Origin of the sequence: Arthrobacter sp. ES3-54 (genome assembly GCF_029504395.1) — a bacterium.
Classification (GTDB): Bacteria; Actinomycetota; Actinomycetes; order Actinomycetales; family Micrococcaceae; genus Arthrobacter.
The window spans coordinates 341,082-398,752 of record NZ_JAQFIF010000001.1 but is presented as its reverse complement, the minus strand read 5'-3'; the positions used below and the strand labels follow the sequence as shown (position 1 = coordinate 398,752).

Below are 57,671 nucleotides of genomic sequence, written 5' to 3'. Positions count from 1 at the left end.
GATGTCTTCTTCAAGGTCGGCCTGCCGGACATGCGCCTGTTCATCCGCGGCGACGAGGTGGACTTCACCCTGAGGCTCCGGAAGGCCGGGATCCGGTTCGGCACGGTCACCACCGCTGCCATCACGCACCCGCACGCCTTCGCCGAAACCAAGCACGTCTTCGGGGCGCGGTGGCACGTGATCGTTCCGGATTCCGCCTTCAAGCGCTACTTCTACTACCGGAACCGCGGCTACATGATCCGCCGGCATTTCCGGGTGAAGTCGTTCATCGCGGATGTGGGCGGCTACCTCGGCTACTTCCTGCGCAGCGGCGACTTCCGCGGGCTCGCTGACTGGTTCCGCGCCTTTTCCGCCGGACTCCGCGGCAAGGGCTTCGGTCCGCTGGAGGACCAGAAGTTCTAACCGTCCGCGCCCCCGGTGCTGGGGTTGCCCTAGGGCTGGCGGCGCAGCCGGCGGCGGAGCAGCAGCCCCAGCAGCACCCAGGGCTCGCCGAACACCCGGTAGGCCACCCGCTGCGGGTGGAGCATGAGCCGCCAGGCCCACTCGAGCCCGAGCCGCCCGATCCAGCGCGGCGCCAGCTTCTGCACACCGGCAATCTGTTCGATGGCGCCGCCGACGGCGCAGTAGATGGCCGGCGGGAGCACGGCAAGCCGGCGCGCCAGGACCTGTTCCTGCAGCGGCATTCCGAGGCCCAGGAGCACAAGCTGCGGGCGTAGCCGGTTAAGCCATTCGACCGCGGTTTCCTCAACGTCCTCGTTCCAGCCTTCGCCCGGCATGCCGTCAATCCGTGCCCCGGGGACGATTTCCAGCAGCCTGGCCACGGCGCCGGCGTTGGCCACGGCACCTGCGCCGATGACTGCAATACGCTCCAGGCCCGCTACATTGCCCAGCGCGGGAATCCAGTCGGTCGACCCAAGCCGGTAGTCCATCACCGGTGCCCGGCCGTCATCCTCTTCGCCGGTCTTGGCCCAGAGCCAGAGCACCGGCGCGCCGTCGATCAGCACCACGTCGCTGCGCTCGTAGAAGGACCGAAAGGCCGGATCGGAGTGCAGCAGCGTCACGCTGTGCAGGTTGTGCCCCACCATGATCCGGGTCCGGCCCTCGGCCACGTACCTGCTGAGGACGGCGGTCAGCTCGGACACCGTCACGGGGGTCGCATCGACGTCGAGGAACGGGACGGGCTGGCGCTCCAGCGTCATGCGGTGCCGGGCTCAGGCGCAGCGGGTTCAGGCGCAGCGTCTTCGTCCGGGGCAGCATCGCCGTCCGAGGCAGCATCCACGGCGTCGGGGGCATTGCCGTCGACGTCCAGCAGGCCGGGAACCACGCCGCGCAGGCGCTCGAGGCTGATGGCCCCCTGTCGGACGACGCGCAACGGCAGGGCCGTCGCGTCGACGATGGTCGAGGCGAGGGCCTCGGCACCCTCGGCGGGCCGGGGTCCGCCCTCAAGGTAGACCTCCACGGATTCCGCCAGCTGGGCCTCGGCGTCCGCGGCGGTCTGAGCCGCTGCGTGCCCGGTGCGGTTCGCGGAGGACACGGCAAGGGGCCCAGTGAGCGTCAGCAAGTCCTGGGCGATCTCGTCGGCCGGGATCCGCAGGGCCACAGTCCCCTTGGTCTCGCCGAGGTCCCAGTCCAGTGACGGCTGGGCATGCAGGATCAGGGTCAGGCCGCCGGGCCAGAACGCCTCGGCCAGCCGCCGAGCCTCGGCCGGAACATCCGTGGCGAGACCGTCGAGGGCGTTCAGCCTGGGAATCAGCACGGGCGGAGGCATCTTCCGGCTCCGGCCCTTGGACGCGAGCAGCAGGGTCACGGCGAGCGGTGAAAAGGCGTCGGCGGCAATGCCGTAGACCGTGTCCGTGGGGAAGACCACGCACTTGCTCTCCCGGATGGCCCGTTGGGCATGTTCAAGTCCTGCGGCGCGCTGCTCTGCTGCCGTGCAATCGTAGCTAGTCGTCACTGGCCTATTCTTTCATCACTTGTGACACGATTTTTTCGACGGCGTCAGGGCCGGCAGTGTTTGTCCTGGCGATGTCAGCTCTGACTGTGTCAGTTCTGACTGTGTCAGCACGGCGCTGGTGGCACGGTCCTTGCCGTTGAGGTCGCGGTGCGTGGTCACCTCGGAGAACACCCCGGCGCGGTTGAGCATCGCGGCGATCCATTCCGACTGGACTTCGGCGTGCTCCATCACGAAGTAGCCGCCGGGGGCCAGCAGCCGGGCAGCCGAGGCAGCCGCCGCCGTCGGAAGTTCCATCCCGTCCGCTCCCCCGCCGTAGAGCGCCTCGGGCGGGTCGTGCAGCGCCACTTCGGGTTCGTTCGGGATCGCTTCGGCGGGAATGTAAGGCGGGTTGGAGACGACGACGTCGAAGGTGCCGTTGTGTTCGCCCAGCGCGTCGCGCAGATCGCCGCGGATGAGGTGGACGCCCAGGGGAGCCAGGTTTTTCGCCGCCCAGGCGTGCGCGAATTCGCTGTACTCCACCGCATGGACTTCCGCGCCGGGAACCTCGTGCGCGATCGATCCTGCGATCGCGCCGGATCCGGTGCCCAGGTCCACCACCTTGGGGTGCGCCAACCCGCCCCTGCCCTTGAGCCAGTCCAGCACCAGCTGCACCACGGATTCGGTTTCCGGCCGCGGGATAAACACGCCGGGACCGACGGCAAGTTCGAGGTAGCGGAAGTGCGCCACGCCTGTGATGTGCTGCAGCGGGATCCGTTGTGCCCGCTCGGCAACGAGGTCGGCATAGCCCTCCGGCGCCGGCGAGTCGCCGAGCATCAGGGCGCGCAGCCGGCCGAGCCCGACGCCAAGCAGGTGCTCGGCCAGGAGCTCGGCATCCACGCGCGGGCTGGGCACGCCGGCCGCCGCGAGAACCGCCGTCGCCTCGCTGACGGCCTCCGCGAGGCTCGGACCATCGCCTGCTGTCATCACCAGTGACCCGTGCCTATTCGCCGATGGCGTCGAGCCGGGACTGCTCGTCCAGTTCGATGGCCGACTGGATCACCGGTTCCAGGTCGCCGTTCATGACCTGGTCCAGGTTGTAGGCCTTGTAACCGGTGCGGTGGTCCGCGATCCGGTTTTCCGGATAGTTGTAGGTGCGGATGCGCTCGGAGCGGTCCATGGTGCGGATCTGCGACTTGCGCTGCGCCGAGTTCTCGGCATCGATCAGCTCCTGCTGGTGTGCCAGGATGCGGGCACGCAGCACGCGCATGCCGGCCTCACGGTTCTGCAGCTGCGACTTCTCGTTCTGCATCGCGACGACGATTCCCGTGGGAAGGTGGGTGATGCGCACAGCGGAGTCGGTGGTGTTGACCGACTGCCCGCCGGGGCCTGAGGAGCGGTAAACGTCGATCTTGAGATCGTTCTGGTTGATCTCGAGTTCCTCGGGCTCGTCCACCTCGGGCAGCACCAGGACGCCGGCGGCCGAAGTGTGGATGCGGCCCTGGGATTCGGTGACAGGGACACGCTGCACCCGGTGCACGCCGCCCTCGAACTTGAGGCGGGCGTACACGCCCTCGGCCGGGTCGTTCGAGTTGCCCTTGACGGCCATCTGGACGTCCTTGTAACCGCCAAGGTCCGATTCGGTGGCGGAGATGATCTCGGTCTTCCAGCCGCGGGATTCCGCGTAACGGCTGTACATCCGCAGGAGGTCCGCGGCGAACAGGGCAGCCTCGTCGCCGCCCTCGCCGCCCTTGACCTCAAGGATCACGTTGCGGGCATCGTCCGGGTCGCGCGGGATCAGCAGCCGGCGCAGCTTGGCGGCCGCCGTCTCCAGCGCAGCCTCCAGCTCGGGTACCTCCGCCGCGAACTCGGGGTCCTCGTCCGCCATTTCCTTGGCAGCCGCCAGGTCATCGCTGATGGCTTCCCAGCGGTGGTAAGCCTCCACGATGCCGTTCAGCTGAGCAGAACGCCGCCCCAACTTACGGGCCAGCCGCTGGTCAGCATAAACAGCAGGATCGCCCAGCTGCGCCTGGATAGAGTCGTGCTCATCCAACAGGCCCTGTACGGACTCAAACATTTTCAAACCTCTTTCGACTCTCTCAAGTCTAGTAACGCGACAGCGAAGGTGGGCAAACAGCGAAGCCGTTCGGTTTTCTGCCGCCCAGAGGGCGGCATCGGACCCGCCGGCGTAGCAGCGCATGCGCCGCGCGGGTTTTCCGCCCCGGGAGTGCGATCGATGACTCCCAACCTTCGCAAGCTCAGGTAGGGGCCCTCGTCATCGTTCTTGCGGGCCTGCCAGAGCGTGGAGGCGCCGATCCGTCAGGATCGAGCCTCCACGCGAAGGGGCGGGGGCGGACAACCCGCGCGGCGAACCACGCGAGGAATCCGCTCCCCGCCCCTACTTAGCTACTTGTCGTTATCGGACTTCGCACCAAGCGTCGTCTTCTGCACCTGCATGAGGAACTCGACGTTGCTTTGGGTCTCCCGGATCTTGTTGGTCAGCAGCTCAAGGCTCTGCTGCGTTTCGAGTCCGGACAGGACGCGGCGCAGCTTCCACATGATCTTGACTTCCTCGGGGGAAAGCAGGTTTTCCTCACGGCGGGTACCGGACGCGTTGACGTCCACTGCCGGGAAGATGCGCTTGTCCGCGAGCTGGCGGGACAGGCGAAGTTCCATGTTGCCGGTGCCCTTGAACTCTTCGAAAATGACCTCGTCCATCTTGGAACCGGTCTCGACGAGCGCGGTGGCCAGGATGGTCAGCGAGCCGCCGTTTTCGATGTTGCGGGCTGCACCGAAGAAGCGTTTCGGCGGGTACAGCGCGGCGGAGTCCACACCACCGGACAGGATGCGGCCGGAAGCCGGTGCTGCCAGGTTGTAGGCACGGCCCAGGCGGGTCATGGAGTCCAGGAGCACCACAACGTCCATGCCCATTTCCACGAGGCGCTTGGCGCGTTCGATGGAGAGCTCGGCCACGGTGGTGTGGTCGTCGGCGGGACGGTCGAAGGTGGAGGCAATGACCTCGCCCTTGACGGTGCGCTGCATGTCCGTGACTTCTTCGGGGCGTTCGTCAACAAGCACCATCATGAGGTGGACCTCAGGATTGTTGGTGGTGATGGCGTTGGCGATGGACTGCAAGATGAGCGTCTTGCCGGCCTTCGGCGGCGAAACGATCAGGCCGCGCTGGCCCTTGCCGATCGGGGCCACGAGGTCGATGACGCGGGGGCCGATCTTCTTCGGGTCCGTCTCGAGGCGCAGGCGCTCGGAGGGGTACAGCGGGACGAGCTTCGCGAATTCGACGCGGTCCTTGAGTTCTTCCGGCGTCTTGCCGTTCACCGAGGTGACGCGGACCAGGGCGTTGAACTTCTGGCGGGCGGACTGCTGGCTGCGGTCCTCGCCTTCGCGGGGTGCACGGATGGCACCGACGCAGGCGTCGCCCTTGCGCAGGTTGTACTTCTTGACCTGGGCGAGCGAGACGTAGACGTCGTTCGGGCCCGGCAGGTAACCGGAGGTGCGGATGAACGCGTAGTTCTCGAGCACGTCGAGGATACCGGCGACCGGCAGGAGGACATCGTCCTCGGTGACCTCGACGTCGTCGACGTCCGGTCCCTGCTGACGCCCGCGGCGGCGGTCGTTGCGGTCGCGGAAGCGGTCGTTGCGCGAGGAGTTGTCGCGGCTGTCCTGCTGGCCCTGGCGGTCACCGCGGTCGTTGCGGTCACGACGGTTGCGGCGGTTCCGGCGGCTTCCGCCGTCAGAATCATCAGTGTCGCGGGTGTTCTCGCGGCTGCCGGCGGTTTCGTCGCGGCCGCCACGGGTGCGGGTGTCGCGGCGCTGGCCGTCTTCGCTAGGCTCGGCCTGGCGCTGCTCACGCTGTTCGCGCTGCTCAGTGCGCTGCTCACGCTGCTCAGTGCGCTGTTCGCGCTGCTCTGTGCGCTGTTCACGCTGTTCAGTGGCGGGCTGTTCAGCCTGGACCTCGACGGCGTTCTGGCCAGCGGCTTCGGTGCCCTGGGCTGCAGCTTCCCCGCGGCGGCGGTTGCGGGTGCGCGGCTGCCGCGTGCGGTCACCGGATTCCGTACCGGATTCCGCAGTGGCGGATTCCCGGGCACCGGCGTCGGTGGAAACCGCGGGGGCTTCAACCGCGGCGGCGGGTGCCTCAGCGGCGGGCGCCGTGACGACGCCGTCGCTGCCTGCACGGCGGCTGCGGCCGCGGCGGGCGCGGGGGCTTTCCTGGGCGGTGGTTTCCCTTGCCGGGGACTCGTCGTCGGCGGCGGGCGCCGCTGCCGGGGCGGCTGCGCGGGAAACAGTGCCGTTATCGCTCGCCTTTTCGGCAGCGCGGGCCGGAGCCTTGCTTACCGGGGTGCCTGCGCGGTGGGCGGAAATGGCCGTGACCAGATCACCCTTGCGCATGCGGGAACCGCCGGAGATGCCCAGCTGGCTGGCGAGGGCCTGGAGTTGGGCGAGCTTGAGGCCTGCAAGGCCGCTGCTCTTGGCGGGTGCTGCCGTTGATTCGGCAGCAGAAGATGTATCCACAGCCGGAGACAGCTCAGTGGTTTCGGTCACGAAGGATCCTTCCCCCTCGACGGCGTCCAGGCTAAGAGCTGGACGCGGTGATTTGATCTGGGCTGCAGTTCAGATCTGCAGCCGGGATTTTCGGCCTTGCCGGATGGATTTCGGCCAGCAGGGCCGGATACTGCTTCACCATGCACGATCCGAGAAATGAGGAACGGCGGGCTGAGTTTCAGGGGGCAGAACAAATCTGCTGATTCCTGCGTCAGACCGAAAGCAGGTGGCACCGGAAAATATTGCGCAGTGAAAGATGAGAGAGGCTACGTGGCCAACATCGCGGTCTTACAACGGTTACTAAATTTACCGCCTGCGTATTTACCGCCGGTGCACTTCCACTTTAGCACCTTCAACGTCCACGGCCAGCTTCATCACGCGCCAGCCTACTTCCGGCGTGTTGCCCGCGGTGTGGGCGCCGATGAAGTCCACCACCTCACGGGCTTCCGCTTCTCCGTTGGCCAGCACCAGCACGGTGGGTCCGGCGCCGGATACGACGGCGGCGTGCCCAGCCCGGCGCAGCGCACCGATCAGCTCGGCACTGGGCCGCATGGCCTGGGCGCGGTAGCTCTGGTGCAGGTAATCCTCGGTGCCGGGCAGCAGGAACTCCGGGTTGGCGGTCAGGGCATGGATCAGCAGGGCCGCGCGCCCCGAGTTCATGGCCGCGGCATGGTGGCCCACCGATGCCGGCAAGAGCGCCCGGGCGGCCTCAGTGGAGAGTTCGTAGTCCGGCACGGCAACAACTGGGATGACCGAGGCGGCCACGGACGCGCACGTGCTGCTGTACTGGTCACTGTCCTGCCATGACAGCGCCAGTCCGCCGAAAATGGCGGGTGCCACGTTGTCCGGGTGGCCTTCCATTTCGCTCGTGAGCTGCAGGATCCAGTCCCTGCCCCGCCGCGAGGTCTCCGGGACCAAGGCATTCGCGGCGCTGACGGCCGCCACCACGGCCGACGCCGAGGAACCCAGGCCCCGCCCGTGCGGGTTGACGTTGTCCGCCGTGATCCGCAGGCCTTCGTGCCGGAATCCGAGGCGGTGCAGTGCCTCGGTGAGGGCCTTGACCACCAGGTGCGTCGCATCGCGGGGCAGGGACTCGGCACCCTCGCCACTGAGCTCGAATTCAAGTTCACCGCTGGCCAAGGTTTCGACGGTGAGCGTGTCATGCAGCGTGAGCGCCAGGCCAAGGCTGTCGTACCCAGGGCCCAGGTTGGCGCTAGTTGCCGGCACGCGCACGGTGACCAGCTGACCCGCCGGAACGGCCGGCGAGCCGGCAGCTGATTCGGCCGGGACGGTGAGGGTTGTTTCCAACGTTATTTTTCTTCCAGTCCCAGTGCTGCGGCGACGGTGACGACGTCGTTGGAGACCTTGACCGGCTGCACGTCACTGCCGTCCTCGGTGCGCAGGGCCCACTGCGGGTCCTTGAGGCCGTGACCGGTCACGGTGATCACGATCGTCTTGCCGGCCGGTACTTCCCCGGCCGCGTGCTTTTTGATCAGTCCGGCGACGCCGGCAGCGGAGCCGGGCTCCACGAAGACGCCTTCCCGGGCGGAGAGCCAACGGTGTGCGGACAGGATTTCCTCGTCCGTGACGGCCTCGATAACGCCGCCGGATTCATCCCGGGCCGCCACGGCGGTGTCCCAGGAGGCCGGGTTGCCGATCCGGATGGCGGTGGCAATCGTGTCCGGCTCGGTGATCGGGTGGCCGGCCACGAAGGGCGCCGCCCCTGCGGCCTGGAAGCCCCACATAACAGGGGTCTTGGTGGACACGGCAGGCAGCGACCCGGCGGTGGGCGACTCAAATACCGCGGCGTACTCCTTGTAGCCCTTCCAGTACGCGCTGATGTTGCCGGCGTTGCCCACCGGAAGCACGTGGAAGTCCGGGGCGTCGCCGAGCGAATCCACCACTTCGAAGGCACCCGTCTTCTGGCCTTCGATCCGGGCCGGGTTGACGGAGTTGACCAGGAACACCGGGTAGGACTCGCCGAGCTTGCGGGCGATGTCGAGGCAGTCGTCGAAGTTGCCGTCCACCTGGAGCAGGGTGGCTCCGTGCGCGACTGCCTGGCTCAGCTTTCCCATGGAGATCTTGCCCTCGGGAACCAGCACCGCACACTGCAGCCCGGCCGCCGTCGCGTAGGCGGCGGCGGACGCTGAGGTGTTGCCGGTGGAGGCGCAGACCACGGCCTTGGCGCCGGCGGCCACCGCTGCCGTCATGGCCATGGTCATGCCGCGGTCCTTGAAGGAACCGGTCGGGTTCATGCCTTCGACCTTGAGGTACACGGTGCTGCCGGTCAGCTCGGAGAGCTGGCGGGCGTGCACGAGCGGGGTGCCGCCCTCGCCCAGGCTAATGACCTTGGTGGCTTCCGTGACAGGAAGACGATCAGCGTATTCGCGGATGACACCGCGCCATTGGTGAGCCACTTAGACTCCTTCTACCCGGAGTACGGATGTGACGGAATTGATGACGTCCAGGCGCCTGACGGCCTCGACGGTTGCTGCAAGTGCGGCTTCGCGTGCACGGTGAGTCACGATCCGCAGCTCGGCCGACTCCACGTTGGAGTCGGCGTCGCGGTGGATGGTCTGCCGCATGATTTCAATGGACACGCCGTGCTCCGCAAAGAGCTGCGCGATCCGGGCCAGGACGCCGGGCTGGTCCGCGACGTCGAGTCCGATGTAGTAGCTCGTGACGGCCGCGGCGATGGGCAGCGGGGGCACGTGCCCCGTGGTGGTTTCGGTCCGGCCGGGGCCGCCGAGGACAATGCGCCGGGCCGCCGACACGAGGTCGCCCAGCACGGCGGACGCCGTCGGGGTGCCGCCGGCGCCCTGGCCGTAGAACATGAGCTCGCCGGCGTTCTCGGCTTCGATGAAGACGGCGTTGAACGCACCGCGGACGGCGGCGAGGGGGTGTTCGCGGGGCAGCAGCGTGGGGTGGACGCGGACCGAGACGCCGGTTTTGCCGTCCTCGTCATCCAGTTTCTCGGCAATCGCGAGCAGCTTGATGACAAAGCCGGCTTCCTTGGCGGCGGCGATGTCCGCCGCGGTGACCGACGTGATGCCCTCGCACGAGACGTCTTCCAGGGCGAACCGCGTGTGAAAGGACAGCGAAGCAAGGATCGCGGCCTTGGCTGCGGCGTCGTAGCCTTCGATGTCGGCAGTGGGGTCGGCTTCCGCGTAGCCCAGGCGCTGGGCCTCGGCCAGCGCATCGGCGAACTGCGCGCCGGTGGAGTCCATCTGGTCGAGGATGAAGTTGGTGGTGCCGTTGACAATCCCGAGCACCCGGGTGATCCGGTCGCCGGACAGGCTGTCGCGGATGGGCCGCAGGATGGGGATGGCGCCGGCCACCGCTGCCTCGTAGGAGAGCTGCACGCCGGCCTTGTCCGCCTCCTCGTACAGCGTGGGACCGTCCTGGGCCAGGAGCGCCTTGTTGCCGCTGACAACACAGGCACCGTGCCGCATGGCAGTCAGGATCAGGGTCCGGGCCGGCTCAATCCCGCCCATGAGCTCGATGACGACGTCGGCGTCCTTGACAAGGACTTCGGCGTCAGTGGTGAACAGCTCCTGCGGCAGTTCGACGTCGCGCTCGGCATCGAGGTTGCGCACCGCGATGCCCTGCAGCTCCAGCCGGGCGCCCGTGCGCGCGGCGAGGGCCTCGGCGTCGTCAATGAGAATCCGCGCAACCTGGGCCCCAACGTTGCCACAGCCCAGCAGGGCCACTTTCAGGGTTCGCAATTCGGTCATTCAGACTCCCATGTCGCGGTTGAGCAGATCTTCTTCGGTTTCCCCGCGGACAATGAGCCGGGCAGATCCGTCGCTGATAGCGATTACGCCCGGCCGGGCCAGATAGTTGTAGTTGCTTGACAGGGCCCAGCAGTAGGCGCCGGTCCCCGGTACAGCAAGCAGATCACCGGCTGCCACGTCCTCGGGCAGATATACATCTCTAACAACTATGTCGCCGCTCTCGCAATGTTTGCCCACCACTCGGGACAGCTGCGGCGCCGCATCGGAGCTCCGCGAGGCGAGAATCGCCGAATAATCCGCGTCGTACAGCACCGGCCGGGGGTTGTCGCTCATCCCGCCGTCCACCGACACATACCGGCGGGGATACGTAACGTCCTCGCCGGCATTCTCGCCGGTAGAGGCCCCAGCTGTGGTCCCGGAACCGGGGGAATCCACGCGGACGGTCTTGAGCGTGCCGACCTCGTACAGCGTGAACGTGGTGCTTCCGACGATCGCGCGGCCGGGTTCGATCGAAATCCGGGGGGCGGTGATGTCCAGTGCAGCGCACTTGGACCGGACGACGGCGGCCATCGCCTGCGCGATCTCGGCAGCCGGGCGCGGGGTGTCAACGGGGGTGTAGGCGATCCCGTAGCCGCCGCCGAGGTCAAGTTCGGGCAGCACGATGGAGTACTTCGACTGCATCGCTGCAAGGAAGTCCAGCAGCCTCTCCGCGGCGAGGGCGAAGCCGTCCGGTTCGAAGATCTGGGAGCCGATGTGGCAGTGCAGGCCCAGCAGCTCGATGCTCGCGTGCCCGGTCGCCGCGGCCACCGCTTCCTCTGCGGCGGACAGCCCGGCCTGGTCCGTGGAGTCCCCGGCCATGGAGAGCCCAAATTTCTGGTCCTCATGGGCAGTGGCGATGAATTCGTGGGTGTGGGCGTGCACCCCGGGGGTCAGCCGCAGCATCACTCTGGCGGTGTCACCCCGGTTGGCGGCGATCGCGGCGACGCGTTCGAGTTCGTCGAGGCTGTCCACCACGATCCGGCCCAGCTGCATGTCCAGGGCCCGGTGGATTTCGCCGTCGGACTTGTTGTTCCCGTGCAGGGCGACGTCGGCGCCGGGGATGCCGGCCCGGAAAGCGACGGCGAGTTCGCCGCCGGATGCGGTGTCCAGGCGGAGCCCCTCCTCCTCGACCCAGCGGACCACCGAGGTGCACAGGAAGGACTTGCCGGCATAGTAGACGTCCACTCCCCCGCAAATATCGGCGAAGGCATCATTGAACGCGTCGCTGAATGCCCGGGCCCGGGCCCGGAAGTCGGTCTCGCTCAGCACGAACAGTGGCGTGCCGTACTGGCGCTGCAGCTCGCTGACCGTCAGCCCCTCGATGGTGAGCTCGCCGGCGTCGTTCCGCGTGACCCCGCCCGCCCACAGCGGTTCGTGGAGGGCGTTGAGGTCAGCAGGCACCTCGAGCCAGTCCGGCGCGAGCGGTGAGCCCGGATTGCCGGTGTTGCGGGCGTCGGCCGACTGTCCTGTGTTTGCCGGCTGTCCTGTGTTGGCGGGCTGTCCTGATTTTGACGTCATGGCGGTTACATCCGTTCCGGCGCCGAGACGCCCAGCAGTTCCAGACCGTTGGCCAGCACCTGGCTGGTGGCATCGTTCAGCCACAGCCTGGTGCGGTTGGTGTCCGTGATGGGTTCCTCGCCCAAGGGTGCCACGCGGCAGGCGTCGTACCAGCGGTGGTAGGCGCCGGCGATGACTTCGAGGTGGCGGGCCACGCGGTGCGGCTCGCGCAACTCGGCGGCCTTGGCCACGATCGAGGGATAGCTGCCCAGGTGCGAGAGCAGCTCGTTTTCGGTGGGATGCTCCAGCAGGGCGGCATTGAAGCTGTCTTTGCCGTCCACACGGCGCTCGACGCCTGCGGCCACTGCATTGCGGGCGGCACCGCGGGAGCGGGCGTGGGCGTACTGGACGTAGAACACCGGGTTTTCGTTGCTGTGCTTCTTCAGCAGGTCCGGGTCCAGCGTCAGCGGCGAATCGGCCGGGAACCGGGCGAGCGAGTACCGGACGGCGTCCTTGCCGAGCCAGGAGATGAGGTCCTTGAGCTCGATGATGTTGCCGGCGCGCTTGGACAGCTTGGCGCCGTTGACGGAGACCAGCTGGCCGATCAGGACCTCGATGTTGACCTCGGGGTCATCGCCCGCGGCGGCCGCGATGGCCTTGAGCCGGTTGATGTAGCCGTGGTGGTCGGCGCCGAGGAGGTAGATCTTCTCGGTGTAGCCGCGGTCCTTCTTGGACAGGTAGTAGGCGGCGTCGGCAGCGAAGTACGTCGGCTCACCGTTTGCGCGGACCATCACACGGTCCTTGTCATCGCCGAAGTCGGTGGTGCGCAGCCAGACCGCGCCGCCGTCGTCGAAGACATGGCCCTGTGCGCGCAGGCGGGCGACGGCGTCTTCGATTGCGCCGGCGTCGTGGAGCTCCTGTTCGGAGAAGTAGACATCAAAGTCGACACCGAACTCGGCCAGCGTCTGTTTGATGTCGCGCATCTGTGCCTTGTATGCGGCGCCCCGGATCACGGGCAGGGCCGCCACTTCGGTGAGTTCGCGGATGTCCGGGTGCTCGGTGAGCACCTCGTGGCCAAGGTCCGCGATGTACTGGCCCGGGTAGCCGCCCTGGGGCACGTCCCGGCCATGCAGCCGGGCGAACACGGAGTTCGCGAAGACGTTCATCTGGGAGCCGGCGTCGTTGATGTAGTACTCGGCGGTGACGTCGGCGCCGGAGGCCCGGAGGACGCGGGCGATCGCGTCGCCGAGGGCGGCCCAGCGGGTGTGGCCGATGTGCAGCGGGCCGGTGGGGTTGGCCGAGACGAACTCCATGTTGACCACGTGCCCGGCGAGCGCGGTGTTGGTGCCGTAGGCGGCACCTGCCTCGACGATCGCCTTGGCGAGGGTACCGGCGGCAGCAGCGTCCACGGTGATGTTCAGGAAGCCGGGGCCGGCGATGTCCACCGCGGACACGCCGGCGATCGTATTGAGCCGGGCGCTCAGGACGGACGCGAACTCCCGCGGGTTGATGCCTGCCTTCTTGGCCAGCTGGAGGGCGACGTTGGTGGCCCAGTCCCCGTGGTCCCTGTTTTTCGGGCGCTCCACACGCACCTCATCCGGGATGTCGGCTGCGGAAAGGGCGATGTCACCGGCTGAGACAGCGTCCTTCAGGCAGGCGGAAATGGCGAGGGAGAGTTCTTCTGGGGTCACACTTCTAGCCTACCGGTGGGCCCGTGTGTGGCGGAATCTGGTGCCTGGCATGACGGCTGGGGTCAGGCTCCGGGAAAACCCAAGGTGGTCAGTGCCTGGCACCAAGGCTGAACCGTTACCCTGAAATCAACGTCTGCAACCCTGAAATGCCTGCACATTGTTCGCTGTCCGAGTTCCCGCAAAGAATCGAGTCCCGCATGAATACCGCCTTCCGCAAGAGCGTCCTCGTCGGCATTGCCGGCCTCTCCGTGGCCGGAACTGCGGCTGGCTGCGCCCCGTCGGCACAGGCGCCGGCCGCCGAGGCCGCGCCCCCGGCGTCCGAGTCCGCTGCCAGCACCGGTTCCTACAAGGACGGCACATTCAGTGCCGACGGGAACTACAAGTCGCCCAACGGCACTGAGACCGTCGGCGTGGAGCTGACGTTGGCCAGCGGTGCCGTGTCCGACGTGAAGATCACGCAGCACCCGTCGAATCCGAACACCCGCAAATTCCAGGGTGAATTCGCCAGCGGCATCCAGGCCCAGGTGGTGGGCAAGAAGCTCGACGAGATCAAGGTGTCCAAAGTGGCCGGATCCTCGCTGACCAGCGGCGGCTTCAACCGGGCCGTGGCGGATATCAAGACACAGGCCCAGGCCCAATAGCCCGACAGGGACAGAGGAATCGTGCTGCATCCGGGCTGGACGCACTTCAGTTTTGACGGGATCGGGACCCGCTGGGAGATATCCACGCCGTCCCGGCTCTCCGGCCAACACCGCCGTGAATTGCTCGCCACGGTGGAGAGGTACGACGCCGCGTGGTCCCGGTTCCGGCCCGACTCGCTCCTTGCGGACGCCGCCCGAACCCCTGGCCGCTATGAGCTGCCCGCCGAGTCAGCCGCCCTGGCCGAGCTCTACGGCACGCTGTACCGGCTCACCGGGGGTGCCATGACCCCGCTCATCGGCGGCAGCCTGGAGCGCCTGGGCTACGACGCCAACTACACCCTGCGCCCGGGCGGTGCGCCGGTTCCAGCGCCGCGCTGGGAGGAGGTGCTGGATTGGCAGGGCACCGCGCTGACCACCACGGCTCCGGTTGTGATCGACGTCGGCGCGGCCGGCAAGGGGCAGCTGGCCGATCTGCTCTCCGCCCAGCTCCGGGACGGCGGCTGCGCCGAGCACTTCATCGATGCCAGCGGGGACCTGCTGAATCCGGGCCCGGATCCGGTGGCGGTTGCCCTCGAGCATCCCTACGATCCCACCCGGGCCATCGGCACCGTCCAGCTGGGGGCCGGCGCGCTCTGCGCTTCCGCCGCCAACCGGCGGGCCTGGGGCGACGGGTTCCATCATGTCCTGGACGGCACCACGGGAGCGCCGGTGCGCAGCGTCGTCGCCAGCTGGGCCATGGCCGGGTCCGCTATGGTTGCCGATGCGCTCGCCACCGCATTGTTCTTTGTAGACGGTCCGCGGCTGGAGCAGGAGTTTGAATTCGCCTGGCTCACGGCCTATTCGGACGGGCACGCGGAATATTCAGCCGATTTTGAAGGGGTCCTGTTTTCATGACTGCCATCACCACCACTGCCCTCGGTTCGAGGCTGGACACCGCTTTGGGCCGGCTCACCATGTACCGGCTGGTGCTGTGGGTCCTGGCCGTCCTGGCCGGCTACAGCCTGCTGCTCAACGTGCTGGGCTGGCTGACGTTCGGGCTCCCGGAAATGCTGGCTCACCTGGCCCTGTGCCTTGGCTTGACGTACGCCTCCAGCCAGGGCCTCGCCGCACTCTTCCACGTACGGCCGCACACGGAATCCTCGCTCATCACCGGCCTGCTGCTGTACTTCCTGTTCTGGCCTAGCCAGCTGACTCAGGGCCTCCAGCTGGCGGAGCTCGCCGGCGTCGCCCTGGCCTGCGTGCTGGCCTCGGCTTCGAAGTATACGCTGGCCTGGCGCGGCCGCCACATCTTCAATCCGGCCGCGGCCGGCGCATTCCTGGCCGGGCTGACCGGGCTCAACATCGCCACCTGGTGGGCGGCCACGCCGGCGATGCTCTGGCTGGTGCTGCCGGGGGTGCTGCTGGTGCTCTACCGGACCGGGAAGTTCGCTATGGCTGCCGTCTTCACCGTGGTGGCCGTGTCCATCGTGGCCGCGGACCTCCTGGGGGCCGGGATGGAGCTGTCCGAGGCCCTGTGGCAGCCGTTCGCTCAGCGCCCGGTGCTGTTCTTCGTCGGGTTCATGCTCACTGAACCCCTCACCTTGCCCCCGCGGCGCTGGCAGCAACTGGCGCTGGCCGCCGTCGTCGGGGTGCTGTTCGCGGTACCCTACAACCTGGGCTTTGTGGCCAACTCCCCCGAGCTGGCGCTGCTCGTGGGCAACGTGCTCGCCTTCGCCGTTGGACAGCGCGGCGGGGTCCGGCTTCGGTTCGTCGCCAGCCGCCCGCTGACGCCGACGACGACGGAATTCAGCTTCCGCCCGGATCGCCGCGTGCGCTTCCTTCCCGGACAGTCCCTGGAGCTGCACCTGCCGCCAGGCACGGCGGGCGGAAGCCGCACCCGCAAGGGTGATGGAAAGGGAATCCGGCGCGTGTTCAGCCTGACCAGCGCGCCCGGCGCGGCCCTGCTGACGATTGGGGTGGGTACGGCGGAGCCGGTGTCTTCAGCCAAGCGCTCGCTCCTGGCCCTGGCCCCGGGCGACGGAATCAGCGCCACCACGATAAACGGCGACTTCCTCCTGCCCCGGAATCCGGCCACCCCCGTGCTGCTTATCGCGGCCGGAATCGGCATCACTCCGTACATGGCCCAACTGGCCGCAGCGCCAGCTGGAAGCTCGGCCGGGGACTCAGCCAGAGACCGCGACGTTGTCCTGCTGTACCTGGCAAAGAATGCCGCCGAACTGGGCTACGCCGAGGAGCTGCAGCGCTCCGGTGCGCGCATCCTGGCCCGGCTTGCCGACGGATCGGCGCCGCCGGACTTCATGGAGGACGCCGGCTCACGAAGGGTTGACGCCGCGGCCCTCAAGGAACTGGTGCCCGACATCGGCGGCCGGGAAGTGTTCGTCTCCGGCTCGCCCGCCAGCGTGAGTTCGCTGCGGGCCGCGGCACGTGGCGCCGGCGCCCGCCGGATTCACGTGGATTCGTTCACCGGCTACTGAGCGGGCCGGCCAATTCGCGGGACCGCCATGCTCTGGACCCCGCACCTAAGACGCGTTTGACCCCCACTTGTCTCCATAAATGGGTGGCGGTTTTCCATGGTTTTCCATTGGAGGCCACCTTCCTGCTAAGCTCTAGGACGTCCCGCTGGTAACGGCAGGATCCCTGGATGCCCTCGTAGCTCAGGGGATAGAGCGTCTGCCTCCGGAGCAGAAGGTCGTTGGTTCGATTCCAATCGAGGGCACAAAATATCGGCATCACCGGGAAAACCCCGCTGTCTCACTGAGACGGCGGGGTTTTTTTGCATTGAATCCCGCCCAAAGAACGCGGAAATCCAGCGGCTGTGCCCCTGCCCATTGTCGGTGCCCCCTCGTAGGCTGTTTTCATCGGTAGCGGGCTACCCTGCCCGCTCCGAAGCGTGAAGGGGGTCTCAAATGTTCTTTCCAACTCCGTACTGTTCCATCGTTCCGCCCTATATGCTCCGCCGGTTGGCAGCACAGCAAAAGCCGGAGTTCTCCAAGGCCGCCCGCGGGGCAAAGGAAGCCCTGCACCACGTCCCGAGCTTCCAGGCCTCCCGCGCAGTGCCCGGGCCCGGCAGGCATCCGGAGATACGGGAGCTCAAGCCCTCCGCGCCGGAGCGGACGGTCTATGACGCCAAGTCCGCCGAGCAGCTGCCCGGCAGCGTGGTCCGCAAAGAAGGCGAACCGCCCACCGGCGATCCCGCCGCCGATGAGGCCTATGACGGGCTGGGGCACACGCACCGCCTTTACGCGGAAGCCTTCGGACGGAATTCGATCGACGGCAAAGGACTCCGCCTTGATGCCACGGTCCACTACGGCCGCCTGTACGACAACGCGTTCTGGGACGGCCAGCAAATGGTCTTCGGCGACGGTGACGGCCAGGTCTTCGAGCGGTTCACGAAATCCCTGAGCGTGATCGGGCACGAGCTCACCCACGGCGTCACGCAGTACTCCGCCGGGCTGGTCTACCGCAACCAAGCCGGCGCCCTGAACGAATCGATGTCCGATGTCTTCGGGGCTCTCGTTGAGCAGTATGTCCGGAAGCAGTCGACGGCGGAGGCTAGCTGGCTGATCGGCGAAGGCCTCTTCACGGATCAGGTGCAGGGGACCGCTTTGCGTTCCATGAAGGCTCCTGGAACGGCGTACGACGACGATGTGCTCGGCAAGGACCCGCAGCCGGACTCGATGGACGGCTACGTGCGCACGAGGGCAGACAACGGGGGCGTGCACATCAACTCCGGAATCCCCAACCGTGCGTTCTGCCTGGTTGCCACGGCCCTCGGCGGCCATGCCTGGGACGCACCGGCACAGATCTGGTACGAGACGCTGACGGGCGGCACGCTGTCCCCCACCGCCACGTTCGGCGCCTTCGCCAAGGCCACTGCCGCCTCTGCCAAAGAGCTGTTCGGGGACAATTCCAAGGAACATGACGCCGTGCGCTCCGCATGGGAAACTGTGAAAGTAAAGTTCCCGGGGGCCCGACGATAAGCCAAGCCCCCGTAAATCGAGTCCAATTGAGATCCGAGTCCGATGAAGATAACTGTCCAGCGCAGTGGCGGCGTGGCCGGAATGAAGAGGACGTGGACCGTCCGGCCCGAGCCGCCGGACGACACCGACCGGTGGCAGCCGCTGATCGAGGCCTGCCCGTGGGACGACGTCGCCGGAATCAGTGGGACAACCGGCCAGCCGGACCGGTTCATGTACAGCATCCGGGCCGATCAGCGCCGGGCGGTCCTGCCGGAGCGTGCGCTGACGGGTCCGTGGCGCGACCTCGTCGAATGCGCCCGGGCCGCGGCTGAGGGGTCGGCGTCGCCGGGCTTTGGCTAGACGTTGCCTATACCGGTCGCCCTGTCTGCGGGGCCCATCATGCCGTGGCCAGGTGCCCCCGGAACGTGCGCCGGTAGGACTGCGGGCTGGTGTCCAGCGCCTTGGCAAAGTGGTGCCGCAACAGGACCGAATGCCCGAAGCCGGACTCCCTTGCGATTTCGTCGATATTGAGCTCCGTGCTCTCCAGCAGCTCCTGGGCACGCAGCACCCGCTGGGAATTGAGCCAGGCCGCGGGGGTGGCCCCCGTTTCCGCGCGGAAGCGCCGCGCAAACGTCCGCGGCGACATATGGACCCGGGCCGCCAGTTCGTTGACCGCGTGTTCCTCGTCCAGGTGCCGGACCATCCACTGCAGCAACTGCTCCATGGGCTCCGAGCCGCACTGCGGAATGGGCCGGTCGATGTATTGGGCCTGGCCGCCGTCCCGGTGCGGCGGGACCACCATGTCCCGGGCGATGGCGGCGGCCACCTTGGCGCCGAACTCAACGCGGACCAGGTGCAGGCAGGCATCGATCCCTGCGGCCGTGCCGGCACTGGTAATGATCCGGCCGTCTTCGACGTAGAGGACGTTTTCATCCACCAGGACAGCGGGGTACCGGGTGGCCAGTTCCTGGGAGTAATGCCAGTGCGTGGTGCAGCGGCGGCCATCGAGCAGACCCGCCCGAGCCAGAGCGAAGGCCCCGGAACAAATGGACATCACCCACGCACCGCGGGCATGGGCGGCCCGCAGCGCCTCCAGGACGGCTTCCGGAACGTCCTCGTCCCGGCCGTACGGCGCCATCACCACGAGGTCGGCGTCCGCAGTCGCTTCCAGCCCGAGACCGACGTGCATGGAGAGGCCGGATTTGAGCGGGACGTCGCCCGGCTCCGGGGCGCAGACGCGGAAATCGAATGCGGGCACGCCGCTTCCGCGGTCCGAGCGGTCGATGCCGAAGACCTCGAAGGCCGTCGCGAACTCGAAGATCGAGAAGTTGGGAACCACGATCATTGCCACTGATTTGATCATGACTCCATCCTGACAGAACAGTGGCAGAAATTATAGCTTTTTGGTCATTTCTGCCACTTTTTTAAGAGCCCGGACCGGAGAACCATAGAGGTATGGAACTCCTCGGAATCGCCCTCATCATCCTGGTTCTTGCCGGCGTCACCGCCACGATCTCCGCCCTCCGCAAGGATGGCCTCGGCCACACTCCACCCGTCCGCTCGGAAGAATACTGGATGGCCCGGGACCTGCCGAGCATCAACTACACGATGCGGAACATCTAAGTCCACGCACGCTTAGTCCACACGCCCATCGGGCCCGGTCATCCAGCCGGGCCCTCAACATGCGCCGGGACTGAACAACGCGAATTGAACAACGCGGCCGGACAGCCGGACCCGATAGCAGCACTGCACAGCCGCCGTCGCCACCCAGTGGACAGTCCGCCCCAGTAGACTGTCTCCAGCCATGACATTCCATATTTCCTACCCCGCCGAGCTACCGGTTTCCGAGCGCCGCGAAGATCTGATGGCCGCCATCGCGGCCAACCAGGTGACCATCATCGCCGGCGAGACCGGCTCGGGTAAGACCACCCAGATCCCCAAGATGTGTCTGGAGCTCGGCTTGGGCGAGAAGGGGCTGATCGGCCACACCCAGCCCCGCCGGCTCGCGGCCCGCACTGTGGCCGAGCGCATCGCGGAGGAACTCGGCGTCGAGATCGGCCAGGAAGTGGGCTTCCAGGTCCGCTTCACCGGCGAGGTCAGCCGGTCCACCAAGGTCAAGCTCATGACCGACGGCATCCTGCTGGCGGAAATCCAGCGCGACAGGCTGCTGCGCAAGTACAACGCCATCATCATCGACGAGGCCCACGAGCGCAGCCTCAACATCGACTTCATCCTCGGCTACCTCAAGCGGATCCTGCCGCAGCGCCCGGACCTGAAGATCATCATCACCTCGGCCACCATCGATCCGGAGCGCTTCGCCAAGCACTTCGGCACCGAGGAAGAGCCCTCCCCCATCATCGAGGTGTCGGGCCGGACATTCCCGGTTGAAATCCGCTACCGCCCGCTCTCCCAGCCCGCGGGTGCTGGCGCCGAAGACGGGGCCGGAGAAGGCGCAGCCGCGGACGACGAGCTCGAGGAGGACCGTGACCCGCTCGATGCGGTGTGCGACGCCGTCGACGAACTCGCCCAGGAAGCTCCCGGCGACGTCCTGATTTTCTTCTCCGGCGAGCGCGAAATCCGCGACGCGGCGGAGGCCCTCAACGCCCGCATCCAGTCCAACCGGCGCCTGGCCGGCACGGAGGTCCTACCCCTCTTTGCCCGGCTGAGCCTGCAGGAGCAGCACAAGGTCTTCCACCCCGGCAGCAAACGCCGGATTGTGCTGGCCACCAACGTCGCCGAGACCTCGCTGACGGTCCCCGGCATCAAGTACGTCATCGACACCGGTACGGCGCGGATCTCGCGCTACTCGCACCGGACCAAGGTCCAGCGCCTGCCGATCGAGCGCGTCTCCCAGGCCTCAGCCAACCAGCGCTCGGGCCGCTGCGGCCGTGTCTCCGACGGCATCGCGATCCGGCTGTACTCCGAGGAGGACTTCGAGTCGCGGCCGCTGTTCACGGATCCGGAAATCCTGCGCACCAACCTCGCGGCCGTCATCCTGCAGATGACCGCCATGGGCGTGGCCCGGGGACCGAAGGATGTGGAGAACTTCCCCTTCGTCGAGCCGCCGGATTCGCGCGCCATCAACGACGGCGTCAGCCTCCTGCGCGAGCTTGGCGCCCTCAGCGCCCGGGCCCAGGAACCAGCGGACGACGGCGACGGCCGCCCGGGCCGCCGGCCCGCCGGCGCTGCTGCCGGGAGAAACGGAGGCGGACTCACCGCAGTCGGCCAGCAACTGGCCCAGCTGCCGGTGGACCCGAGGCTCGGCCGGATGATCGTGGAGTCCGGCAAGCGCGGCTGTGTCCGCGAAGTCATGATCCTGGCCGCGGCGCTGACCATCCAGGACCCGCGCGAGCGCCCAACGGATAAGCAGCAGCTCGCCGCGGAGAAGCACGCCCGTTTCCGGGACGAGAACTCGGACTTCACCGGCTACCTGAACCTGTGGAACTACCTGCAGGAGAAACAGCAGGAATTGTCTTCCACGGCGTTCCGCCGGCTCTGCCGCAACGAGTTCATCAACTACCTGCGCGTCCGCGAGTGGCAGGACCTGTTCGCCCAGCTCCGCCAGCTCGCCCGGCCACTCGGCATCAGCCTGGACAACAAGCGCCTGGCCGATCCGGTGGGCCACCACGAGGGCATCCACATCAGCCTGCTCTCGGGGCTGCTGAGCCACGTCGGCATCCTCGACGAGCGCAAACGCGAGTACGCCGGCGCCCGCGGCAGCCGCTTCGCGATCTTCCCCGGTTCGGCGCTCTTCAAGAAGTCGCCCACGTTCGTCATGGCCGCCGAACTCGTGGAGACGAGCCGGCTCTGGGCACGCGTCGCGGCGAAGTTCGATCCGCTTTGGGCCGAGCAGGTGGCCCCCGACCTGGTCAAGCGCAGCTACAGCGAACCGCACTGGTCCAAAAAGATGGGCGCGGTGATGGCCCACGAAAAGGTCACGCTGTACGGCGTGCCCATCATCCCGAGCCGGCGCATCAACTACGGCAAGGTGGACCCGGAGCTCTGCCGCGAGCTCTTCATCCGCCATGCCCTGGTTGAAGGCGACTGGCAGACCCACCACAAGTTCTTCCACCGGAACCGTGCACTGCTGCACGAAGTCGAGGAGCTCGAGGCCCGGATGCGGCGCCGGGACATCCTGGTGGATGACGAGACCTTGTTCGAGTTCTACGACGCCCGGATCGGGGCGGAGGTCGTCTCGGAAAGGCATTTCGACAAGTGGTGGAAGGACGCGCGGCAGCAGGACCCCACGCTGCTCGACTTCGACCAGTCCCTGCTGATCAGCGAGGACGCCGCGGCCCTGGACGACTCGGCCTACCCGAAGACCCTGCTGCACAAGGGCTTCGAGCTGCCGCTGAGCTACGAGTTCCACCCCGTGGCGCCCGGTTCGCCGCCGAATCCTTCCGACGGAGTCACCGCCGAGGTCCCCGTGCTGTTCCTGAACCAGCTCGACGACGCCGCGTTCCGCTGGCTGATTCCCGGGCAGCGGGTAGAACTGGTGACAGCGCTCATCAAATCGCTGCCCAAGCAGATCCGAAAGAACTTCGTTCCTGCCCCGGATGTGGCCCGTCAGGCCGTCGCGGCGCTGGAAGCGGACTTCGATCCCGCCACAGACGAGCTCGAACCGTCGCTGGAACTGGTGCTGCGCCGGATCCGCGGACAGGTCATCCCGCCGGGGTCCTGGAACTGGGACGCTGTGCCTGCGCATTTGCGGGTCAGCTTCCGGGTGATGGATTCCCGCGGCAAGTTGCTTGACGAGGGCAAGGACCTCACCGCGCTGCAGGAGCGGCTGGCCCCTGCTACCCGCCGGGCCATCGCGGAATCCCTCGGCGCCACACCGGGCACCACTGCACCGGTGAAAGGGAAAGCCGGTGCAAATGGGAAAGACGCCCGGACCTCACGTGCCGGCACGTCGCCGTCGGCCGCCCTGGCGGCTGCCACAGCCGCGGCCCCGGGCGGGTTCACGGAAAAGTCCGGGCTCACGGACTGGACCTTCGGAACCGTCCAGCGCCAGGTCCAGGGCAGCGTTGGCGGGCACACCGTCACCGGCTACCCGGCCCTGGTGGACGAGGGAAACTCCGTGGCGCTGCGCCTGTTCCAGACGCCGTCGGAACAGCTGGAAGCCATGCGCGGCGGCGTCATCAGGCTTCTGGCCCTGAAGGTGCCGCCGCCGGACCGCTACGTTCTGGAGCACCTGAACAACACCGAGAAACTGACGTTCAGCCAGAACCCGCACGGTTCCGTGACGGCCTTGATCGCTGACTGCGCCCTGGCCGCCATCGACAAACTCACCCCGGCCGCACTGCCGTGGGACGAGACATCGTTCAAGGCGCTGTACGAGAGTGTCCGGGCGGAGCTGATCGACACCGTCTTCACGGTCACCGCCGTCGTCGAACGCATTTTGGCCAGCACGCGCCGGATCGAGAAGCAGCTCAAGGGCACCACCAGCCTGGCCCTCATCAGCGCGCTCAACGACGTCAAGATCCAGCTCGAACAGCTGGTGTATCCGGGATTCGTGGCACGCACGGGCTACGCCCAGCTCAGCCAGCTGCCCCGCTACCTCACTGCGATCGAAAAACGCCTCGAGAAGCTGCCGGGCAACGTCCAGCGGGACGCCCAGCACATGGCCGCCGTCCAGGCCCTCGAGGACGACTACGACGACGCCGTCTCGGCGCTGCTGCCCGGACGGCGAGCCGGTGCGGAGTTAACCCACGTGCGCTGGATGATCGAGGAACTGCGGGTGAGCCTCTTCGCCGTCGAACTCGGGACCGCCTATTCGGTGTCCGAGAAGCGCATCCGGGCGGCCCTTAACAAAGTACTGGCGCCGGCGTAGACCCCTGGGGAGTGCTGCGCCGGCGCCAGTACCTGGTGGCCGGAGTGGGTTGAGTGGCCGGCTGTGGCCGGCTTCTAGGAGGTAGGAACGTGCTCCGCGTGGCCAGCCGTGCGGAGGCCTTCGCGAAGCTTCTCCGCGTTGGCGTCCAGCCTGGCCGGATCCGGGTGCTGGTCCGCCGAGCCGAAATCAAAGTCCGCCATCGAGTTGGAGGGCCATACATGGACATGCATGTGGTTGATTTCGTAGCCGGCCACGATCAGCCCTGCCCGGGCGGCGTCGAACACGTCCACCTGGACGGCGCCGATCTTGCGGGCTACCTCCATGACCCGGCTGAGGACCTCCGGCGAGGCGTCCGTCCAGCGGTCCACTTCCTCGGTGGGCACCACCAGGGTGTGGCCGTCGGCCAGCGGGCCCATGGTCAGGAACGCCACGACGTCGTCCTCGCGCCAGACAAAGCGGCCCGGGATGTCGCCTTTGATGATCTTGGTGAAGAGAGTGCTCATGCGTCCGCCTTTTCTGCCGGGGACCCCAAGGTACTGACGTCCAGGACAAAACGGTACTTCACGTCGCCCGCCACCATGCGGTCGTAGGCTTCGTTGAGCTGGTCTGCCCCGACCACCTCGACGTCGGACACCACGCCGTGCTCTGCGCAGAAGTCCAGCATCTCCTGGGTCTCGGCGATGCCGCCGATCAGCGAACCCGCATAGGCGATCCGGCGCCGGATCAGCGCCCCGGGGTTGACGGGCGGCATTGCATCCTCGGGCAGGCCCAGCTGGAACAGCGCGCCGTCCAGGCGGAGCGTGCGGAAGTAGGGATTGAGGTCGTGCGAGGCGGCGACGGTGTCGATGATGACGTCGATGCTGCGGTTCGCGGCCTCCATCGCGGCCGGGTCGGTGGAGAGGATGACGTCGTCGGCGCCCAGCTCGCGGGCCGCGGCGAACTTGTTCTCCGACGTCGTGAAGACCTTGACCTTGGCGCCCATGGCCTTGGCGATCTTGACGGCCATATGGCCAAGGCCGCCCAGACCGACGACTCCGACCACGTCGCCTTCCTCGACCTCGAAGTGGTTCAGGGGCGAATACGTGGTGATGCCTGCGCACAGCAGGGGCGCGACGGCGGCGGGGTCCAGGGTTTCCGGAACCCGCAGGACATAGTTGCGGTCCACGACGATCGACGTGGCGTACCCGCCCTGGGTGATGGCGCCGTCGTTGCGCGCATCCTTGGCCCCATAGGTTCCCACCAGAGCCTTTTCGCAATACTGCTCGAGGCCGTCCAGGCAGCTGTCGCATTCGCGGCAGGAGTCCACCATGCAGCCCACGCCCACGCGCTCACCGATCGTAAAGTCGTCGACGTCGGAACCGAGCCGGGAGACCCGGCCGACAATCTCATGGCCCGGGATCAACGGGTACGTGTCGCCACCCCATTCGCCCCGGGTGGCGTGGACGTCCGAGTGGCACAGTCCGCAGAATTCGATGGCGATCTCGACGTCGTCCGCCTTCGGTGCCCGGCGGGAGACGGTCAAGGGAACAAGTCCGCTATCCGGTGCGGTGGCACCGTACGCGGCGGCCAGGGTGGGGCCGGCGGTCTGCGCGGCGCTGCCCGCGGTGGTGCTCGCGTCGGTGTTCGCGGCGGTGTCGAGATCCGGCAGCGGCTTGGCAAGGGGCGGGGGTACGGGACGTCCAGGTGTCATACGTTGACGCTACCCCCGGTCCCGGCATGTATTCCACTTTGGGTGGCTCGACGCTTGGGACGCGGCGTCGTCGCCGTCGTACTGGCGGTATACGCCACGATCACAACCGAAGCGGGCTGGGGCGTCCCTAAGCATGGGGGCTGCCACGTCGTGGGCGCGCTGGGGTGGAACTACGCCGTCAGGCCGCTCGAGGAATCTGACCTGAAGGAACGGTTCGGCGAAGAATTCCAGCAATATCGCGACACGGTGCGCTGCTGGATCCCTCAAGTATCGAAGACTAAGCCCTCTCAGAGACGATGACTTTGTCATTTTCGCGATTCCTCTGCCCAGGTTTGTGTGGCGGCCCGACGATGCGCGTCACGAGGATACGAGGCATGGCGGCCATCTTACGATCCGGTGAGCTGCACGCCCGCTGAGGTACCTCGTCGTGCGGGAATACTACTCAGCGATGCGGGTCCACGACCACCTGAACGTCGTCTTCATAGAGGAGATGCCCCGGGGTTGGTGAACGAAGTTCTTCCCATTGCACTCCGTAGCGGTCCAACAGATTCAAGTAGCCGGGGATCCTGGCCAGCAGGTGCGCGGCGCCGGCCTTAAACCATGCTTGGGCGTGCGGGTTTCGCGTACGGTCGTAGACGGTGGGATCGATGAGGTTGGGGTCGGGATAGGCGGCGTCGTACCAGGCATTCGCATCCTGCCACCACTGGTGGTCCTCATCGCTTAGCTTTCCATTGCTCGCCAATCCGTTGGCCGAGCCGAATATCCCGACGTAGATCCCGCGGGTATTCACTTGTGTTGCTTGGTACCTGACAAATTCGGGTGCGTCGTCCATGCACTAATCCTTCATTGTTCCGTCAGACGAGCCGGCAGGGTCCGTCCGTAAGAAGCTTTCGTCCCAGACTGAATTCCGAGCGTATTCCATCGGACAGGGGGCCCAGGCGGGGGAACGTGTCCGACGCGGCGGGAGGCGCACGTAGCTAGCCCGACGACTTGGATGCCTCGGAAAACAATCGATTAATGACACAGGCTGGCCCACAGCGGAGCGTAAGCGGGGAGCACGACGCGATTCCGATATCGTTTCGCGACGCTGAGTAGTTCGATGCGGAGGATTCTTGTGCCGCGGCGGGCCTTGAGCCGGCACGCCGACACCCTTCGCGCCACCGGGGACCCCCGCTCCCGCGGCCAGGCCATGGCCGACACCCTGGTCGAACGCACCACCGGCACCCCGGGCGGGATCACCGGAGTCGAAATCCAGCTCATCATGATCGACCGCACCCTCTTCCAGAGTGACAGTGAGCCGGCCCGGCTCCCCGGCTACGGCACCGTCCCCGCCGGCTGGGCCCGCGCCCTCATCAACGGCACCAAGGCTAAAGACAGCGCCGTCGGCGTCGGCTCGCCCGGACAAAATGGTCCACAGGAACCCGGCGAACCAACCGGAGGTCCCACTGAACCCGGCAGTTCCCCTGGACCCGGTGGCGCGGGCGGGAGGGCCGATGACACCGCGTTCCGACTCTCGCTCCGCCGGCTTTACACCCACCCCTGCAGCGGCGAGCTCATCGGCATGGACTGGCGCGCCCGGCTCTTCCCGCCCGGGCACCGCCGGTACATCCAGGCCCGCGACGACACCTGCCGCACCCCCTACTGCGACGCCCCGATCCGCCACCTGGACCACATCCCCCCCCACCACACCGGCGGCGCGACCACGACGGACAACGGCGCGGGTCTCTGCGAAGCCTGCAACCACACCAAAGAAGCCCTCGGCTGGAGCGCCCACCCAGTATCCGCCGCAGCACTTGGGGACAGCCGCCACACCATCGAACTCGCCACCCCCACCGGCCACATGTACCACTCCACCGCACCTCCACTGCCGGGGACGCCCCTCCGTCCTTCAGCCACGGTTCAGCCGGAGTCCCGACACCGGCGCCGGCTCCTGCACCAGGCGAAAACGCTGAAGCGCGGCAGGCTCAAAGAGATGCCGGCAGCCTAGGAAATCACTGACCGCCTGAGAGGATCAGGCCCTGCGGCTACCCGCGAACTGGCCGGCCCTCCTGCTGGCATTCAGTGTGAAGCCGCGTCCCCGCCATACGGTTCGGGTCCGGTGACAACATCGTTCGCGGCACCTTGGCACCACTCCGAAAATGATCCCGGGTATAAGGCCGCGGAAAAGCCGGCGACCTCGAGGGCGGCGATCTCGTGGGCCGCCGTCACCCCGGATCCGCAGTACACGGCGGTGGGAACGTCCGCTCTGTAGCCGAGTCGCTCGAAGCGCGCCCGCAGCTCCGCCGGGCCAAGAAAACGCCCGTCGGTCTCCAGGTTTCCGGTGGTGGGGGCACTCACGGCGCCTGGGATATGGCCGGCGCGGGGATCCACGGGTTCGATTTCCCCGCGGTACCGTTCGGCCGCCCGGGCGTCCAACAGCAGCCCCTGCCGGCCCCAGGTGGCGGCTTGTTCGGCGTCGATCGCGGGCATGTGGCCCTCGGACAGGGTGACGTTTCCGGGCAAGGGCTGTTCGGGCCCCTCCGCCACTTCGAACCCTGCGGCACGCCAGGCGGCCAGGCCGCCGTCGAGCAGGTGAACCTGCCGGAATCCGGCGTTGCGCAGCATCCACCACAGCCGGGCGGCGGCCATGTTGCCGCTGTCGTCGTACGCTACAACGGCGTCGCCGTCGTTGATGCCCCAGCGGCGCGCGGACTCTTGGAACTGCTCCAGCGGCGGCAGCGGATGCCTTCCTCGTCGCGGCTCCGCGGGTCGGGCGAGTTCGGTGGCGAGATCCACGAAAACGGCTCCGGGGATGTGTTCGCGCAGGTAGTGGTCGTGACCGTGCGGGTCACCGAGCGCCCAGCGAACGTCAAGGAGCACTGTGCGCTGGCCGGTGTCGCCGGCGCCGTCCAGCCGGTCTTTGAGGGCAACGGCATTGAGAAGGGTGTCCATTTCCCCACTCTATCTTCGGCGTCCCGCCGCCCCCGGTAGGCTGTAGCGGTGAACACCGCGCACCAGCAGGACCGGGTCTGGGCCGACGACGCCGTCCGCCGGATCAACGCCGAAAACAACCGCTCCGCCGACACCCACCTGTATTCGGTGCCGCTCCCGGACCACTGGGGCGTGCAGCTGTACCTGAAGGACGAATCCACGCACCGCACGGGCAGCCTCAAGCACCGGCTGGCGCGATCGCTGTTCCTTTTCGGCCTCGTCAACGGCTGGATCCGGGAAGGCACCACGATCGTCGAGGCTTCCAGCGGCAGCACCGCCGTCTCCGAGGCCTATTTTGCGCAGCTGCTGGGCCTGCCCTTCATCGCCGTGATGACCCGGACCACCAGCCGCGAGAAGATCGCCCTGATAGAACAGTTCGGCGGCTCATGCCACCTAGTGGACCACGCCTCCGAGGTCTACGAGGCCGCCGCGGATCTGGCCAGCAGCACCGGCGGGCACTACATGGACCAGTTCACGTACGCCGAACGGGCCACGGACTGGCGCGGGAACAACAACATCGCCGAGTCGATCTTCGGCCAGCTGGCGATGGAGGAGCACCCGGTCCCCCGCTGGGTGGTGGTCGGGGCCGGCACCGGCGGGACCAGCGCCACGATCGGCCGCTACCTGCGCTATCACCGCCACGAGACGAGGCTCGCCGTCGTCGACCCGGAAAATTCCGCGTTCTATCCGGGCTGGCGGGACGGTCGGCCCGACGGCGGGATCCCCGCCGCCGGCGGAACGGCGGCTGCTTCCCCTTCACGCATCGAGGGCATCGGCCGGCCGCGGATGGAGCCGAGTTTTGTGCCAGCCGTGATCGACCACATGATCCAGGTTCCCGACGCCGCGTCAGTGGCGGCCATGCGACACCTCAGGGAACATGCCGGACTGCATGCGGGCCCGTCCACCGGGACCAACCTCTGGGGCGTGTGGCAGCTCATCGCGGCGATGATCGAGGAAGGCCGCAAGGGCAGTGTTGTGACCCTCATGTGCGACGCCGGGGACCGCTACGCCGGGAATTACTACAACCCGGAGTGGCTGGACGCCCAAGGCCTGGATCCCGAGCCCCACGAGGCCGTGCTGCGCGAGTTCTTCCGAACCGGCGTCTGGCCGGCCTGAGCCGCAGCCTGATCAGTCGGCCTGCCGCCGGTGCGGCCGCCTAGGCTAAACCTCCACGGAATCGCCGCTGGAGAGGTGCCGGTACTCGGTGCCGTACTTGGCGCCGATCCGGGTGACATGTCCCTCCACCAGGCCGCGGCCCAGCTCGTTCAGGAGCGCGTCGTGGATCGGGAAGGCCTGCGGGGCGCGGACGCCGATTACAAAGTCCACCACTTCACCCACCTTGTTCCACGGGGCGTGGATGGGTACCAGCAGCGTCTTGACTTCGACGCCGTCGGGAACCGCGAAGGAGTCCCCCGGGTGGTAGACGTTGCCGTCGACGAGGTAGCCGACGTTGGCCACGACGGGGATCTGCGGGTGGATGAGGGCGTGCTGGCCACCATATGTCCTGACCGTGAAGCCCGCGGTTTCAAATTCCTCGCCCGCGCCGGCTGCATGGATGCGGCTCCCGGCGTCGGGCGCCTTGCCGCGAAGCGTTGCGGCCACCGCCTCCGGAGCGAAAAGTTCAAGGGCAGTGTTCGACTGCAACGCCGCGGCGACGGCGTCGACGTCTACATGGTCCGCGTGCTCGTGGGTGATGAGCACGGCATGTGCTCCGGCCAGGGCCTCATCCGTCTCCGAAAATGTGCCCGGGTCAAACACCAGCACCCGGCCGTCCTGCTCGAGGCGGACACAGGCGTGCGTGAATTTGGTCAGCTTCATCCGGCCAGCCTAGGCACCAGCCGCCACAGTGTCCACGGACCCCGGCTGGTAATCTTGGACATTGCCACCACACCGCAGCGAGTCCCACCCGCGAATCCTTGACGAAGCGAGTTCCACGATGTCCCAAGGCACCACCGCCGGCAGCAGCCGGACTCCGGCCTCGGCACCCGTGCAGGGTAAGGAACAACGCGTCACCAAGCAGCGCCTCGCCGTCAGCGCCGCCCTGGACGACCTGGCGGACTTCGTGAGCACCCAGGAACTGCACCGCATCCTCCAGGAGCGCGGCACCACGGTGTCCCTCGCCACGTCGTACCGGATCCTGCAGTCCCTCGCGGACGACGGGCTGGTGGATGTCCTGCGCAACGCCGACGGCGAAGCGGTCTACCGGCGCTGCGCCGTCACCGGGCACCACCATCACCTGCTGTGCCGCAACTGCGGCAAGGCGGTGGAAGTGGAAGCCCCTGCAGTTGAGGCCTGGGCCGCGCGGATCGCGAACGAGCACGGCTTCACCGCGGTGGAGCACACGGTGGAAATCTTCGGGCTGTGCCCCGAATGCACAGCCAATCAGGCCGGCCAGTAGCCGCAGGCTCAGGCCGCCGCAGCCACGTTCTGCACGACCCGCCCGTTGAGTCCCCGCCTGGCCCGGGCACTGCCGATCATCCGGCAGGCAACGTAGATCAGGAAGGACAGCGTGGTCACATAGGGGCTGATCGGCAGCCTGCCGCCGAGGGCCAGCAGGATGCCGCCGACGGTCGCCGTCATCGCGAAGACGATGCTCAGCATGACCACGAGCCGGGGCGAGGACGTGACGCGCATGGCGGCCGCCGCTGGCGTGATCAGCAGGGCCAGCACCAGCAGGGCGCCCACAATCTGGATGGACAGCGCCACGCTGATGCCCAGCAGCACCATGAAACCAAGGGCCAGGGCCCGCACCGGCACGCCGCGGGCGATGGCGACGTCGGGGTCAACACTGGCAAAGGTCAACGGCCGCCAAATGGCGACCAGCGCCAGCATCACCACGACGGCGGCGAACGCCAGGACCTGCAGCTGGACCGTTCCCACCGACACGATCTGCCCGGTGAGCAGGCCGAACTTGTTGGCCGCCCGGCCCTCGTACAGGGACAGGAAGAGGATGCCCAGGCCCAGCCCGAAGGGCATGATGACGCCGATGATCGAGTTCTTGTCCCGCGCGCGGACGCCCATTACGCCCAGCACCACGGCGGCCAGGACCGATCCCGCCAGCGAGCCGAGGATGATGTTCGCGCCGATCAGCAGCGCGAATGCCGCTCCGGCAAAGGAGAGCTCCGAGATTCCGTGGACCGCAAACGCCAGGTCGCGTTTCATCACGAAGGTGCCCATGAGTCCGCCCAGCAGGCCGAGGACGGCGCCGGCCCAGATGGAGTTCTGCACCAGGACCAGCAGCTCGCCATAGTTTTCGAAATTGAAGATTGAATGCAGCAGGCTGCCCAGATCCACTCAGCCCACCTCCCCCGCGACAGAATGCGCGTCCTCGTGGTGGTGCGTCGCGGCATCCGGCAGCCCCACGACGATCAGCCGGCCATTGGCCTGGATGACTTCAACATGGCTGTCGTACAAATCGGAGAGCACCTCGGTGGTCATGACCTCGGCGGGTGTGCCCACCCGGAACCGGCCGCCGGCCAGGTACAGGACCCGGTCCACATAGTCCATGATCGGGTTGATCTCGTGGGTCACGAACACCACGGCGCTGTCCGCCTCACGGCATTGCTTGTTGATCAGGGCGCTGACGCCCTGCTGGTGCTGAAGGTCGAGGGAGAGCAGCGGCTCGTCGCACAGCAGCACTTTGGGATCCGTGGCCAGGGCCTGGGCCACGCGCAGGCGCTGCTGCTCACCGCCGGAGAGCTGCCCCACCGGCACCTTGGCGTAGTCGGTGGCGCCCACGAGGTCCAGGAGCTCATCGACCTTCCGGTTCACTTTTGCGTTGCCCAGGCGGATGCCCCAGCGGTGGCCGTCGACGCCGAGGGCCACGAGGTCGCGGGCGCGCAGGGGCGTATCCGGGTCGAATGTCTTCTGCTGGGGCACGTAGCCGATCCGGCGGCTGCCCCGCTCAACGGGATGGCCGTCGAGCACGGCGGTTCCCGTGGTCAGCTCCTGCAGGCCGAGCAGGACCTTCAGAAAGGTGGTCTTGCCGCTGCCGTTGGGACCGAGCACGGCAAAGAATTCACCCGGGTTGATGTCCAGGTCCAGGCCCTCCCACAGGGTGCGTTGGCCGAACGCCAGGGAGGCGCCGCGGAGGCTCACTACCGGTGTCAAAAGGGGGTTCCTCGATTTTCCGCGGAGACGGCTGCTCCGGCTGTTGCGATCATCCTAGGGCCTTGCCGATGCTCTCCACGTTCGCGGTCATCCACTGCAGGTAGGACTGGCCATCCGGGAGGGTTTCGCTAAAGTTCACTACCGGGACGCCGGCGGTCTCGGCGGCCTTTTTCAGCGCCAGCGTCTGCGGTCCCTCGGTCTGGGTATTGTAGGCCAGCAGCCGTACGCCCCGGGATGCCACGAGATCGACGGCGGCCTTGAGTACGGCGGGCGGGACGTCGGCGTCTTCCTCGATCGCGGCCGTGTACTCCGCCGGGGTCTCGTTTTCCAGGCCGGCGTCCTCGAGCAGGTACAGCGGTACCGGCTCGGTGACGGCCACGGGCACGTGGCCTGCCGAGGACTTGATGGCGGCGAGCTTGGTTTCCAGGCCGCCGAGCGAGGCCTTGAAGGCCGCCGCGTTGGTCCGGAACGTCTGCGCCGATCCCGGTTCCAGGGTGCCCAGCTTGTCGGCGACGGCGTCCGCGAGGCGGGACATGGCCGGAAGGCTGTACCAGACGTGCTCGTTCAGCCCGGTGTGCTCGTGGGTGTGGCCGGCGGAGTCGGGGCTCGCCGCTGCGGTGCTTGCGGCGGCCAGGCCGGAGACGTCCACGGCGTTGATGATGTTGCTGCTCTCCAGCCCGGTGTCGGTTGCCAGCGTGTCGATGAAGGCGTCGTATCCCCCGCCGTTCTCCACGACGAGCTCGGCCTTGGAGACGGCCAGCTTGTCCTGCGTGGTGGCTTCGTAGGAGTGCGGGTCCTGGCTGGTGCGGTTGATGATCGAACTGACCCGGACCTTGTCGCCGCCGATGCTGGAGATGATGTCGCCGTAGACGCTGGTGGAGGCGACGACGTCGACCACGCCGTCACCGGCGGTCCCGCGTGAACTGCCCGCCGTCGGACTGCACGCGGTGAGCAGGAGGCCTAAGCCGGCAAGACCAGCCAGCATGGCTCGGGCAGCGGGACGACGCACGGGAACCTCGGATCTGTTATTGAGAATCAGGAGCAATAGCAACAGCCCGAGTGTATCCCTAAATAGGAATCATTCCTATTTAGGGATACCCGGCATCCCGTGCTGCGGTCCGTCCGCGCTGGGCTGTCCGTTACTGGGCTGTCCGCTACTGATCTTGGCCCAGCCTGCGGTAGCCGGTGGCCTGCGTCGCGTCCCGGATTTCGCCGACGAGCTGCTCGATCACGTCTTCCAGGAACAGCACCCCCTGGGTCAGTCCGTCGGGGCCGATCACGCGGGCCAGATGCGAGCCCGTGCGCTGCATGACGGACATGGCCTTCTCGATTTCGTCGTCCATGGCCAGGTTCGCCAGCGACCTGATGCGGCTTTCCGCGATCGGCTGGTGGTACCCGGCGTCCGGAATGGACAGCACGTCCTTGATGTGGAGGTAGCCGGAGAGCATGCCGTCATCATCGAGCATCGGGAAGCGCGAGAACCCGGTCCGGCTCACCGCCTTTTCGAATTCCGCCGGCGTGGTGGCCGCCTTGAGCATGACGAGCTTTCCCAGCGGCACCATCACGTGGGACGCCGTGTGTTCGGAGAACTCCAGCGCTCCGGTAATGAGTCCGGCGTCGTCGTCCACGAGTCCGTGGCGGGTGGATTCCTGCACGATCGACTGCACTTCTTCAAGGGTGAAGGAGGACGTGACCTCGTTCTGGGGCTCAATCCGCATCAGCTTCAGGATGTGGTTCGCGGACCAGTTAAGCGCCGTAATGACGGGTTTGACCAGCCGCGCGATGAACATCAGCGGCGGCGCCAGCAACAGCGCCGCCTTGTCCGCGACCGACACGGAAATGTTCTTGGGCACCATTTCGCCGAAGGTGACGTGCAGGAACGTCACCACCAGCAAGGCGACGGCGAAAGCCACAATATCCGCGGCCCCCACGGGGACGCCTGCCGCTTCCAGCGGCACGGCCAGGAGGTGGTGGATCGCGGGCTCGGCCACCTGCAGGATCAGCAGCGAGCAGACGGTGATGCCGAGCTGGGCGCACGCAAGCATGAGGGACACGTTTTCCATGGCCCGCAGCGTTGTCTGTGCGCGCTTGGAGCCGGCCTCGGCCAGCGGCTCGATCTGGCTCCGGCGGGCGGACATGATGGCGAATTCCGCTGCCACGAAGAAGGCATTGCCCACCAGCAGGAAGGCAAGCCACAGGATTCCTGCCCAGTCGCTCATGCGGCACCTGCCTGGCTGGCGGGCTGGTCGTCGCCGGGCACCCGGGTGGGCCGGAAACAGATCCGGTCGATCCGGCGGCCGTCCATGCGGGTCACGCTCAGTGTCCCGCCGACGACGTCGACAGTGTCGCCGACTGCCGCGATCCGGCCGAGCTGGCTCATGACGTAGCCTCCCACCGTTTCGTAGGCAGCTTCGTCGGGCACGGTCAGGCCCGGGATCTGTTCGGAGAGTTCATCGGGCCGGAGCAGGCCGGGGAAGTACCAGTCCCCCGAGGCGCTCTGGAGCAGGCCGGGGCGGACCTTGTCATGTTCATCGGCCACTTCCCCGACGATTTCCTCCACGAGGTCTTCCAGGGTGGTGATGCCGGCCGTTCCGCCGTACTCGTCCAGGACGACGGCCAGTTGCAGGTTGCCCTCGCGCAGTTCGGCGAGGAGGGCGTCCAGGTGGATGGTTTCGGGGACCTGGAGCACATCGGTCATGATGGCCCCGGCCTGCAGCTTGGCGCGGCGGTCCGAGGGCACTGCGATGGCCTTCTTGACATGGACCACGCCACGGATGTCATCGGAGGACTCGCCGATCACCGGGAAACGGGAGTATCCGGTGCGCTTGGCGGCCTCGACGATGTCCGAGACCGGCTGGTCGGCATCGATGGTCTCCACGCGGATGCGGGGGGTCATGACGTCCGCGGCGGTCCGCCCGGAGAACTTAAGAGTCCGGGCGATGAAGTTGGCAGTTCCGGCGTCGAGGGTGCCCATGGCCGCGGAGCGGCGCACGAGCGAGGCCAGTTCGGCCGGAGTGCGGGCGCCGGAGATTTCCTCCTTGGCCTCCAGCCCGAAGACGTTGAGGACCTTGTTGGAGAAACCGTTGAGCACCACGATTGCGGGCTTGAAGATGGCGGTGAAAACCAGCTGGGGTCGGGCGACGGCCTTGCCGATCGGGAACGACAGCGCGATGGCCATGTTCTTGGGCACCAGCTCACCGATCAGCATAGAGAGCAGGGTGGCCACCGCCATCGCGAGGACCAGGGACAGCGAGGCAGCCGCCGCTGGCGGGACTCCGAGCGCGGTGAGGGGACCCTCGAGCAGCTTGCCGACGGACGGTTCCATGACGTAACCGGTTAGCAGCGTGGTCATGGTGATGCCGAGCTGGCAGCTCGAGAGCTGGGTGGAGAGCGACTTGAGACATTTGAGCAGGGGCTCGGCGGCGGTGTCGCCGGTGTCAACGGCGCGCTGCACCGTGGCCTGGTCCAAGGCGACCAGGGAAAATTCCACGGCGACAAAGAATCCGGTGCCGAGGATGAGCAGCAGGCCTGCTGCAAGGAGTAGCCATTCCATCTCAGCGGCCTGCTTCCGCAGCAGCGGCAGCGGCAGAGACGCAAAAGAAGGGCCGCTGCAGGGACCGTAAATGCTGAAAGGGTCTGCCCGGCGGAGGATGGTCGGCGGCGGCCGACCCTGTTTCCTGGAAGGCTCCGGTGTGGCGTGTGGCCGGAGAATGATGGGCGCGTGAACGGGGTTTGCCGGCTCTTCGGGTGGGCTGCGCGGGAACGGTTTCCGTTCTCCGCTGACAGCCCCCAGGCCGGCACCTAGATTTACTGTCCATAAGAATTTCAGTCTACAGGAGCGGCCACCGCCAGCCCCCGCCAGCCCGCTTCACCGGCCGCGCCGAAGCTCACCAGCTCTGCGGGACGGACCGGCCTTCCTCGTACCCGGCCGCGGACTGGATGCCGGCCACGGCACGTTCGCGGAAAGCGGCGAGATCGGCAGCGCCGGCGTAGCTCATGGAACTGCGCAGGCCGGCGGTGATCATGTCCAGCAGGTCCTCGACGCCGGGCCGCGCCGCGTCCACGTACATGCGGGACGTGGAGATGCCTTCCTCGAACAGGGCCTTGCGGTCCTTTTCAAACGCTCCCTCGCGCTGGTTGCGGTTCTGGACCGCGCGGGCGGACGCCATGCCGAAGCTCTCCTTGTACTGCCGGCCCGCAGCGTCGAGCTGCAGGTCCCCGGGGCTTTCGTGCGTGCCGGCAAACCAGGAGCCGATCATGACCTGGCTGGCCCCGGCGGCCAGGGCCAGGGCGACGTCACGCGGGTAGCGCACCCCGCCGTCGGCCCACACCCGACCGCCGGCTTCCCGCGCCGCGGCGGAACATTCCAGGACGGCGCTGAACTGCGGCCGGCCCACGGCCGTCATCATGCGCGTGGTGCACATGGCGCCGGGACCCACGCCGACCTTCACGATGTCCGCCCCGGCCTCGATCAGCTCACGCGTTGCCTCGCCGGTGACGACGTTGCCGGCGACCACCGGCACGCCGGGGTTGAGTCCCTTCACGGCGGCCAGCGCGTCGAACATTTTCTGCTGGTGCCCGTGTGCGGTATCGAGGACCAGCACATTCACGCCGGCAGCCAGCAACTCGGCGGCCCGCCCGGCCACGTCACCGTTGATTCCGACAGCGGCAGCCACCTTGAGCTTGCCGTCGTCGTCCAGGGACGGGCGGTAGAGCGTGGAGCGCAGCGCGCCCTTTCGGGTCAGCACCCCGGCCAGAACGCCGTCCTGCTGCACCGGTGCGTAGTCTGTTCCGGCAGCGTCCATCGCCTCAAAGGCAAGGCGCAGGGCCTGCGCAGCATCCGCAGGGTCCGCGGCCCGTCCGCCGCCAAACAATCCGGCATCAAGCAATCCGGCATCCAGCACCAGCGGCTGGTGGCGGAGGACCGAGGCCAGCGACGCGAAACGGTCCTGGCCCTCGCAGTCCGCGGCCCGGACAACGCCGGCGACAGCGCCTGCCTCATCCACCACCACCACGGCCCCGTGCGGCCGCTTGCCCATCAGGTGGAGGGCATCAATCACGGTGTCCGCCGGCGCGAGTGTGACGGGCGTCTCGAGAACCGGGTGGCGGCCCTTGATCCAGGCCGTGACGTCCCGGATCACGTCGAGCGGGACGTCCTGCGGCAGGACTCCCAGACCGCCTCGGCGGGCCATGGTCTCGGCCATCCGCTTGCCCGTTACCGCCGTCATATTCGCCGCCACCAGCGGAATCGCCGAGCCGGTCCCATCATCGGCCGCGAGATCGACGTCCAGGCGCGAGATGACATCCGACCGTGACGGCACCAGGAAGAGGTCGGAGTAAGTCAGATCGGTGGTGGGCTCGTTCAGGAAACGCACGGCTGCTCCTTTGCTGGCACCCTGCTGGCGCCCTCGGCGCCAAACGGGTTCTTCTTTGATTCTAGGGCGGTTCCCGGCGGGGCCGGCACCGCGTCCGGCACCGCGTGAGGCACTGTGCAAGTCACTGCGTGAAGCACCGCGTGAGGCACCGCCTCCGGGCCGATTCTGCAGCACTTCTTCTCTGTAATTCAGTGGCTGCGGGGGTGGATCATGATTTGGGTCACGCTTATTGGCGGTTTGGCAAGAATCCTCACTAGACTGGCAGAGGTCTGGGTTCACTGGACGCAGAGACTGGCTCAATCGTTGTGCCGAGGCACCGTGGAAGCCAGAGGGAATCAAACTCATGGAAGAGGCGTATTTCAAGTGCCAGAGCAGCCTAGCCACCGTCTACCAGAGGAATTTGGCGGAAACGAGTGGCTCGTTGACGAACTGTACGAGCGTTACCAGCAGGACAAGAACACGGTCGACGCCAAGTGGTGGCCGCTGTTCGAATCCTTCGCAGCTAGTGACGCCTCTTCCGCCAACGGAACGTCCGGCACCGCGACAGCTGTGCATCCTGCCACCCGTGAACTTCCCGTCGTAGCGCCTGCCGCTTCGCCGGCAGCACCTGCGCCAGCCGCGCCCGCTCCCCCCGCAACTCCCGCCGCCACGGCTGCGCCGGCACCCGCAGCCAAGAGAACTCCGGCCACCGTCGCCCGGGATGGCTCTAAAACCACGGACGCCCCCGGAACCGCGCCGATCCCGGCGCAGCTGCCCAAGAACCTCAAGGCTCCGACGGCGCCCGAAGAGGACGTCGTCTCGGTCCTGCGCGGACCGGCCAAGGCCATCGCGTCGAACATGGTCACCAGCCTGGAAGTGCCGACCGCCACGAGCGTCCGCGCCATCCCGGCGAAGCTGCTGATCGACAACCGCGTGGTCATCAACTCCAACCTGGCCCGCGCCCGCGGCGGCAAGGTCTCCTTTACGCACCTGATCGGCTACGCCGTCATCCGCGCCCTGTCCCAGTTCCCGTCGATGAACGTCTACTACGACGAGGTCGACGGCAAGCCGGTGGCTGTCCAGCCGGCGCACGTGAACTTCGGCATCGCGATCGACATGCCCAAGCCCGACGGCACCCGCCTGCTCATGGTCCCGAACATCAAGAAGGCGGAGACCCTCAACTTCTCCGAGTTCTGGCACACCTACGAGGACCTGATCAAGCGCGCCCGCGCCGGCAAGCTGACTGCGGACGACCACTCCGGCACCACAGTGTCCCTGACCAACCCCGGCGGCATCGGCACCGTTCACTCGGTGCCCCGCCTGTCCAAGGGCCAGGCCGCCATCATCGGCGTCGGCGCACTGGACTACCCGGCCGAGTTCCAGGGCGCCAGCGAGAAGATCATCGCCCAGAACGCGATCAGCAAGGTCCTCACGCTGACCTCCACCTATGACCACCGCGTCATCCAGGGTGCCGGCAGTGGCGAGTTCCTCAAGCTCGTGCACCAGCTCCTGCTCGGTGCGCAGAACTTCTACGACGAGATCTTCGAGTCCCTGCGCATCCCGTACGAGCCCGTGCGCTGGAGCCCGGACCTGCAGGTGGACCCCGCCGACGAGATCAACAAGGTCGCCCGGATCCAGCAGCTGATCCACGCCTACCGCGTGCGCGGCCACCTGATGGCGGACACCGATCCGCTCGAGTACGTCCAGCGCAAGCACCCGGACCTCGACGTCCTGACCTACGGCCTGACCCTGTGGGACCTGGACCGCGAGTGGCCAACGGGCGGCTTCGGCGGCAAGCCGATGCTCAAGTTCCGCGACATTCTCGGCGTCCTCCGCGACGCCTACTGCCGCACCGCCGGCATCGAATACATGCACATCCAGGACCCCGCCGAGCGCAAGTGGTTCCAGGACCAGCTGGAGCACGCCTATTCGAAGCCGAGCCGCGACGAGCAGCTGCGCATCGTCTCCAAGCTCAACGCCGCCGAGGCCTTTGAGACGTTCCTGCAGACCAAGTTCGTCGGCCAGAAGCGCTTCTCGCTCGAAGGCGGCGAGTCCCTGATTCCGCTGCTGGACGCGATCATTTCCGACGCCGCCGACGACGAACTCGACGAAGTCGCGATCGGCATGGCCCACCGTGGCCGGCTCAACGTGCTGACCAACATCGCGGGCAAGACCTACGCCCAGGTCTTCCGCGAATTCGAAGGCACCCAGGACCCGCGCTCCGTGCAGGGCTCCGGCGACGTCAAGTACCACCTCGGCACCGAGGGCACCTTCACCTCGGACAACGGCAAGGAGACCAAGGTCTACCTCGCCGCGAACCCGTCGCACCTCGAGGCTGTGGACTCCGTCCTCGAGGGCATCGTCCGCGCCAAGCAGGACCGGCTGGACCAGGGCGAGGCGTTCCCCGTGCTGCCGATCATGGTGCACGGCGACGCCGCTTTCGCGGGCCAGGGGGTTGTGGCGGAAACGCTCAACCTCTCCCAGCTGCGCGGCTACCGCACCGGCGGCACCATCCATATCGTGGTCAACAACCAGGTCGGCTTCACCACCGCCCCGTCGTCCTCGCGTTCCTCCACCTACTCCACGGACGTCGCCAAGATGATCCAGGCGCCGGTGTTCCACGTGAACGGCGACGACCCGGAGGCCGTGGTCCGCATCGGGCAGCTTGCCTACGAGTTCCGGCAGCGTTTCCACAAGGACGTTGTCATCGACATGGTGTGCTACCGCCGCCGCGGCCACAATGAGGGTGACGACCCCTCGATGACCCAGCCGCTGATGTACAACCTGATCGAAGCCAAGCGCTCGGTCCGCAAGCTGTACACCGAATCGCTGATCGGCCGCGGTGACATCACCGAGGAAGAGGCCGAGCAGCTGCTGCGCGACTACCAGGAACGCCTGGAGCGCGTCTTCGCCGAAACCCACGCGGCCCAGACGTCCCCGATTCCGATCATCACGGCTGATTCCGCCGCGGTGTCCGATCTCGAACGCCCCATGGCCCAGCAGTCCGATTCCGGTGTCAGCGCACCGGTCTCCACCGCGATCTCTGCGGAGACCCTGGCGCGCATCGGCAAGGCGCACACTGATATCCCGGAGGGCTTCACCGTCCACGCCAAGCTCAAGCAGCTGCTCGAGAAGCGTGAAGCGATGTCCCGTGAAGGCGGCATCGACTGGGGCTTCGGTGAACTTGCCGCGTTCGGCTCGCTCATCATGGAAGGCGTTCCCGTCCGGCTCGCCGGCCAGGACTCGCGCCGCGGCACCTTCGTGCAGCGGCACGCCGTCTTCCACGACCGTGCCAACGGCGACGAGTGGCTGCCCCTGTCACACCTGTCCGATGACCAGGCGAAGCTGTGGATCTACGACTCCCTGCTCTCCGAATACGCCGCCATGGGATTCGAATACGGCTACTCCGTGGAGCGCCCGGATGCCCTGGTGCTCTGGGAAGCCCAGTTCGGTGACTTCGTCAACGGCGCGCAGACCATCATCGATGAGTTCATCTCCTCCGCCGAGCAGAAATGGGGCCAGCGGTCCTCGCTGGTTCTCATGCTGCCGCACGGCTACGAGGGCCAGGGGCCGGACCACTCGTCCGCCCGCATCGAGCGGTTCCTGCAGATGTGCGCTGAAGAGAACATGATCGTGGCCAACCCCACGACGTCGGCCTCGCACTTCCACCTGCTGCGCCGCCAGGCCTACAGCAGGCCGCGCAAGCCGCTCATCATCTTCACGCCGAAGCAGCTGCTCCGCCTGAAGGCCGCGGCGTCCTCCGTGGAGGACTTCACCACCGGCTCGTTCCGCCCGGTCATTCCGGAGCACGCCCCGCTGCAGGCCGACGCCGTCGAACGCGTGCTGCTGGTCTCCGGACGCCTGTACTACGATCTGCTGTCCACCCGGCAGAAGACCGAGAACCAGACGACGGCGATCGTTCGCGTCGAGCAGCTCTACCCGCTGCCGGCCGCCGAAATCGCCGCGGAGCTGGCCAAGTACCCGAACGCCGAAGTGGTCTGGGCGCAGGACGAACCGGCCAATCAGGGTCCGTGGCCGTTCATCGGCCTGAACCTGCCCGATGCCCTGGACCGCCGGGTCCGCCTCATCTCCCGCCCCGCCTCGGCCTCCACCGCGGCAGGATCGATGAAGCGCCACTCGGCAGAACAGGACAGCTTGCTCAAGCAGGCATTTGCACGTAAGTAGCGCCATTGCTGCCCGGCCGGAGACTGAAACACAACACTCCGGCCGGGCAGTTCTGTTTAATGGACTGTTAGTGGTCAGCTTGATGGACAGCGTTGAAGTGAAGAGGTAGTCGTGGAAGATCGGAAGCTGCGGATTGCAGCCGTTGGGGACGAGCTGTTGGCCGGGCTCGGTGATCCGCGTGCCTTGGGCTGGTGGGGCCGGGTCCTGGCCCGCACGCCGCAGGACAGCGTCGCACTGGAGTGCTACTCCCTGCCATGCCCTGAAGAAGGCACGGAGGGAATTGCCGCGCGCTGGCTCGAGGAGGCAGGCCGCCGCTTCGGCAACCATCACGATAACCGCCTGGTGATCGGCTTGTCCGGCCGCGACATTGAGTTCGGCCTGTCCACGGCCCGCAGCCGCCTGAACCTCGCCAACATCCTGGACTCCGCCTCGCAGAACAAGATCGAGGTCTTCGTCGTGGGCCCGCCGCCCACGCTCGACCCCACCCAGAACCGCAGGCTCGGCGAACTCAACACCGCCTTCGCCGACGTCACGACGCGCCGGAAGCACCTCTACGTCGACACCTTCTCGCCGCTGCTGAACCACGAGCAATGGCGCCAGGACCTCGCGGCCAACGGCGGCACGCCCGGCCAGGCCGGTTATGGCCTCATGGCGTGGCTCGTGCTGCACCGCGGCTGGTTCCAGTGGCTCGGCCTGGACGCGCCGGAATAGGCCGGCCGCCCGGTAACCGGCCGTACCGGTCCGCACTCCTCCCGGATATTCGCGATATATCTTGACCTGGCAGCGGGCGCGATATATCGTGACTTCATAGTCGCGATATATCTTTATTTGTCCAGCACCTTTCGCCTTTCCGGAGGAACCATGTCAGAGAACACGTGGACCGTGACCGGTCCGCAGACCATCGACGTCGACGGCGTCCGGTCCCTCAAGCTCGGCATCGTCCGCGGCCGCTTCGACATCGTCACCCATGACGAGGACGTCGCCCGGATCGAAATCTCCGAAATCGACGGCGACCCGTTGTCGGTTTCCGTCGTCAACGGCCGCCTGGAAGTCCGCCACCAGCTGCACGGTCCGCAAGGCTGGTTCAAGAACCTGATGAGCACCGTCAACAACGGCAGCAGCAACTCCGTGGTCATCAGCATCGCCCTGCCCGCCGGCGTCGAGGTCGAAGCCGGGACGGTGAGCGGCGATGGCATGGTTTCCGGGACCCGGGGCCACGCCCGGCTCAACACCGTCTCGGGCTCCGTGCTGGCCGACGGCACCTCCGGTGAACTGTCCGTCAACACGGTCAGCGGCGAAGTTATTGCCCGCAACCACCGCGGCGTCCTGACCGCCAAGAGCGTCTCCGGCGAGGTGACGGCCTCGGGGGAATTCAGCCACATCCGCGCGAATACCGTCAGCGGCGACCTGAACTTCGATCTGCACGGCTTCACCCATGATTTTGGCGCCAATTCAGTCTCGGGCGACGTCACTATCCGCGTTCCGCACGATATCGGCGTGGACATCGTCGCCAAATCCGCCAGCGGGGCGGTGGTCATCGATGACAAGAGGTACGCCCAGCCCAGCGGCACGGTCCAGACCATCGCGGGACCGGACGCCAAGCTGATGCTGGTCCGGACCAACTCAGTTTCGGGAAAAACGTCGATCTTCCACGGCCAGCCCACCGCGGACACCGAAACGGCCCTCTGATGCCTCCCGTCTTCGCCCACGGCGCGCTGCGGCTGTACCTGCTCGCCCTGCTCGAATCAGGCCCCAAGCACGGCTACGAACTCATCAAGGCGCTCAGCGAGCGTTTCGGCGGCACCTACTCCCCCAGCGCCGGAACCATCTACCCGCGCCTGGGCAAGCTCGAAGAAGAAGGGCTCGTTGCCACCCACACGGACGGCCGCCGCACCAACTACAGCATCACCCCGGCGGGGCTCACGGAGCTGAACAGCCGGCGGGACGAACTCGCCGGCGTCGAAAACGACATTTCGGCCTCGGTGCGCCGGCTGGCCGACAACCTGCGCCAGGACATCCGCGTTAACATGCGCGGCCTCCGGGCCGATCTCGCGGCAACGGCGGAGGCGGCACGGACCTCGGCCCGTGCCGCGGGCTCTGCCGGCGGCGCGGGGAGCCCGCGGTTCTCCCCGGAGGGCGAGCGGCGCCTGAAGGAGGCGGAAATGCTGGTGCAGGCCTTCCGCGACGACATGCGGGTGGAACTGCGGCGCCACGCCGGGAGCCATCCCGTCACTGCCGTCACGCTCGAAACGGTCAGGACCGTGCTGGACCAGGCCCGGATCTCAATCCGCAATTCGCTGGAGGACTGACCCCACGCGCAACCAGCCAACCCCCGTAGCGGCGGGCCCTCGGTTCGCGGCGGGTGCCGCGATGTGGGAGACTTGAGGGCAGCTCTTTTGAGTACCAAGATTAAGGAGGCCAGCTATGAGCAAACGTGCACGTAAACGTCGTGACCGTAAGCGTGGCGGCGCGAACCACGGTAAGCGCCCCAACGCCTAAGCAAAGCTTGGAATGACAGCTTTAGACGAATGACCCCGGAATCCTTACGGCTTCCGGGGTCATTCGTTTATCTAGGTAGGGAGCCGGGCTCAGGCTTCCACAGTCCGGATCGAGTGAATCCGGTCCAGGATGGCGTTCTTGAGGTTGTCCGGAGCTGCTTCGGTGCACGAACGCTTGACCATCACGCGGATGACACATTCGAGGTCGTACTGCTCCAGGCACTCCGGGCAGCTGTCCAGGTGGTCCTTGATCTCTGCGATGTCCTCATGCGTGAGCGCACCATCCAGATATTCATAGATACGTTGCATCCGGGCGTCGTCGCAATCGCCCAGTCCCTGGCAGTCGCTCATTTCCTGTTCTCCTGTTTGTTGCTGTCGGCCGCGGCGCTTGACTCGCTTGCGCCTCTGAATCCCCGTTCGGCGGCATAGTCCGCAAGCATGTCCCGCAGCATCTTCCGGCCGCGGTGCAGCCGGGACATGACGGTCCCGATGGGGGTGTTCATGATGTCTGAAATTTCCTTGTACGCGAAGCCCTCGACGTCGGCGAAGTACACGGCCAGCCGGAACTCCTCCGGAATCGACTGGAGGGCGCGCTTCACATCCGAATCGGGCAGGTGGTCGAGGGCCTCGGCCTCCGCCGAACGCAGCCCCGAGGACGTATGCGACTCGGCGCGGGCGAGCTGCCAGTCCTCGATGGTGTCCGAGTTTGACTGCAGCGGCTCGCGCTGACGCTTCCGGTACAGGTTGATGTACGTGTTGGTGAGGATGCGGTACAGCCAGGCCTTCAGATTGGTTCCGGGCTTGTACTGGTGGAACGCGGAAAACGCCTTGGTGTACGCCTCCTGGACCAGGTCCTCGGCGTCGGAGGGATTCCGGGCCATCCGCATGGCCGCCGAATAGAGCTGGTCCACGTACTGCATGGCGTCGCGTTCAAAGCGCACCCGGCGTTCGTCCGCGGACTCGGTGGCAACGTCCAGGGGCTTTCCGTCGACCTCGGTTTCCAGGGCGGCGGGTCCATCAGCGGGCGCCTGCACAGCGTGGCCATCTGCGGGAATCGTCACGGGGGAAATCTGCGCAGGTGGATTCTTCACGGGCGAATTCTGCACAGGCGAATTCTGCACAGCGGGCCGTTCTGGTGCGCCGGACGTGCCGGCCTCAGGTGTCTTGGTGGGCGTGGCGTCGTTTCCGGCAACCTCGTGCATGGCCGCTACGGCCGGGTCCATGGTGCTCATTGCGTTCAAGTCTACTGTCACCTTCCGCCGGGCACCCGGAATTGCCGGAAGCGCGAGGGTCCATGATTGACCGGTTTCCGGTTCCGCCCTGTCCAACACCCTCGTCAAATCTCCGCCTTCCTAAGCTGTGTCCGTTCGCCTGTACTTATCCAGCCGTGTCTGTCCGGCCGTGCCTATCCAGCCGTGCTGTACCGGCGCTCCAACAAGAAGAACGGTTCAGACGCGGCGGCACTGTGACACGGCTAGGAAACCGCTGGGATCTGCCTTTCACAACCACGTCCTGCGGGCAAATATTCCGCAAAAGTGCAAGACTAGAACCGGTTCTCCCGCAGTGAAGCCGCGGTTCGTCCATCTAGGAGGAAATTCATGTCGTTTGTCCGCTTTCTCGCCCGGCCCATGCTCGCCTCCAGTTTCGTCCTCGCCGGCATGGACAAGCTCAAGAACGCGGATGACACTGCGGCACAGCTGTCCCCCTTGCTGCGCCGCACGGCCGACGCACTGCCGTTCCAGCCAAACGAAAAAGTCGTGGCACGCGTGATCGGCGGCACCCAGATCGGTGCCGGCGTCTGCTTCGCCCTCGGCAAGTCGGCCCGGCTGGCAGCCACCCTGCTCGCCGTCATTTCGGTCCTGAACGGTTATGTGGAATGGCGCAGCGCGGACATCTCCTCGAAGGAAGCCCGCGACGCCCGCCGCAAGCAGCTCCTGAAAAACGTCACCCTCACCGGCGGAGTGCTCCTGGCCGCGGTCGATACTGCCGGTAAGCCCAGCCTGGCCTGGCGCGCCGGCCACCTGGCCGCGGATGCCAAGAAGAGCGCCAGCCACCTCGCCGCCGATGCCCGGAAGACCACCAACAAGCAGCTGAAAAAGGCCGACAAAGTTGTCCGCAAGGCCGTAGACCACTCAGCCGGAGCCTAAGACGGTAATGACTGGCACCACCCCCTCCGCAGCTGCCCCTTCCCACCCGGCCGACGTCGGTCCGCACTGGCCCGCCCCCCTGGCCGCGCGGCCGGTCGATGCCACTGTCACCGTTCCGGGGTCCAAGTCCCTGACCAACCGGTACCTCGTGCTGGCCGCCCTCGCTGACGGAACGTCCCGGCTGCGGGCCCCCCTGCACTCCCGGGACTCCGCACTGATGATTGAGGCCCTGCGTCAGTTGGGGGCCACCATTACGGAACTTCCCGGCGACGGCGACTTCGGCCCCGACCTGGAAGTCAGCCCGATCAGCTTGGACGCCGCTGCGGCGGACACCGCGATCGACTGCGGCCTGGCCGGCACGGTCATGCGCTTTGTGCCTCCGGTGGCGGCGCTGCGCCGCGGCGAGTCCCGCTTCGACGGCGACCCGCACGCCCGCAAACGCCCGATGGGCACCATCATCGAGGCCCTGGCCGGGTTGGGTGTGGCAGTGAACGCACCCGACGGCGGTCCGGCGTCGTCGTTGCCCTTCACCGTCAACGGCACGGGCGAAGTACGCGGCGGTCACCTCATCATCGACGCCAGCGCATCGTCCCAGTTCGTCTCCGCCCTGCTGCTGGCCGGCGCCCGCTTCACCGAGGGGCTCCACCTCGAACATCAAAGCAGCGAACACGTCGGTAAGCCCGTACCGAGCCTTGACCACATCAACATGACCGTGGCCGTGCTGCGCGGCGTGGGCGTGGCGGTCGATGACTCGGTGCCGAACCACTGGATTGTCTCCCCTGGCCCGATCCGCGCCTTCGACCAGCGGATCGAGCAGGACCTCTCGAACGCCGGGCCCTTCCTCGCGGCGGCCCTGGCCACCCGCGGCACCGTGCGGATCCCGAACTGGCCCGCGGCGACCACCCAGGTCGGTGACCTCTGGCGCGGCATCCTGACCGCCATGGGCGCGACCGTGACAATGGATGGCGGCACCCTGACCGTCAGTGGCGGCCCGGAGATCACGGGCGGCGATTTCGACGAGACCAGCGAGCTCGCCCCCACCGTGGCCGCGCTTTGCGCCCTCGCCACCGGCCCCTCGCGGCTGACCGGCATCGCCCACCTCCGGGGCCATGAAACGGACCGGCTCGCGGCCCTCGTCACCGAAATCAACCGCCTTGGCGGCGACGCCGAAGAGACCGCCGACGGTCTCATCATCCGTCCGGCCACGCTGCACGGCGGTGTGGTGCACAGCTACGCGGACCACCGCATGGCTACCGCCGGCGCCATCCTCGGCCTGGCCGTGCCCGGGGTCGAGGTCGAGGACATCGCGACCACGGCCAAGACCATGCCCGATTTCCCGCAGCTTTGGGAAGCGATGCTGGCACGGGGACCCGCCGCAGATGAGGACACCGCCGGTGGCACGCAGCACTGATTCTTGGGACGAGTCCGACGTCCGGATCCGTCCGAACAAGAAGGGCACCCGCCCCCGCACCAAGGACCGGCCCAGTTACGACGACGCCGTCACCGGACGCATCATCACCGTCGACCGCGGCCGCTACACCGCCGTCGTGGGCGAAGGGACCTCCGACGAACGCAAGATCATTGCGGCGCGGGCCCGGGAGCTGCGCCGAAATCCCGTGGTTGCCGGCGACTTCGTCTCCCTGGTCGGGGACGTCACCGGCGAGCCCGACACCCTCGCGCGGCTGGTCAAGATCCAGGACCGCAAGACGCTGCTGCGCCGCAGCGCCGATGACACGGACCCGATCGAACGCGCCGTAGTGGCCAACGCCGACCAGCTGGTGGTGGTGGTCGCCGCAGCCAATCCCGAGCCACGGACCGGTTTCATCGACCGCGCGCTGGTAGCGGCGTACGACGCCGGCATTGAGCCGCTGCTGCTCGTCACCAAAGCCGACGTCAAGGATCCCGCCGAGCTGTTGTCCAATTACCAGCACCTCGATTTCCCGGTCATCATCTCCAAGACGGCAGACTCCGCCGCTTCCGGCATCGACGCCCGCTCCGATGACGGGCTCTCCGCCCGGCTCGACAAGGACGCGGTGTCCCAGCTGCGCGACTACCTCGACGGCAAGGTCACCGTGATGCTGGGCCATTCCGGCGTCGGCAAGTCCACGATGGTCAACGCGCTGACCGGGGCCGAGCGGGCCACGGGAGGCGTCAACGCGGTCACCGGCCGCGGCCGGCACACGTCATCCTCCGCGCTGGCGCTCAAAGTCAACGATGCCCCGGCCGGCAGCTGGATCATCGACACCCCCGGCATCCGGTCCTTCGGGCTGGCCCATGTGGACCCGGACCGGATCCTCCGCTCCTTCCCGGACCTGGAGCCAGGCACCGACGACTGCGAACGCGGCTGCAAGCACGACGCCACCGCCGTCAACTGCGGCGTCGACAAGTGGGTTGCGGCAGGGCACGCCGGGCCCTCCGGACCCGCGAGGCTCGCGTCCCTGCGCCGGCTGCTGGGCACGGACCCGCGGATGGAAGCGCAGGAAACCAAGGAACTGGGCACCGTCTCTTAGCCCGCCCGGCAACCGGGCCTGCGGCACCGGGCCGCGGCCTCCCGCCCGGCAGCCCGGTTTGCCGGTAGTTTGGAACCATGAGCCAACCCGCTTCGAGCTACAACGATGACCTGCGCCTTGCCCATGTACTGGCAGATTCGGTCGATTCCCAGACCATGAGCCGCTTTAAGGCGCTCGACCTTCGGATCGAGACGAAGCCAGACCTGACGCCCGTCACGGACGCCGACAAGTCCGCCGAAGAGGCCATCCGCGGCCAGCTCTCCCGGTCCCGTCCGCGTGACGCGGTCCTGGGCGAAGAATTCGGCAGCTCGGGCCACGGCTCCCGCCGCTGGATCATTGACCCGATTGACGGCACAAAGAACTTTGTCCGCGGCGTCCCGGTCTGGGCCACCCTGATCGCCCTCGTCGATGAGGGCGAGCCGGTGGTCGGCGTCGTTAGCGCGCCGGCACTGGGCAAGCGCTGGTGGGCCGCGAAGGGGGCGGGCGCCTACACGGGCCGCTCGCTCGCCGCCGCCACACGGCTGAAGGTATCCAACGTCTCCAACCTCGAGGACGCCTCGCTGTCCTACTCCAGCCTGGGCGGCTGGAAGCAACGCGGGAACCTGGACGAGTTCCTGGGCCTTACCGAGGAAGTCTGGCGTACCCGCGCCTACGGCGACTTCTGGTCGTACTGCCTGGTGGCCGAGGGTGCCGTGGACATCGCCTGCGAGCCCGAGCTGAACCTCTACGACATGGCCGCCCTGGTGCCGATCGTTACCGAGGCCGGCGGCCGCTTCACCTCGCTCGAGGGCGAGGACGGCCCCTTCGGCGGCAACGCCCTCGCCACCAACTCAATCCTCCACTCAGAAGTCCTCAAGCGGCTCAACCCCGACCTCGACGACCTCCTCTAGGCAACCACTCAATCGAACAAACGGCGGCGGTAACCCTCATCCAGGGATTACTGCCGCCGTTTGTTCGGCCACAGCGCGTTTCGGGACGCGCACGTAACAATCCGCTTCACAATCGGTGACCGCCTTTTCCCCGGCTGCGCGGATGTCCTAGGCTCGATGCAGGTCACGAGTGCCAGCGCTAAACCCCGGTTTGCTGGCCGGCAACCCTCCAGACGCGGTGGGGTGCCCCGGGTGACGACCTGGCCGGTCCGGAACGGACCCGGCAAGCGCGGATTCCCACGATGTGGGGTCCTGGTCGAGTGAGGTCCCATGACAACTGCCATTTTTCCCGCTGCCCCCGAATTTCACGCTGCAACCGAGGCCGGGCGCCCTGGTGGACGGCATGCCATTGCGGGCCGCCCGCTGGCCGCCGTCACCGGGGCCGAAATCCAGGCCCCGCTGATCACGGGCGGCCACGCCCGCTACGCCAACCTCGATTACGGTGCCTCCGCCCCGGCCCTGTCCGTGGTCTCGGCCTACTTGAACGAAATCCTGCCGTACTACGCGAGCGTGCACCGCGGCGCCGGCTACGCATCGCAGATCAGCACGTCCGTCTACGAGAACGCCCGGGACATCGTGCGGGACTTCGTGAACGGCCGGCCGGACGATTCCGTGATCTTCACCCGCAACACCACCGATTCCCTGAACCTGCTGGCCGGCTGCCTGCCGCTCCGTGACGGCCGGTCCACGGGCGAGGTCCTGTATCTCGACATCGAGCACCACGCCAACCTCCTGCCCTGGCAGAATGTCCCGCACCGCAGCGTCGTGGCCGCCCCCACCCTCGCGGCCACCGTGGACCGCCTGCGGGATGAGCTCGCGCGGGGCGGAGTCAGCCTGCTCGCCGTCACCGGCGCTTCCAATGTCACAGGGGAGATCCTGCCGATTCGGACCCTCGCCGCGCTGGCGCACGAATACGGCGCCAGGATCGTTGTCGACGCCGCACAGCTGGCCCCACACCGGCGGATCGACATCGCCACGGACGACGTCGACTACCTCGCCTTCTCGGGGCACAAGCTCTACGCCCCGTTCGGCACCGGCGTGCTGGTGGGGCGGACGGACTGGCTCGACGCCGGCACCCCGCACCTGGCCGGCGGCGGCGCGGTCCGCGACGCCCGGCTGGACTCCGTCAGCTGGACCACCGGACCCGCCCGGCACGAGGGCGGCTCGCCGAACGTCCTCGGTGCGGCCGCCCTGGCCCGCGCCACCCAGGTGATCGCGGCCCTGGACCCGGAGCAGTGGCAGGCCCACGAGGACGCCATCCGGTCCTTCCTCGTCGAGGGCCTGCAGGGCATCGACGGCGTGACCGTGCACCGGATCTTTGCCGATTCGTCCCCCGCTTCTTCCTCCGGAGGCGAGCTGCCGGGCACCGGCACCATCGGCGTCGTGAACTTTTCCGTGGAAGGGTACGACGCCGGGCTGGTGGCCGCCTACCTGTCGGCCGAACACGGCATTGGCCTGCGCGACGGGCGCTTCTGCGCCCACCCGCTGCTCAAGCGGCTCGGCCTGCCCGCCGGCTCCCTGCGGGCCAGCTTCGGCCTCGGCTCACGGCTGGAGGATGCCGAGCGTCTGCTGGCCGGCCTGCAGCAGTTGCGCCAGACGGGACTCGGCTGGGACTACGTGGTGGATGCCGGCCGCTGGGTGCCGGCCAACGATACCCGCAGCTACCCCCACTGGGCGCCGAACACCCCGGGCACCGCCGGTGCCGCGCCCTGCACGGAGGACTAGCACCAGGCTGGACCGGGCGGGGACCAGGACCCGGCGCCGGTGCTGTAAATTCGAAAGGTATCTGAAACCAGCAGAAACTTCCCGAAGGAGATCGCACGTGGCAAGCGGCGGGCCCCAACTGCACAGTGATCCTCAACTGCAAGGTGGTCCTCAACTAAGCGGTGATCCCAAACTGCACAGTGGACCCAAACGGCACAGTGGTCCTAAACTGCGCGGCGAGCGGCGCCAGGAACTCGGCCAAAGCTTCCAGGACGGCGGGGAACACTATGAACGCGTCCGCCCGGGGTATCCGCCGGAGTCGGCCGACTGGCTGATCCCGGCGGGGGCCAAGGATGCCGCGGACATTGGCGCCGGCACCGGCAAGTTCACTGCGCTTCTAGCAGCACGTGGACTGCGTACGGTGGCCGTTGACCCCTCTGCCGACATGCTCGAGCAGTTGCGCCGCACCCTGCCGGATGTCACCGCCATCGAGGGCAGTGCCGAGTTCACGGGCCTCGAGCCGGAGACGTTCGATCTCGTATCGGTCGCCCAGGCATGGCACTGGTGCGATCCCAGTCTGGCCAGCACCGAGATTGCCCGGATCCTGCGGCCGCACGGCGTGCTGGGCCTGATCTGGAACCAACTGGACACTGCTGTGCCGTGGGTGCACCGGCTCTCGCGCATCATGCACGCGGGGGACGTCCACAAACCACACTTCCGCCCGCCTGTGGGTCCCGAGTTCACCGGCTTGGAGAGTCACCTGACCCGATGGGAGGATTCAGTCACCACGGCGGACATCCAGGAGCTGACCAAGTCCCGCAGCTACTACCTCGCGGCATCGGACTCCACCCGGGCGAAAGTAATGTCCAACCTCGACTGGTACCTGCACGAGCACCTGGGCCATACCCCAGGCGCAGTGCTCCAGTTGCCCTACCTGACCCAGACGTGGCGGGCCTTCCGGATTGCGTAAGGCCCCGGCCGGGGCTTATCGTTTCGGTATGCCTAATAATTGCTTGTAGGCAAACGAAACTTTGAACCGGGCGCTTTTTCGGCCGGTGCCGATCATCGCGTCAACGCAGACGCGCCATTCACGGGAGCTGGCAGTGCTGGATGTAAGGGGCCACGAGCAGTCGCCGCAGGACGCGCGCACCTATAAACATCCGGGTGCCCGCAGGGCCCTGATCGGCCTGTTGGGGCCAGCGTTCGTGGCTTCGATCGCCTACGTGGACCCCGGAAACGTGGCCGCCAATCTGACCGCCGGCGCGCAGTACGGCTACCTGCTGGTGTGGGTCCTCGTGGCCGCCAACATCATGGCGGTCCTCGTCCAGTACCAGTCCGCCAAGCTCGGGATCGTCACGGGCAAGAGCCTCCCGGAGATCCTCGGCGAGCGGCTCAAACCGTTCTGGCGCCGCGCCTTCTGGCTGCAGGCCGAAGTCGTGGCCGCAGCTACCGACCTCGCCGAGGTGGTGGGCGGGGCAATTGCCCTGTACTTGCTTTTCGGGCTCCCGCTCCCCCTCGGCGCCGTGATTGTCGGCGCGGTGTCGATGCTTCTGCTCGCGGTGCAGGCCCGGCAGAAACAGCGGCCGTTCGAATTCATCATCATGTTCCTGCTCGGCATCATCACCATCGGCTTCCTGGCCGGGCTGTTCATCAGCCCGCCAGATCCGCGCGCTGCCCTGGCCGGGCTCGTGCCCGGCTTCCAGGGCCCGGAAACGGTGCTGCTGGCCGCCAGCATGCTCGGCGCTACCGTCATGCCGCACGCCATCTACGTCCATTCGGCCCTGTCCCGGGATCGGCACCGGCCAGACGAACACCTGCATGTTCCACCGGCGGCCGTCGCGCGACTGGTCAGGGCTACCCGGTTCGACGTCGTGGCCGCGCTGGCCATCGCCGGGCTGGTCAACATCGGCATGCTGCTCCTTGCCGCCTCCACCCTCGGCGGCGAAGAGGGCACGGACACGATCGAGGGCGCGCACGCCGCCATCACTGCCAATCTCGGCCCCGTCATCGGCGTGATCTTCGCGGTCGGCCTGCTCGCATCCGGCCTGGCCTCGACCTCGGTGGGCTGCTATGCAGGCGGAACCATCATGCAAGGCCTGCTCAAGATCAAGATTCCTGTCATGGCACGCCGCGTCGTGACCCTGATTCCGGCCGTTGTGCTGCTGGCGGTCGGCTTCGACCCCACCTGGGCACTCGTCTTGAGCCAGGTGGTCCTCAGCTTCGGGATTCCCTTTGTCCTCGTCCCGCTGGTGGTACTGACCAGCAACAAGGCCCTGATGGGCCGGTTTGCCGACGGCCTGGCCCTCCGAATCGCAGCCATCATCAGCGTGGTGCTCGTCGTGGCACTTAACCTGGTCCTGCTGTGGCTCACTTTCTCCGGAGGCAGCTGACGGTAGGCTTAGGTCTGTGAAGACCAGTACGCCCTCCTCCTCGATCGAGGACTACGTCAAGGTCATCTATTCGTTCACCGAGTGGCAGCCGAAACCCATCACCTCCACGCAGCTGGCGCAGCGCCTGGGCGTCGCCAACTCCTCGGTTTCGGAAATGGTCCGCAAGCTCAAGGACCAAGGCCTCGTAGACCACAAGCCCTACAGCGCCGTCACGCTCACCAGCGACGGCGTCCGGCTCGCCCTGTCCATGGTCCGGCGGCACCGGTTGCTCGAGACATTCCTCGTCCGGGAGCTCGGTTACCGCTGGGACGAGGTCCACGACGAAGCCGAGCTCCTCGAGCACGCCGTCTCCGACACCTTCATTGAGCGGATGGCGGCCAAGCTCGGAAACCCTGCACGGGACCCGCACGGTGATCCCATCCCGGCCGCGGACGGCTCCGTGCTGGTGCCCGCCGCCCACCGCCTGAGCGAACTCGACGACGGCCATACCGGCCGGATCACCCGGATCAGCGACGAGAACCCGGAGCTGCTGCGCTACCTCGCCGCCCAGGACATCGACCTCGACGCCGAGGTGGAGGTGGTGGGCCGGCGGCCGTTCGGCGGTCCGATCGTGGTGCGGATCGGTTCCGCCGCGGCACCGCGGGAATTCGACTTTGCCGAGGAAGTCGCCTCGGCCCTCTGGGTCCACAGCGATGCCGCGCACGCAGGCTGCAGCGTTTCGGAGAGCTGAGTGAAAAGGGCGCTGGACGATCGCCGGACCGTGCCGCGCCCCGGCGTACCGGGCTGGAAGGCCTGGTCCGCCGTCGCCGTCGGCGGGCTGATCGGAACTGAGCTGCGGTTCGGCGCCGGCCTGATTTTCCCCGACAACGCCGGTGAGGTGCCGTGGACCACGCTGGCGATCAACGTGGCCGGGAGCTTCATCCTGGCCACCCTGACCACCATCTGGATCGCGCGGCCACAGACGGCCTTCTGGCTGCGCGCCGGGATCGGCCCCGGCCTCCTGGGGTCTTTCACCACCTTTTCAGCGCTTGTCATAGTCATTGACCAGCAGATCCGCGGCGGCTTCCACGCCACCTGGCTGGCCTACCTCGGGCTCTCGCTCGTCCTGGGCCTCGGGGCCGCGGCTACCGGCTGGAAAACCGGCAAAGCGATTGCCGACCTCGGCGGAGGCGCCCAATGATCACCGCGCTCGTTGTGGGGATCTGCGGGGTGGCGGGAGCACTGCTGCGGTTCGCCGTCGACTCCTGGTTTGCGCACCACCAAGGTTCCCGTCCGCACTGGCCGTGGGCGACGTTTGCCGTCAACGTCGCCGGATCGTTCATCATCGGTTTGGCCGTGGGCCTGACCGGCCACATGGAGTTGGGAGCCGACTGGCACGCCGCCATCGCGACCGGGCTGGCCGGCGGCCTGACAACCTTCAGCTCGTGGACCACCGCAACGGTCCGCCTGGTCAGCGAAACGCGTTACCGGGCGGCGGCGCTCAACATAGCCTCGAACCTGCTCGCGGGTCTCGCGGCCGCGGCCCTCGGGCTCCTCGTCGCCGGCTAAGGCTCCCTCATCCGGCTGACGGCCTTCCATCGCCGCCCGGCCGGGACCTGGCCCGCCGGTGGTGTGTCGAGGCTTACAGCGGGGCGCCCCGGTGGCTACGGGCCGCCGTCGTTCCCGTATCGTTGAAGGATGGTTACCCGACGCGAAGCAGCCCAGATCCTCGACATCCCCCTGGAAATGGCGCACCGTCACGGCATCCCCTCACGGCTGTCCGAGGCCGAGCTCGGCGAACTGCTGGACAACCCCCCGGCGTGGCTGGTCCAGTCCAAGGCAAACCGGACAGGCAAGCGGCCCGTCTGGGTCCAGCTCACCTGCGCTGTCTGTGGATTCTCCGAAGCCGCACGGCCCAAGAAATGGTGGCCGGACTTCACTTATGTCTGCTGCGCGCACCACGAGGCCCGCGACATCCCCGTCGTCGGCCCCGGGCTCGTGCGCAGTGTCTATGACGGCGTCGGCAGCCGCTTCGCAGGCATCGTGGACGCCGCGGTTCCCGAGGCGTAGCTTAAAAGACGGGGCCACCCCGGGCCCCTGCCGTGAGGGAGAGCACCATGCCTGACAAGACGCCGCACCAGAGCGTTTCGAAAAAGTCGGTCAAGACGATCAAAGAAAAACGGGCCGAGAAAAAGGCGAAGCACGTCGTTGATGCCCACACCGATCCAGTGGCACACATCAAGAAGCGCTGAACACATCAAAGGGCCGGAAGCCGTCGCTTCCGGCCCTTTGATTTGTTGCCTTGGCGTGCCTCGGAGGGATTTGGGCTCACCCGAAACGGATGATGCGGCCGGACTCCCCTTGGCGCTTTAGTGTTCTTGAGATCCTCGTCGGGAGAGCCAGCGTCCTGACCCACGGCGCGGCCCCGACGGCCTTGCCGGGGCTCGACAACGGAATCATTCGACGCGGGTGGTGACCCCCCGGGAGGGGCCGTCCACACTAAAGACAGCGCGCTGGACGGTGCGCTCGAAACAGACCGGAGGAATGCCAGTGACTACCACACCGGAGACCGAGGCCCACGGGCCGGTCGACTTCGTACTCCTCGAGTTCCCCCTGGCTGGACTGACGGGACGGGCCAGTGAAGAACTCATCAAACTCGTCGAGCAGGGCGTGATCCGCCTCTTCGATCTCCTCGTCGTCATGAAGAACGAGGACGGCACGGTGGAGGTGCTCGAACTCACCGACCCAGGTGGCCCAGCGGCTAGCTTCTCCTACTTCGACGGCGCACGGACAGGGCTTCTTGGCGATGACGATATTGCCGAGGCAACGGAAGCGGTTCTGCCAGGGACGGTCGCCGCGCTGATCGTCTACGAGAACATTTGGGCAGCACCGTTCGTAGCGGCCGTCCGCGAAAGCGGGGGCGAGCTCATCGCAAGCACACGGATCCCTGCGCCGGACGTGATGGAAGCGCTCGACGCCCTCGAGGCCGCCGACGCCGCACCACCGGCAGCCGACGCATAATCCGACGCAGAAGAAGAGACATGAGAGGAGAAGAATTATGGGACTTCTTAGGGGTATGGCCCGGACGGCGGTAGTTGCCGGAACGGCATCGGCGGTCAGCGGCCGCGTCCAGCGCCGGCAGGCTTCGAAGTTTGCCGAGAAGGACGCCGCCACCGCGGCCAAGCAGCAGGAGGCCTACGATGCGCAGATGGCGCAGCAGCAACCGCCACCAGAGGCATACCAGCAGCCTGTCTACCAGCAGCCCCCGCCCCCGCCCGCGCCCGCCGGCGGCGGTGGCATCAGCGACGACGCCATCCAGCAGCTCAA

Annotated in this window: 52 protein-coding genes, 1 tRNA gene, 1 pseudogene and 1 riboswitch (2 of these 55 cut by a window edge); of the genes and pseudogenes, 30 read left to right on the top strand and 24 right to left on the bottom strand. The window is 67.2% G+C overall.

The window, feature by feature from the left end; all coding sequences use genetic code 11:
- Positions 1-402, top strand: the final stretch of a protein-coding gene (locus tag M2428_RS01905) for a glycosyltransferase (protein WP_277523067.1). It extends 495 nt beyond the left edge of the window; the window shows 402 of its 897 coding nt (coding positions 496-897); its start codon lies beyond the left edge, outside the window; its stop codon occupies positions 400-402.
- Positions 403-431: 29 nt separating this feature from the next.
- Here the strand turns inward: M2428_RS01905 and M2428_RS01900 are convergent, their stop codons facing one another.
- The 10 genes from M2428_RS01900 to argS form a co-directional block, all read right to left on the bottom strand.
- A complete protein-coding gene (locus M2428_RS01900) occupies positions 432-1,199 on the bottom strand; it encodes a WecB/TagA/CpsF family glycosyltransferase (protein ID WP_277523065.1) in 768 nt (255 codons plus the stop codon).
- Entirely contained in the window at positions 1,196-1,954 is a 759-nt protein-coding gene (locus M2428_RS01895; protein ID WP_277523064.1) for an L-threonylcarbamoyladenylate synthase, read from the bottom strand. The genes M2428_RS01900 and M2428_RS01895 overlap by 4 nt, the downstream gene beginning before the upstream one ends.
- Before the next feature lie 15 nt (positions 1,955-1,969).
- Positions 1,970-2,917, bottom strand: a complete 948-nt coding sequence (gene prmC, locus M2428_RS01890; RefSeq protein ID WP_277523062.1) for a peptide chain release factor N(5)-glutamine methyltransferase — start codon at positions 2,915-2,917, stop codon at positions 1,970-1,972.
- Positions 2,918-2,933: 16 nt separating this feature from the next.
- On the bottom strand, positions 2,934-4,007 hold the full coding sequence (gene prfA / locus M2428_RS01885) for a peptide chain release factor 1 (protein WP_277523060.1): 1,074 nt from the start codon (positions 4,005-4,007) through the stop codon (positions 2,934-2,936).
- A 329-nt stretch (positions 4,008-4,336) separates the two neighbouring features.
- Positions 4,337-6,487 (bottom strand): transcription termination factor Rho, encoded by a 2,151-nt coding sequence (gene rho, locus M2428_RS01880; protein ID WP_277523059.1) that lies wholly within the window; start codon positions 6,485-6,487, stop codon positions 4,337-4,339.
- A 321-nt stretch (positions 6,488-6,808) separates the two neighbouring features.
- Positions 6,809-7,795: a homoserine kinase gene (gene thrB, locus M2428_RS01875; RefSeq protein ID WP_277523057.1), complete on the bottom strand. Its 987-nt coding sequence runs from the start codon at positions 7,793-7,795 to the stop codon at positions 6,809-6,811.
- Between the two features lie 2 nt (positions 7,796-7,797).
- A complete protein-coding gene (thrC, locus tag M2428_RS01870; RefSeq protein WP_277523055.1) occupies positions 7,798-8,904 on the bottom strand; it encodes a threonine synthase in 1,107 nt (368 codons plus the stop codon).
- Positions 8,905-10,221, bottom strand: coding sequence for a homoserine dehydrogenase (locus tag M2428_RS01865; RefSeq protein WP_277523054.1), 1,317 nt, complete (start codon positions 10,219-10,221; stop codon positions 8,905-8,907).
- Positions 10,222-11,778 carry a diaminopimelate decarboxylase gene (gene lysA / locus M2428_RS01860; RefSeq protein ID WP_277523053.1) on the bottom strand — a complete coding sequence of 519 codons (1,557 nt, stop codon included), beginning with the start codon at positions 11,776-11,778 and terminating at the stop codon, positions 10,222-10,224.
- A 5-nt stretch (positions 11,779-11,783) separates the two neighbouring features.
- Positions 11,784-13,448: an arginine--tRNA ligase gene (argS, locus tag M2428_RS01855; protein ID WP_277523051.1), complete on the bottom strand. Its 1,665-nt coding sequence runs from the start codon at positions 13,446-13,448 to the stop codon at positions 11,784-11,786.
- A 197-nt stretch (positions 13,449-13,645) separates the two neighbouring features.
- Here argS and M2428_RS01850 point away from each other — a divergent pair, with 197 nt between their 5' ends.
- From M2428_RS01850 to M2428_RS01825, 6 genes are all read left to right on the top strand, one after another.
- Positions 13,646-14,089: a hypothetical protein gene (locus M2428_RS01850; RefSeq protein ID WP_277523049.1), complete on the top strand. Its 444-nt coding sequence runs from the start codon at positions 13,646-13,648 to the stop codon at positions 14,087-14,089.
- Positions 14,090-14,110: 21 nt separating this feature from the next.
- Positions 14,111-14,983, top strand: coding sequence for an FAD:protein FMN transferase (locus M2428_RS01845; RefSeq protein WP_277523047.1), 873 nt, complete (start codon positions 14,111-14,113; stop codon positions 14,981-14,983).
- Complete coding sequence (locus M2428_RS01840) at positions 14,980-16,563, top strand: FAD-dependent oxidoreductase (protein WP_277523045.1); 1,584 nt, start codon at positions 14,980-14,982, stop codon at positions 16,561-16,563. Before M2428_RS01845 ends, M2428_RS01840 begins: the two co-directional genes overlap by 4 nt.
- 169 nt (positions 16,564-16,732) lie before the next feature.
- Positions 16,733-16,805: transfer RNA gene (locus M2428_RS01835), tRNA-Arg, on the top strand.
- 190 nt (positions 16,806-16,995) lie between these two features.
- Positions 16,996-18,069 carry a M4 family metallopeptidase gene (locus tag M2428_RS01830; RefSeq protein ID WP_277523043.1) on the top strand — a complete coding sequence of 358 codons (1,074 nt, stop codon included), beginning with the start codon at positions 16,996-16,998 and terminating at the stop codon, positions 18,067-18,069.
- A 42-nt stretch (positions 18,070-18,111) separates the two neighbouring features.
- Entirely contained in the window at positions 18,112-18,408 is a 297-nt protein-coding gene (locus M2428_RS01825; protein WP_277523041.1) for a protealysin inhibitor emfourin, read from the top strand.
- A 37-nt stretch (positions 18,409-18,445) separates the two neighbouring features.
- On the opposite strand, the gene M2428_RS01820 is transcribed toward M2428_RS01825, so the two are convergent.
- Positions 18,446-19,411 carry a helix-turn-helix domain-containing protein gene (locus tag M2428_RS01820; RefSeq protein ID WP_277523039.1) on the bottom strand — a complete coding sequence of 322 codons (966 nt, stop codon included), beginning with the start codon at positions 19,409-19,411 and terminating at the stop codon, positions 18,446-18,448.
- Positions 19,412-19,503: 92 nt separating this feature from the next.
- On the opposite strand from M2428_RS01820, the gene M2428_RS01815 reads away from it, so the two are divergent.
- Positions 19,504-19,671: a hypothetical protein gene (locus M2428_RS01815; protein WP_164468553.1), complete on the top strand. Its 168-nt coding sequence runs from the start codon at positions 19,504-19,506 to the stop codon at positions 19,669-19,671.
- Positions 19,672-19,852: 181 nt separating this feature from the next.
- Entirely contained in the window at positions 19,853-23,878 is a 4,026-nt protein-coding gene (gene hrpA / locus M2428_RS01810) for an ATP-dependent RNA helicase HrpA (protein ID WP_277523037.1), read from the top strand.
- A gap of 74 nt (positions 23,879-23,952) precedes the next feature.
- Here hrpA and M2428_RS01805 read toward each other — a convergent pair whose 3' ends face one another.
- The 3 genes from M2428_RS01805 to M2428_RS01795 form a co-directional block, all read right to left on the bottom strand.
- Positions 23,953-24,381, bottom strand: coding sequence for an HIT family protein (locus tag M2428_RS01805; RefSeq protein ID WP_277523035.1), 429 nt, complete (start codon positions 24,379-24,381; stop codon positions 23,953-23,955).
- On the bottom strand, positions 24,378-25,568 hold the full coding sequence (locus M2428_RS01800; protein ID WP_277523033.1) for an NAD(P)-dependent alcohol dehydrogenase: 1,191 nt from the start codon (positions 25,566-25,568) through the stop codon (positions 24,378-24,380). Before M2428_RS01800 ends, M2428_RS01805 begins: the two co-directional genes overlap by 4 nt.
- 442 nt (positions 25,569-26,010) lie before the next feature.
- Positions 26,011-26,400 (bottom strand): hypothetical protein, encoded by a 390-nt coding sequence (locus tag M2428_RS01795; RefSeq protein WP_277523031.1) that lies wholly within the window; start codon positions 26,398-26,400, stop codon positions 26,011-26,013.
- A gap of 294 nt (positions 26,401-26,694) precedes the next feature.
- Between M2428_RS01795 and M2428_RS01790 the strand changes: the two are divergent.
- A pseudogene (locus M2428_RS01790) lies at positions 26,695-27,555 on the top strand (HNH endonuclease signature motif containing protein); the annotation flags it as partial.
- A gap of 71 nt (positions 27,556-27,626) precedes the next feature.
- On the opposite strand, the gene M2428_RS01785 reads toward M2428_RS01790, so the two are convergent.
- On the bottom strand, positions 27,627-28,499 hold the full coding sequence (locus M2428_RS01785; RefSeq protein ID WP_277523029.1) for a sulfurtransferase: 873 nt from the start codon (positions 28,497-28,499) through the stop codon (positions 27,627-27,629).
- Positions 28,500-28,547: 48 nt separating this feature from the next.
- Here M2428_RS01785 and M2428_RS01780 point away from each other — a divergent pair, with 48 nt between their 5' ends.
- Positions 28,548-29,654, top strand: coding sequence for a PLP-dependent cysteine synthase family protein (locus tag M2428_RS01780; RefSeq protein ID WP_277523027.1), 1,107 nt, complete (start codon positions 28,548-28,550; stop codon positions 29,652-29,654).
- 45 nt (positions 29,655-29,699) lie between these two features.
- Here M2428_RS01780 and M2428_RS01775 read toward each other — a convergent pair whose 3' ends face one another.
- A complete protein-coding gene (locus tag M2428_RS01775; RefSeq protein ID WP_277523025.1) occupies positions 29,700-30,356 on the bottom strand; it encodes an MBL fold metallo-hydrolase in 657 nt (218 codons plus the stop codon).
- A 118-nt stretch (positions 30,357-30,474) separates the two neighbouring features.
- On the opposite strand from M2428_RS01775, the gene M2428_RS01770 reads away from it, so the two are divergent.
- Positions 30,475-30,936, top strand: coding sequence for a Fur family transcriptional regulator (locus M2428_RS01770; RefSeq protein WP_277523023.1), 462 nt, complete (start codon positions 30,475-30,477; stop codon positions 30,934-30,936).
- A gap of 8 nt (positions 30,937-30,944) precedes the next feature.
- Here the strand turns inward: M2428_RS01770 and M2428_RS01765 are convergent, their stop codons facing one another.
- The 6 genes from M2428_RS01765 to M2428_RS01740 form a co-directional block, all read right to left on the bottom strand.
- Positions 30,945-31,832: a metal ABC transporter permease gene (locus tag M2428_RS01765; protein ID WP_277523021.1), complete on the bottom strand. Its 888-nt coding sequence runs from the start codon at positions 31,830-31,832 to the stop codon at positions 30,945-30,947.
- Positions 31,833-32,648: a metal ABC transporter ATP-binding protein gene (locus M2428_RS01760; RefSeq protein WP_277523019.1), complete on the bottom strand. Its 816-nt coding sequence runs from the start codon at positions 32,646-32,648 to the stop codon at positions 31,833-31,835.
- Positions 32,649-32,697: 49 nt separating this feature from the next.
- On the bottom strand, positions 32,698-33,657 hold the full coding sequence (locus tag M2428_RS01755) for a zinc ABC transporter substrate-binding protein (protein ID WP_277523017.1): 960 nt from the start codon (positions 33,655-33,657) through the stop codon (positions 32,698-32,700).
- A 145-nt stretch (positions 33,658-33,802) separates the two neighbouring features.
- Positions 33,803-34,867, bottom strand: coding sequence for a hemolysin family protein (locus M2428_RS01750; protein ID WP_277523016.1), 1,065 nt, complete (start codon positions 34,865-34,867; stop codon positions 33,803-33,805).
- A complete protein-coding gene (locus tag M2428_RS01745; RefSeq protein ID WP_277523014.1) occupies positions 34,864-36,201 on the bottom strand; it encodes a hemolysin family protein in 1,338 nt (445 codons plus the stop codon). Before M2428_RS01745 ends, M2428_RS01750 begins: the two co-directional genes overlap by 4 nt.
- Before the next feature lie 334 nt (positions 36,202-36,535).
- A complete protein-coding gene (locus tag M2428_RS01740) occupies positions 36,536-38,023 on the bottom strand; it encodes a GuaB1 family IMP dehydrogenase-related protein (RefSeq protein WP_277523012.1) in 1,488 nt (495 codons plus the stop codon).
- A 363-nt stretch (positions 38,024-38,386) separates the two neighbouring features.
- On the opposite strand from M2428_RS01740, the gene M2428_RS01735 reads away from it, so the two are divergent.
- The 4 genes from M2428_RS01735 to M2428_RS01720 all read left to right on the top strand — a co-directional run bounded on the left by M2428_RS01735 (position 38,387) and on the right by M2428_RS01720 (position 44,496).
- Positions 38,387-42,187: a multifunctional oxoglutarate decarboxylase/oxoglutarate dehydrogenase thiamine pyrophosphate-binding subunit/dihydrolipoyllysine-residue succinyltransferase subunit gene (locus M2428_RS01735; RefSeq protein ID WP_277523011.1), complete on the top strand. Its 3,801-nt coding sequence runs from the start codon at positions 38,387-38,389 to the stop codon at positions 42,185-42,187.
- A 111-nt stretch (positions 42,188-42,298) separates the two neighbouring features.
- The gene (locus M2428_RS01730; protein WP_277523009.1) at positions 42,299-42,898 is read left to right on the top strand and encodes a GDSL-type esterase/lipase family protein; all 600 of its coding nucleotides are present in this window, start codon (positions 42,299-42,301) and stop codon (positions 42,896-42,898) included.
- A gap of 150 nt (positions 42,899-43,048) precedes the next feature.
- Entirely contained in the window at positions 43,049-43,876 is an 828-nt protein-coding gene (locus M2428_RS01725; RefSeq protein ID WP_277523007.1) for a DUF4097 family beta strand repeat-containing protein, read from the top strand.
- Complete coding sequence (locus M2428_RS01720; protein ID WP_277523005.1) at positions 43,876-44,496, top strand: PadR family transcriptional regulator; 621 nt, start codon at positions 43,876-43,878, stop codon at positions 44,494-44,496. Before M2428_RS01725 ends, M2428_RS01720 begins: the two co-directional genes overlap by 1 nt.
- A 279-nt stretch (positions 44,497-44,775) precedes the next feature.
- Here M2428_RS01720 and rsrA read toward each other — a convergent pair whose 3' ends face one another.
- Together rsrA and M2428_RS01710 are read right to left on the bottom strand one after the other, a co-directional pair.
- Complete coding sequence (gene rsrA / locus M2428_RS01715; RefSeq protein WP_277523003.1) at positions 44,776-45,036, bottom strand: mycothiol system anti-sigma-R factor; 261 nt, start codon at positions 45,034-45,036, stop codon at positions 44,776-44,778.
- On the bottom strand, positions 45,033-45,917 hold the full coding sequence (locus M2428_RS01710) for a sigma-70 family RNA polymerase sigma factor (RefSeq protein ID WP_277523001.1): 885 nt from the start codon (positions 45,915-45,917) through the stop codon (positions 45,033-45,035). Before M2428_RS01710 ends, rsrA begins: the two co-directional genes overlap by 4 nt.
- Positions 45,918-46,283: 366 nt before the next feature.
- Here M2428_RS01710 and M2428_RS01705 point away from each other — a divergent pair, with 366 nt between their 5' ends.
- The 14 genes from M2428_RS01705 to M2428_RS01640 form a co-directional block, all read left to right on the top strand.
- Positions 46,284-46,832: a DoxX family protein gene (locus tag M2428_RS01705; protein WP_277522998.1), complete on the top strand. Its 549-nt coding sequence runs from the start codon at positions 46,284-46,286 to the stop codon at positions 46,830-46,832.
- A 7-nt stretch (positions 46,833-46,839) separates the two neighbouring features.
- A complete protein-coding gene (gene aroA / locus M2428_RS01700; protein WP_277522996.1) occupies positions 46,840-48,243 on the top strand; it encodes a 3-phosphoshikimate 1-carboxyvinyltransferase in 1,404 nt (467 codons plus the stop codon).
- Positions 48,227-49,342 carry a ribosome small subunit-dependent GTPase A gene (locus M2428_RS01695; RefSeq protein ID WP_277522994.1) on the top strand — a complete coding sequence of 372 codons (1,116 nt, stop codon included), beginning with the start codon at positions 48,227-48,229 and terminating at the stop codon, positions 49,340-49,342. The genes aroA and M2428_RS01695 overlap by 17 nt, the downstream gene beginning before the upstream one ends.
- 77 nt (positions 49,343-49,419) lie before the next feature.
- Positions 49,420-50,232, top strand: a complete 813-nt coding sequence (gene hisN / locus M2428_RS01690; protein WP_277522992.1) for a histidinol-phosphatase — start codon at positions 49,420-49,422, stop codon at positions 50,230-50,232.
- A 161-nt stretch (positions 50,233-50,393) separates the two neighbouring features.
- Positions 50,394-50,507: riboswitch (SAM riboswitch) on the top strand.
- 34 nt (positions 50,508-50,541) lie between these two features.
- Positions 50,542-51,996 (top strand): aminotransferase class V-fold PLP-dependent enzyme, encoded by a 1,455-nt coding sequence (locus M2428_RS01685; protein ID WP_277522990.1) that lies wholly within the window; start codon positions 50,542-50,544, stop codon positions 51,994-51,996.
- A gap of 172 nt (positions 51,997-52,168) precedes the next feature.
- Positions 52,169-52,945: a class I SAM-dependent methyltransferase gene (locus tag M2428_RS01680; RefSeq protein WP_277523577.1), complete on the top strand. Its 777-nt coding sequence runs from the start codon at positions 52,169-52,171 to the stop codon at positions 52,943-52,945.
- Positions 52,946-53,078: 133 nt separating this feature from the next.
- A complete protein-coding gene (locus tag M2428_RS01675) occupies positions 53,079-54,365 on the top strand; it encodes an Nramp family divalent metal transporter (protein ID WP_277522989.1) in 1,287 nt (428 codons plus the stop codon).
- 16 nt (positions 54,366-54,381) lie between these two features.
- On the top strand, positions 54,382-55,095 hold the full coding sequence (locus M2428_RS01670; protein WP_277522987.1) for a metal-dependent transcriptional regulator: 714 nt from the start codon (positions 54,382-54,384) through the stop codon (positions 55,093-55,095).
- Positions 55,096-55,545: a CrcB family protein gene (locus M2428_RS01665; RefSeq protein WP_277522985.1), complete on the top strand. Its 450-nt coding sequence runs from the start codon at positions 55,096-55,098 to the stop codon at positions 55,543-55,545. It begins immediately after the preceding gene.
- Entirely contained in the window at positions 55,542-55,913 is a 372-nt protein-coding gene (crcB, locus tag M2428_RS01660; protein ID WP_277522984.1) for a fluoride efflux transporter CrcB, read from the top strand. Before M2428_RS01665 ends, crcB begins: the two co-directional genes overlap by 4 nt.
- Positions 55,914-56,042: 129 nt before the next feature.
- Complete coding sequence (locus tag M2428_RS01655) at positions 56,043-56,414, top strand: hypothetical protein (RefSeq protein ID WP_277522983.1); 372 nt, start codon at positions 56,043-56,045, stop codon at positions 56,412-56,414.
- A 47-nt stretch (positions 56,415-56,461) separates the two neighbouring features.
- Complete coding sequence (locus M2428_RS01650) at positions 56,462-56,596, top strand: hypothetical protein (protein WP_256336428.1); 135 nt, start codon at positions 56,462-56,464, stop codon at positions 56,594-56,596.
- A gap of 298 nt (positions 56,597-56,894) precedes the next feature.
- Complete coding sequence (locus M2428_RS01645; protein WP_277522982.1) at positions 56,895-57,365, top strand: DUF6325 family protein; 471 nt, start codon at positions 56,895-56,897, stop codon at positions 57,363-57,365.
- A gap of 37 nt (positions 57,366-57,402) precedes the next feature.
- Positions 57,403-57,671, top strand: partial view of an SHOCT domain-containing protein gene (locus tag M2428_RS01640; protein WP_277522981.1) — the 5' portion only. It continues 82 nt past the right edge of the window; 269 of the gene's 351 nt are visible here — the first part of the coding sequence; its start codon is at positions 57,403-57,405; its stop codon lies beyond the right edge, outside the window.

Excerpts from the sequence above, each read along its gene's own strand:
- M2428_RS01900 (WP_277523065.1), bottom strand. The coding sequence starts at position 1,199 with ATGACGCTGGAGCGCCAGCCCGTCCCGTTCCTCGACGTCGATGCGACC.
- prmC (WP_277523062.1), bottom strand. The coding sequence starts at position 2,917 with ATGACAGCAGGCGATGGTCCGAGCCTCGCGGAGGCCGTCAGCGAGGCG.
- prfA (WP_277523060.1), bottom strand. The coding sequence starts at position 4,007 with ATGTTTGAGTCCGTACAGGGCCTGTTGGATGAGCACGACTCTATCCAG.
- M2428_RS01865 (WP_277523054.1), bottom strand. The coding sequence starts at position 10,221 with ATGACCGAATTGCGAACCCTGAAAGTGGCCCTGCTGGGCTGTGGCAAC.
- lysA (WP_277523053.1), bottom strand. The coding sequence starts at position 11,778 with ATGACGTCAAAATCAGGACAGCCCGCCAACACAGGACAGCCGGCAAAC.
- M2428_RS01850 (WP_277523049.1), top strand. The coding sequence starts at position 13,646 with ATGAATACCGCCTTCCGCAAGAGCGTCCTCGTCGGCATTGCCGGCCTC.
- M2428_RS01840 (WP_277523045.1), top strand. The coding sequence starts at position 14,980 with ATGACTGCCATCACCACCACTGCCCTCGGTTCGAGGCTGGACACCGCT.
- M2428_RS01830 (WP_277523043.1), top strand. The coding sequence starts at position 16,996 with ATGTTCTTTCCAACTCCGTACTGTTCCATCGTTCCGCCCTATATGCTC.
- M2428_RS01825 (WP_277523041.1), top strand. The coding sequence starts at position 18,112 with ATGAAGATAACTGTCCAGCGCAGTGGCGGCGTGGCCGGAATGAAGAGG.
- M2428_RS01820 (WP_277523039.1), bottom strand. The coding sequence starts at position 19,411 with ATGATCAAATCAGTGGCAATGATCGTGGTTCCCAACTTCTCGATCTTC.
- M2428_RS01815 (WP_164468553.1), top strand. The coding sequence starts at position 19,504 with ATGGAACTCCTCGGAATCGCCCTCATCATCCTGGTTCTTGCCGGCGTC.
- hrpA (WP_277523037.1), top strand. The coding sequence starts at position 19,853 with ATGACATTCCATATTTCCTACCCCGCCGAGCTACCGGTTTCCGAGCGC.
- M2428_RS01805 (WP_277523035.1), bottom strand. The coding sequence starts at position 24,381 with ATGAGCACTCTCTTCACCAAGATCATCAAAGGCGACATCCCGGGCCGC.
- M2428_RS01800 (WP_277523033.1), bottom strand. The coding sequence starts at position 25,568 with ATGACACCTGGACGTCCCGTACCCCCGCCCCTTGCCAAGCCGCTGCCG.
- M2428_RS01795 (WP_277523031.1), bottom strand. The coding sequence starts at position 26,400 with ATGGACGACGCACCCGAATTTGTCAGGTACCAAGCAACACAAGTGAAT.
- M2428_RS01785 (WP_277523029.1), bottom strand. The coding sequence starts at position 28,499 with ATGGACACCCTTCTCAATGCCGTTGCCCTCAAAGACCGGCTGGACGGC.
- M2428_RS01775 (WP_277523025.1), bottom strand. The coding sequence starts at position 30,356 with ATGAAGCTGACCAAATTCACGCACGCCTGTGTCCGCCTCGAGCAGGAC.
- M2428_RS01770 (WP_277523023.1), top strand. The coding sequence starts at position 30,475 with ATGTCCCAAGGCACCACCGCCGGCAGCAGCCGGACTCCGGCCTCGGCA.
- M2428_RS01750 (WP_277523016.1), bottom strand. The coding sequence starts at position 34,867 with ATGAGCGACTGGGCAGGAATCCTGTGGCTTGCCTTCCTGCTGGTGGGC.
- M2428_RS01745 (WP_277523014.1), bottom strand. The coding sequence starts at position 36,201 with ATGGAATGGCTACTCCTTGCAGCAGGCCTGCTGCTCATCCTCGGCACC.
- M2428_RS01725 (WP_277523007.1), top strand. The coding sequence starts at position 43,049 with ATGTCAGAGAACACGTGGACCGTGACCGGTCCGCAGACCATCGACGTC.
- M2428_RS01720 (WP_277523005.1), top strand. The coding sequence starts at position 43,876 with ATGCCTCCCGTCTTCGCCCACGGCGCGCTGCGGCTGTACCTGCTCGCC.
- rsrA (WP_277523003.1), bottom strand. The coding sequence starts at position 45,036 with ATGAGCGACTGCCAGGGACTGGGCGATTGCGACGACGCCCGGATGCAA.
- M2428_RS01710 (WP_277523001.1), bottom strand. The coding sequence starts at position 45,917 with ATGAGCACCATGGACCCGGCCGTAGCGGCCATGCACGAGGTTGCCGGA.
- M2428_RS01705 (WP_277522998.1), top strand. The coding sequence starts at position 46,284 with ATGTCGTTTGTCCGCTTTCTCGCCCGGCCCATGCTCGCCTCCAGTTTC.
- aroA (WP_277522996.1), top strand. The coding sequence starts at position 46,840 with ATGACTGGCACCACCCCCTCCGCAGCTGCCCCTTCCCACCCGGCCGAC.
- hisN (WP_277522992.1), top strand. The coding sequence starts at position 49,420 with ATGAGCCAACCCGCTTCGAGCTACAACGATGACCTGCGCCTTGCCCAT.
- M2428_RS01685 (WP_277522990.1), top strand. The coding sequence starts at position 50,542 with ATGACAACTGCCATTTTTCCCGCTGCCCCCGAATTTCACGCTGCAACC.
- crcB (WP_277522984.1), top strand. The coding sequence starts at position 55,542 with ATGATCACCGCGCTCGTTGTGGGGATCTGCGGGGTGGCGGGAGCACTG.
- M2428_RS01655 (WP_277522983.1), top strand. The coding sequence starts at position 56,043 with ATGGTTACCCGACGCGAAGCAGCCCAGATCCTCGACATCCCCCTGGAA.
- M2428_RS01650 (WP_256336428.1), top strand. The coding sequence starts at position 56,462 with ATGCCTGACAAGACGCCGCACCAGAGCGTTTCGAAAAAGTCGGTCAAG.